The organism is Streptomyces inhibens, from assembly GCF_003389455.1.
Classification (GTDB): Bacteria; Actinomycetota; Actinomycetes; order Streptomycetales; family Streptomycetaceae; genus Streptomyces; species Streptomyces inhibens.
On record NZ_QUAC01000209.1, the window covers coordinates 57,672 to 115,342 of the forward strand.

52 protein-coding genes, 1 tRNA gene and 1 pseudogene (2 of these 54 cut by a window edge) are annotated in these 57,671 nt (G+C 69.5%); 43 read left to right on the forward strand and 11 right to left on the reverse strand.

Annotated elements, in window-relative coordinates; all coding sequences use genetic code 11:
- The 18 genes from DY245_RS26020 to DY245_RS26105 all read left to right on the forward strand — a co-directional run.
- Positions 1-2,514 carry the 3' portion of a non-ribosomal peptide synthetase gene (locus DY245_RS26020; protein ID WP_128509648.1) on the forward strand. Its footprint begins 8,478 nt before the window's first position, so the window shows 2,514 of its 10,992 coding nt (coding positions 8,479-10,992); the start codon falls outside the window, past its left edge; its stop codon occupies positions 2,512-2,514.
- A gap of 3 nt (positions 2,515-2,517) precedes the next feature.
- Positions 2,518-3,837, forward strand: coding sequence for a serine hydrolase domain-containing protein (locus tag DY245_RS26025; RefSeq protein ID WP_128509649.1), 1,320 nt, complete (start codon positions 2,518-2,520; stop codon positions 3,835-3,837).
- 18 nt (positions 3,838-3,855) lie between these two features.
- Positions 3,856-5,223 carry an MFS transporter gene (locus tag DY245_RS26030; RefSeq protein WP_128509650.1) on the forward strand — a complete coding sequence of 456 codons (1,368 nt, stop codon included), beginning with the start codon at positions 3,856-3,858 and terminating at the stop codon, positions 5,221-5,223.
- A 172-nt stretch (positions 5,224-5,395) separates the two neighbouring features.
- Entirely contained in the window at positions 5,396-6,616 is a 1,221-nt protein-coding gene (locus DY245_RS26035; protein WP_128509651.1) for an acyltransferase family protein, read from the forward strand.
- 101 nt (positions 6,617-6,717) lie between these two features.
- Positions 6,718-8,001 (forward strand): acyltransferase family protein, encoded by a 1,284-nt coding sequence (locus tag DY245_RS26040; RefSeq protein WP_244943266.1) that lies wholly within the window; start codon positions 6,718-6,720, stop codon positions 7,999-8,001.
- 112 nt (positions 8,002-8,113) lie between these two features.
- Positions 8,114-9,139, forward strand: coding sequence for a guanitoxin biosynthesis L-enduracididine beta-hydroxylase GntD (gene gntD / locus DY245_RS26045; RefSeq protein WP_128509652.1), 1,026 nt, complete (start codon positions 8,114-8,116; stop codon positions 9,137-9,139).
- Positions 9,140-9,338: 199 nt separating this feature from the next.
- Positions 9,339-10,469, forward strand: a complete 1,131-nt coding sequence (gene mppP / locus DY245_RS26050; protein WP_244943267.1) for an enduracididine biosynthesis enzyme MppP — start codon at positions 9,339-9,341, stop codon at positions 10,467-10,469.
- Positions 10,469-11,716 (forward strand): enduracididine biosynthesis enzyme MppQ, encoded by a 1,248-nt coding sequence (mppQ, locus tag DY245_RS26055; protein ID WP_128509654.1) that lies wholly within the window; start codon positions 10,469-10,471, stop codon positions 11,714-11,716. Before mppP ends, mppQ begins: the two co-directional genes overlap by 1 nt.
- Positions 11,713-12,618, forward strand: coding sequence for an enduracididine biosynthesis enzyme MppR (gene mppR / locus DY245_RS26060; RefSeq protein WP_128509655.1), 906 nt, complete (start codon positions 11,713-11,715; stop codon positions 12,616-12,618). The genes mppQ and mppR overlap by 4 nt, the downstream gene beginning before the upstream one ends.
- Positions 12,619-12,637: 19 nt before the next feature.
- Entirely contained in the window at positions 12,638-13,582 is a 945-nt protein-coding gene (locus DY245_RS26065) for an ArsR/SmtB family transcription factor (protein ID WP_181923871.1), read from the forward strand.
- Positions 13,583-13,643: 61 nt separating this feature from the next.
- On the forward strand, positions 13,644-13,859 hold the full coding sequence (locus DY245_RS26070; RefSeq protein ID WP_128509657.1) for an MbtH family protein: 216 nt from the start codon (positions 13,644-13,646) through the stop codon (positions 13,857-13,859).
- A gap of 393 nt (positions 13,860-14,252) precedes the next feature.
- A complete protein-coding gene (locus DY245_RS26075) occupies positions 14,253-14,921 on the forward strand; it encodes a response regulator (RefSeq protein ID WP_128509658.1) in 669 nt (222 codons plus the stop codon).
- A 144-nt stretch (positions 14,922-15,065) separates the two neighbouring features.
- The gene (locus DY245_RS26080) at positions 15,066-16,238 is read left to right on the forward strand and encodes a sensor histidine kinase (RefSeq protein WP_244943268.1); all 1,173 of its coding nucleotides are present in this window, start codon (positions 15,066-15,068) and stop codon (positions 16,236-16,238) included.
- A gap of 70 nt (positions 16,239-16,308) precedes the next feature.
- Positions 16,309-16,725, forward strand: a complete 417-nt coding sequence (locus DY245_RS26085; RefSeq protein ID WP_244943269.1) for a hypothetical protein — start codon at positions 16,309-16,311, stop codon at positions 16,723-16,725.
- A gap of 2 nt (positions 16,726-16,727) precedes the next feature.
- Positions 16,728-17,648, forward strand: a complete 921-nt coding sequence (locus DY245_RS26090; RefSeq protein ID WP_128509659.1) for an ABC transporter ATP-binding protein — start codon at positions 16,728-16,730, stop codon at positions 17,646-17,648.
- Between the two features lie 13 nt (positions 17,649-17,661).
- Positions 17,662-19,284, forward strand: coding sequence for an ABC transporter permease (locus DY245_RS26095; protein WP_244943270.1), 1,623 nt, complete (start codon positions 17,662-17,664; stop codon positions 19,282-19,284).
- Positions 19,285-19,372: 88 nt separating this feature from the next.
- The gene (locus DY245_RS26100) at positions 19,373-19,591 is read left to right on the forward strand and encodes a hypothetical protein (RefSeq protein WP_128509661.1); all 219 of its coding nucleotides are present in this window, start codon (positions 19,373-19,375) and stop codon (positions 19,589-19,591) included.
- A gap of 82 nt (positions 19,592-19,673) precedes the next feature.
- On the forward strand, positions 19,674-21,128 hold the full coding sequence (locus DY245_RS26105) for an SGNH/GDSL hydrolase family protein (RefSeq protein ID WP_128509662.1): 1,455 nt from the start codon (positions 19,674-19,676) through the stop codon (positions 21,126-21,128).
- A 153-nt stretch (positions 21,129-21,281) separates the two neighbouring features.
- Here the strand turns inward: DY245_RS26105 and DY245_RS26110 are convergent, their stop codons facing one another.
- The gene (locus DY245_RS26110; protein WP_128509663.1) at positions 21,282-21,920 is read right to left on the reverse strand and encodes a TetR/AcrR family transcriptional regulator; all 639 of its coding nucleotides are present in this window, start codon (positions 21,918-21,920) and stop codon (positions 21,282-21,284) included.
- Positions 21,921-22,036: 116 nt separating this feature from the next.
- Here DY245_RS26110 and DY245_RS26115 point away from each other — a divergent pair, with 116 nt between their 5' ends.
- The 5 genes from DY245_RS26115 (at position 22,037) to DY245_RS26135 (ending at position 26,135) form a co-directional block, all read left to right on the forward strand.
- Positions 22,037-22,948, forward strand: coding sequence for an alpha/beta fold hydrolase (locus DY245_RS26115; RefSeq protein ID WP_128509664.1), 912 nt, complete (start codon positions 22,037-22,039; stop codon positions 22,946-22,948).
- 318 nt (positions 22,949-23,266) lie between these two features.
- Positions 23,267-23,767, forward strand: coding sequence for a hypothetical protein (locus DY245_RS26120; RefSeq protein ID WP_128509665.1), 501 nt, complete (start codon positions 23,267-23,269; stop codon positions 23,765-23,767).
- Positions 23,768-23,781: 14 nt separating this feature from the next.
- Positions 23,782-24,228: a hypothetical protein gene (locus DY245_RS26125; protein WP_128509666.1), complete on the forward strand. Its 447-nt coding sequence runs from the start codon at positions 23,782-23,784 to the stop codon at positions 24,226-24,228.
- A 12-nt stretch (positions 24,229-24,240) separates the two neighbouring features.
- Complete coding sequence (cseB, locus tag DY245_RS26130; RefSeq protein WP_128509667.1) at positions 24,241-24,918, forward strand: two-component system response regulator CseB; 678 nt, start codon at positions 24,241-24,243, stop codon at positions 24,916-24,918.
- A 5-nt stretch (positions 24,919-24,923) separates the two neighbouring features.
- Positions 24,924-26,135: a sensor histidine kinase gene (locus DY245_RS26135; protein ID WP_128509668.1), complete on the forward strand. Its 1,212-nt coding sequence runs from the start codon at positions 24,924-24,926 to the stop codon at positions 26,133-26,135.
- A gap of 114 nt (positions 26,136-26,249) precedes the next feature.
- Here the strand turns inward: DY245_RS26135 and DY245_RS26140 are convergent, their stop codons facing one another.
- Complete coding sequence (locus DY245_RS26140) at positions 26,250-27,101, reverse strand: class I SAM-dependent methyltransferase (protein WP_128509669.1); 852 nt, start codon at positions 27,099-27,101, stop codon at positions 26,250-26,252.
- An 88-nt stretch (positions 27,102-27,189) separates the two neighbouring features.
- Positions 27,190-27,891 carry a DUF4232 domain-containing protein gene (locus DY245_RS26145; protein WP_128509670.1) on the reverse strand — a complete coding sequence of 234 codons (702 nt, stop codon included), beginning with the start codon at positions 27,889-27,891 and terminating at the stop codon, positions 27,190-27,192.
- Between the two features lie 393 nt (positions 27,892-28,284).
- Between DY245_RS26145 and DY245_RS26150 the strand changes: the two genes are divergently transcribed.
- The 3 genes from DY245_RS26150 to DY245_RS26160 all read left to right on the forward strand — a co-directional run bounded on the left by DY245_RS26150 (position 28,285) and on the right by DY245_RS26160 (position 33,196).
- Positions 28,285-28,779 (forward strand): cupin domain-containing protein, encoded by a 495-nt coding sequence (locus DY245_RS26150; RefSeq protein WP_128509671.1) that lies wholly within the window; start codon positions 28,285-28,287, stop codon positions 28,777-28,779.
- A 149-nt stretch (positions 28,780-28,928) separates the two neighbouring features.
- Entirely contained in the window at positions 28,929-31,781 is a 2,853-nt protein-coding gene (locus DY245_RS26155; RefSeq protein WP_181923872.1) for a helix-turn-helix transcriptional regulator, read from the forward strand.
- 245 nt (positions 31,782-32,026) lie between these two features.
- The gene (locus DY245_RS26160) at positions 32,027-33,196 is read left to right on the forward strand and encodes an RICIN domain-containing protein (RefSeq protein ID WP_181923873.1); all 1,170 of its coding nucleotides are present in this window, start codon (positions 32,027-32,029) and stop codon (positions 33,194-33,196) included.
- Between the two features lie 726 nt (positions 33,197-33,922).
- Here DY245_RS26160 and DY245_RS26175 read toward each other — a convergent pair.
- Entirely contained in the window at positions 33,923-34,366 is a 444-nt protein-coding gene (locus tag DY245_RS26175) for a hypothetical protein (RefSeq protein ID WP_128509674.1), read from the reverse strand.
- A 672-nt stretch (positions 34,367-35,038) separates the two neighbouring features.
- Between DY245_RS26175 and DY245_RS26180 the strand changes: the two genes are divergently transcribed.
- On the forward strand, positions 35,039-35,668 hold the full coding sequence (locus DY245_RS26180) for a GIY-YIG nuclease family protein (RefSeq protein ID WP_128509675.1): 630 nt from the start codon (positions 35,039-35,041) through the stop codon (positions 35,666-35,668).
- 930 nt (positions 35,669-36,598) lie between these two features.
- Here the strand turns inward: DY245_RS26180 and DY245_RS44675 are convergent.
- Positions 36,599-36,742 carry a hypothetical protein gene (locus DY245_RS44675; RefSeq protein ID WP_181923874.1) on the reverse strand — a complete coding sequence of 48 codons (144 nt, stop codon included), beginning with the start codon at positions 36,740-36,742 and terminating at the stop codon, positions 36,599-36,601.
- Between the two features lie 529 nt (positions 36,743-37,271).
- Here DY245_RS44675 and DY245_RS26185 point away from each other — a divergent pair.
- Both DY245_RS26185 and DY245_RS26190 read left to right on the forward strand, forming a co-directional pair.
- Positions 37,272-37,718, forward strand: coding sequence for a GntR family transcriptional regulator (locus DY245_RS26185; RefSeq protein ID WP_128509676.1), 447 nt, complete (start codon positions 37,272-37,274; stop codon positions 37,716-37,718).
- An 11-nt stretch (positions 37,719-37,729) separates the two neighbouring features.
- The gene (locus DY245_RS26190) at positions 37,730-38,281 is read left to right on the forward strand and encodes an HD domain-containing protein (RefSeq protein WP_181923875.1); all 552 of its coding nucleotides are present in this window, start codon (positions 37,730-37,732) and stop codon (positions 38,279-38,281) included.
- Between the two features lie 5 nt (positions 38,282-38,286).
- Here DY245_RS26190 and DY245_RS26195 read toward each other — a convergent pair whose 3' ends face one another.
- Positions 38,287-38,760 carry an NUDIX hydrolase gene (locus DY245_RS26195; protein WP_128509678.1) on the reverse strand — a complete coding sequence of 158 codons (474 nt, stop codon included), beginning with the start codon at positions 38,758-38,760 and terminating at the stop codon, positions 38,287-38,289.
- A gap of 10 nt (positions 38,761-38,770) precedes the next feature.
- Positions 38,771-39,526 (reverse strand): helix-turn-helix domain-containing protein, encoded by a 756-nt coding sequence (locus DY245_RS26200; RefSeq protein ID WP_128509679.1) that lies wholly within the window; start codon positions 39,524-39,526, stop codon positions 38,771-38,773.
- Positions 39,527-40,231: 705 nt separating this feature from the next.
- On the opposite strand from DY245_RS26200, the gene DY245_RS26205 reads away from it, so the two are divergent.
- The 10 genes from DY245_RS26205 (at position 40,232) to DY245_RS26250 (ending at position 48,862) form a co-directional block, all read left to right on the forward strand.
- On the forward strand, positions 40,232-40,501 hold the full coding sequence (locus DY245_RS26205; protein ID WP_128509680.1) for a DUF6284 family protein: 270 nt from the start codon (positions 40,232-40,234) through the stop codon (positions 40,499-40,501).
- On the forward strand, positions 40,498-41,295 hold the full coding sequence (locus DY245_RS47915) for a Pycsar system effector family protein (protein WP_220377947.1): 798 nt from the start codon (positions 40,498-40,500) through the stop codon (positions 41,293-41,295). Before DY245_RS26205 ends, DY245_RS47915 begins: the two co-directional genes overlap by 4 nt.
- Complete coding sequence (locus DY245_RS26215; RefSeq protein WP_128509681.1) at positions 41,292-42,302, forward strand: DUF2637 domain-containing protein; 1,011 nt, start codon at positions 41,292-41,294, stop codon at positions 42,300-42,302. The genes DY245_RS47915 and DY245_RS26215 overlap by 4 nt, the downstream gene beginning before the upstream one ends.
- Positions 42,302-42,658 (forward strand): RRQRL motif-containing zinc-binding protein, encoded by a 357-nt coding sequence (locus tag DY245_RS26220; RefSeq protein ID WP_128509682.1) that lies wholly within the window; start codon positions 42,302-42,304, stop codon positions 42,656-42,658. Before DY245_RS26215 ends, DY245_RS26220 begins: the two co-directional genes overlap by 1 nt.
- Before the next feature lie 29 nt (positions 42,659-42,687).
- The gene (locus tag DY245_RS26225; protein WP_244943271.1) at positions 42,688-42,885 is read left to right on the forward strand and encodes a hypothetical protein; all 198 of its coding nucleotides are present in this window, start codon (positions 42,688-42,690) and stop codon (positions 42,883-42,885) included.
- Between the two features lie 982 nt (positions 42,886-43,867).
- Positions 43,868-45,067: a hypothetical protein gene (locus DY245_RS26230; RefSeq protein WP_128509683.1), complete on the forward strand. Its 1,200-nt coding sequence runs from the start codon at positions 43,868-43,870 to the stop codon at positions 45,065-45,067.
- Between the two features lie 96 nt (positions 45,068-45,163).
- The gene (locus tag DY245_RS26235) at positions 45,164-47,323 is read left to right on the forward strand and encodes a hypothetical protein (protein WP_128509684.1); all 2,160 of its coding nucleotides are present in this window, start codon (positions 45,164-45,166) and stop codon (positions 47,321-47,323) included.
- Between the two features lie 235 nt (positions 47,324-47,558).
- Positions 47,559-47,762: a hypothetical protein gene (locus DY245_RS26240; RefSeq protein WP_128509685.1), complete on the forward strand. Its 204-nt coding sequence runs from the start codon at positions 47,559-47,561 to the stop codon at positions 47,760-47,762.
- Between the two features lie 8 nt (positions 47,763-47,770).
- Entirely contained in the window at positions 47,771-48,367 is a 597-nt protein-coding gene (locus DY245_RS26245; RefSeq protein ID WP_128509686.1) for a hypothetical protein, read from the forward strand.
- Between the two features lie 9 nt (positions 48,368-48,376).
- Complete coding sequence (locus DY245_RS26250; protein ID WP_128509687.1) at positions 48,377-48,862, forward strand: hypothetical protein; 486 nt, start codon at positions 48,377-48,379, stop codon at positions 48,860-48,862.
- Positions 48,863-48,903: 41 nt separating this feature from the next.
- Here the strand turns inward: DY245_RS26250 and DY245_RS26255 are convergent, their stop codons facing one another.
- Positions 48,904-49,917, reverse strand: a complete 1,014-nt coding sequence (locus DY245_RS26255) for an SRA domain-containing endonuclease (RefSeq protein WP_128509688.1) — start codon at positions 49,915-49,917, stop codon at positions 48,904-48,906.
- A 128-nt stretch (positions 49,918-50,045) separates the two neighbouring features.
- On the opposite strand from DY245_RS26255, the gene DY245_RS26260 reads away from it, so the two are divergent.
- The 4 genes and pseudogenes from DY245_RS26260 to DY245_RS26275 all read left to right on the forward strand — a co-directional run.
- Positions 50,046-50,918 carry a bifunctional DNA primase/polymerase gene (locus DY245_RS26260; RefSeq protein ID WP_128509689.1) on the forward strand — a complete coding sequence of 291 codons (873 nt, stop codon included), beginning with the start codon at positions 50,046-50,048 and terminating at the stop codon, positions 50,916-50,918.
- 6 nt (positions 50,919-50,924) lie between these two features.
- Complete coding sequence (locus DY245_RS26265; RefSeq protein WP_128509690.1) at positions 50,925-52,400, forward strand: ATP-binding protein; 1,476 nt, start codon at positions 50,925-50,927, stop codon at positions 52,398-52,400.
- A 456-nt stretch (positions 52,401-52,856) separates the two neighbouring features.
- Positions 52,857-53,060: a helix-turn-helix domain-containing protein gene (locus DY245_RS26270; protein WP_128509691.1), complete on the forward strand. Its 204-nt coding sequence runs from the start codon at positions 52,857-52,859 to the stop codon at positions 53,058-53,060.
- Between the two features lie 128 nt (positions 53,061-53,188).
- Positions 53,189-54,543, forward strand: a pseudogene (locus DY245_RS26275) (tyrosine-type recombinase/integrase); the annotation flags it as partial.
- Between the two features lie 47 nt (positions 54,544-54,590).
- Here DY245_RS26275 and DY245_RS26280 read toward each other — a convergent pair.
- The 3 genes from DY245_RS26280 to DY245_RS26290 form a co-directional block, all read right to left on the reverse strand.
- Positions 54,591-54,664: transfer RNA gene (locus DY245_RS26280), tRNA-Thr, on the reverse strand.
- A 114-nt stretch (positions 54,665-54,778) separates the two neighbouring features.
- Positions 54,779-56,368 carry an alpha/beta hydrolase gene (locus DY245_RS26285; protein ID WP_128509693.1) on the reverse strand — a complete coding sequence of 530 codons (1,590 nt, stop codon included), beginning with the start codon at positions 56,366-56,368 and terminating at the stop codon, positions 54,779-54,781.
- A gap of 304 nt (positions 56,369-56,672) precedes the next feature.
- Positions 56,673-57,671: the 3' portion of a DNA polymerase III subunit delta' gene (locus DY245_RS26290; protein WP_128509694.1), read on the reverse strand. The gene runs 261 nt beyond the window's last position; the window shows 999 of its 1,260 coding nt (coding positions 262-1,260); its start codon lies off the right edge, out of view; the stop codon is at positions 56,673-56,675.

A 57,671-nucleotide genomic window follows, 5' to 3' on the forward strand; every position in this document is an offset into this window, starting at 1 on the left:
GCCCTGCCGGCGCTGCCGGTCTCCTACGCCGACTACGCGGCCTGGCAGCGCCGGATGCTGTCCGGCCCGGCGCTGGACGACCATCTCGCCTACTGGCAGGAGCGGCTGGCCGGTGTCCGGCCGCTGGAGCTGCCCACCGACCGGCCCCGGCCGGCGGTCCGCAGCTCCGCGGGCCGGATGCTGCTGATCGAGATCGAGCCGCGGGTGGCCGCGGGCCTCAAGGAGCTGGCCCGCCGCCATGACGCCACCCTGTTCATGGCGCTCACCGCGGCGGTCCAGCTGCTGCTGGCCCGCTACACCGGACAGCCGGACATCGTCGTGGGCACCCCGGCCGCCGGCCGGGGCCGCCAGGAACTCGAAGGGCTCGTCGGGCTGTTCGTCAACACGGTGGCACTGCGGTCCACCGTCGACGAGAGCCGGACCTTCGGCGCCTTCCTCGGTGCGGTGCGCGACACCGTCCTCGAAGCGTTCGTGCACGAGGACGTGCCGTTCGACCGGCTGGTCGAGGTGCTGCGACCGCGCCGCGACCCCAGCCGTAACGCACTGGTGGAGGTGTTCGTCGGACTGGAGACGGACCGGTCGGCGCCGCCTGCGCTGCCCGGACTGACGGTGACCGAGGTCCCGTTCGTCAGCGGCGAGGTGAGCCATGACCTCAGCTTCGACTTCGTCGACCGGCCCGACGGCCTGAAGGCGGCGATCGGCTACAGCACCGCGCTGTTCGACGACGGCACCATCGAGCGGATGGCCGGCCAGTTCCAGGCGCTGCTCGCCGCGGTCCTCAAGGACCATCGCGCGCTCGCCGACATCGCACCCGCGGACGAGGACGAGGTACGGCGGCTCGCGGCACTGCGGCAGGCCGCGCCCTCGGAGCCCGACGCGTCGGAAGCCGACGGCGCGCCGGCCGCCTACCGCGCGCCCGGGACCGCTGCCGAGCGGGCCCTGGCGGAGATCTGGGCCGCCGTGCTGGGGGTGGTGCGGGTCGGGACCGACGACAACTTCTTCCAGCTGGGCGGCGACTCCCTGCTCAGCATCCAGGCGGTGCAGCGGATGCGGCAGGCCGGGCTCGCGGTGACCACCAAGGATCTGTTCGTCCACCAGAGCATCGCCCCGCTGGCGGCCCTCGCCGAGGAACGAGCGGCGGACCGGCCCCAGGCGCCCCAGGCGCCGCACGACGACGCCGGGACGGCGGGCGAGATACCGCTCACCCCCATCCAGCGCGACTACTTCGAGGCCGGGCCGCTCGCCCCGCACCACTTCACCCAGTCGGTGTTCCTCGAACTGCACGCCGATCTCGACGAGCCCGCGCTGCGGCACGCCCTGGCCGCGCTGATCGGCCACCACGACGCCCTGCGGACCCGCTTCGTACACGAGGACGGCGACTGGCGGCAGTACGCCACCCCGCCGGAGCCGGTGGACATCCTGCGCCGGCACGACCTGTCCGGGGTGCCCAAGGATCAACGTGCCGCCGCCATGGACGAGTTGGCGGCCTCGGCCGACGCCGGGCTCGATCTGGCGGCCGGTCCGCCGGCCGCGGCGCTGCTGTTCGTCTTCGGGCCCGGGGAGCGGCCGGCGCTGTTCGTGACCGCGCACCATCTCGTCGTCGACGGCGTCTCCTGGCGGATCCTGCTGGAGGACCTGGAAGCCGGCTACGTCCAGGCCCGCGACGGGAAGCCGGTGTCCCTGGGCGCCAAGAGCACCTCGTTCGGGCAGTGGGCGCACCGGCTCGCCGGGCACATCGCCGACGGCGGTCTCGCCGAGCAGGCCGCCTACTGGCAGGCGCTGCCCGACGGCACCGAGGTCCCGCACGACGGCTCCGGTCCCGCGGTGGTGGAGTCGGTGCAGACCGTCACGGTGGAGCTGCCACAGGACACCAGCGAGGTGCTGCTGCGCCGGTCCGCCGGGGTGTTCCGGACCCGCTTCCACGAGGTGCTGTTCGCCGCGCTCGCCGGCACCCTGGCCCGGTGGACGGGCGAACGCCAGGTCGTGTTCGACACCGAGGGCCACGGCCGGGAGGACCTCTTCGACGACGTCGATCTCTCCCGGACCGTCGGCTGGTTCACCACCGAGTACCCCGTCGCCCTTGAGGTGGCCGGCGACCGGGAAGACTGGCCCGCGCTCATCAGGTCGGTACGCGGACAGCTGCGGTCGCTGCCCGGCAACGGCTTCGGCTACGGCGCGCTGCGGCATCTGAGCCCGGCCGGCACCCCGGGTGCCGCACTCGCCGAACGGGCCCCGGCCCAGGTGGTGTTCAACTACCACGGCCAGGCCGACGATGCGCAGCGCGCGGCGGAGAGCGACCTCTACCACGCGTTCGGCGACCCGATCGGCCGCGAGCAGCGGCCCGACGAGCTGACCGGGCACCCGGTGGAGGTGGTGGGCGCCGTGCACTCCGGGCGGCTCCGCTTCACCTGGTACTTCTCGCGCAATGTTCATCACAGGGCCACCATCGACAAGGTGGCCGAGGACTTCGCCGACGCGCTGCGCACCATCGCCCGGCACATCACGGAGCGGTGAGCCATGGACCACGACAGCCTGCACAGCACCCTGACCGAGCTGGCCGCCCGCCATCGGGTGCCCGGCGCCCAGCTCGCCGTCATCCACGAGGGGGAACGGTTCCTGGTGCACACCGGAGTGTGTGACACCGGCTCCGGAGCCCCCGTGGAGCGGCACACCGCCTTCCCCGTCGGCTCGCTGACCAAGCCGTTCACCGCCGCCCTCGCGATGATCCTGGTGGCCGACGGGGACGTGGACCTGGACGAGCCGCTGAGCGGACAGCTGCCGGAGTTCGGGGCGGGCGAACTCGTCACCCTCCGGCAGTTGCTCAGCCACACCTCGGGCCTGCCCTCCGACGTGCCGGAGGGCAGCGGCGAGGCCGGCGGCGGCGACCGTGCCCGCTGGGTGGCCCGGCACTGCCGTACGGCGGATCTCACGCATCCGCCCGGGACGGTCTTCTCGTACTCCAACATCGGCTATGTCGTCGTGGGCCGGCTCATCGAGGCGGTCACCGGCATGAGCTGGCAGGAGGCGATCAGCGCGATCCTGCTCGAACCCCTGGGCACCCGGCCCGCGTTCGTCGTCGGAGCCCGCGCCAGCCGCCCGGTGGCCACCGGGCACGCCGTCCAGGCGGTCCGCGACCGGGTGGTGCCGATACCGGACCAGGATCTGCCCGAGGTCGAGATGCCCAACGGGGCGCTGGCGCTGAGCGCCGAGGACCTGGTCGGCTTCGCCCGGCTGTACTTCGCAGGCTGCCCGGACCCTCAGCCGCTGGACCGGGCGACCGCCGACGACATGTGCTTCGACCAGCTGTCCTCGATCGCCATCGGCCCGTACGGCATGGCCGACGGCTGGGGCCTGGGCTGGGCGAGGTTCGACGACGGTGCGGCGGACGTCTACGGCCACAACGGCACCGGCGACGGCACCTCCTGCCATCTGCGCTTCGACCCGGCCAACGGCTCCGCGGTCGCGCTGACCGCCAACGCCAACACCGGCGCCCAGCTGTGGGACGCCCTGGTGCCCCGGCTGCGGGCCATGGGCCTGCCGGTCGGCGACCGCCCGGCGCCCGAGCCGCCCGCCACCCCGCCGCCGGTCCCGGACGACTGTCCGGGCCGCTACACCAACGGCGACACCGAGTTCGTGGTGCAGCCCGGCGCCGACGGCGGGCTGCTGCTGAGCTTCGGCGGGGCGCCGCACTCGGAGCTGCTGTGCTCCCCCGATCTGCGCTTCACCATGCGGGAGCTGGGCAGCGGTGCCCGGTCCCCGGGCCGCTTCGTCACCGATCCCGCCACCGGGCGGATCGGCTACCTCCAGATCACCGGGCGCCTCGCCCCCCGACGCTGAGACAGGGACGGCCCCGGGATGACCACGGCCCCCACGGACGCGGAGACGGTACGCGGCAGCGCGGCCGTCCCGCTGTCCCGCAACCGCGACTACAACGTCCTGTGGTCCAGCCAGCTGATGTCCGAACTCGCCATGGAGATGGCCGCGGTGGCCGTGCCGCTGCTGATCCTCGCCCGGCACGGCTCACCGCTCCAGCTGGGTCTGGCCTCCTCCGCGATGGCGGCCGCGCACATGATCTCGGTGGTGCCGGCCGGGGTGATCGCGGACCGCTGGGACCGCCGCCGGCTGATGCTGGGCTGCCAGGTGTTGCGGGTGCTGGGCATGGTGAGCCTGGCCGGCGCGCTGCTGCTGGACCGGTACGCGTTCTGGCATGTGCTGCTGGTCGTGGTGCTGGAGGGCTTCCTCGGCTCGGTCTTCGACCCCGCGGAACATGCCGCGCTGCCCCAGGTGGTGCCGCCCGACCAGCTCTCCACAGCGGTGGCCAGAAACGCGGCGCGCCCCTACATAGCCACCCTCGTGGGGCCGGGCGTCGCCGGGTTCCTCTTCAGCGCCCTGCCGCTCGGGCCGTTCGTGACCAATGCGCTGATGTTCGCGCTGTCGTCCGTGGCGCTGTGCTTTCTCCGGCTGCCCAGGGGGCGGTCCGCCGCGGTCCGGTCCGGCGACGGGTCCGATGGTGCCGGAGCGGACCACGACGGACGGGACGACGACGGACGGGACGACGACGCACGGGACGACGGGAGCGACGACGCTGCGCCGCGGACCGGGGGCACCGGCCAGGACTTCGCTGCCGGCTTCCGCTGGGTGCTGGGGCAGCCGGTGATCCGCACCACGATGGCCTGGATGCTGATCACGAACCTGGCCTTCAGCGCGCTGCTGATCGTGCTGCTCGCGCTCTCGGGCGAGGACAAGGTCGGCGCCGGTGAGCTGGGCCTGACGATGGCCTGCTTCGGCGCCGGCGGACTGCTCGGCGGGCTCTTCGCGGCCCGGATGCACGCCGCCGCCCGGCCACCGGTGATCATCCTCGGCTTCACCTGGACCGCCGCCCTGGGCGCCGTCCTGATGGCGGCGGTGCCCACCGGTCTGCCCCAGGGAGCGCTGCTCGGCCTGATGGCGCTCTTCGCCCCACTCGCCAACACCACCGTGCTGACCTACCAGTTGACCGTCACCCCGGACGAGCTGCGGGGCCGGATGAGCGGCGTCGCCGGGTTCTGCTCGGGAGGCGCCGGTGTCCTGGGGCCCGCGCTCGGCGGTGCGCTGACGGGGGCGGCCGGCGGGGGCGTGACCCCCGTACTCATCTGCGCCGGCTGCCTGGTCCTGGTCGCTGTCGCGGCCACCGCGAGCCCCACGCTGCGGCGGTTTCCCGACATCGCGGACCGGAATCCCTGACCGCTGCGGCACCGCCCGGGACCGGCCAACTTAACTCCACAGTCAAGGACATGGAACGCCCGGACAAATCCGACGATGCTCGTGGATCACCAACTGGAGATTTCCGCGCGTCCTCGGTGCGGGGGCTGGTGCCTGTCCGGCGGTGTGCCGCGCGGTCGGCGAAAGGTCCCGTATGCAGACCCCCCAGACACCGAGCCAGCCGCAGTCCCGGCCACGGCCAAAGCCGCAGCCGCAGTCACAGTCACAGTCACAGCCGAATCTGAGGTCCCTGACCGGATTACGGTTCCTGGGCCTCTTACCCGTCTTCCTCACCCATGCCGCGTTCGAGGGCGTCTTCAGCGACGCGAACGTGAGCTGGGGCTTCCTCGACGCGATGGGGAACACCGGCTATGCCGCGGTCTCGTTCTTCTTCGTGCTGAGCGGCTTTGTGATCACCTGGTCCTACCGCTCCCGCGACACCACCCGCACGTTCTGGCGCCGACGCGCCTTCCGGGTCTTCCCCAACCATCTCGTGGCCTATGTGTTCGCGCTGGCCCTGATGCTCGCGGCGGGCACCGCCTTCGACGCCCCCGCCCTGATCTCCCAGATGTTCCTGGTGCACGCATGGGTGCCCGACCCGCTGTTCATCGACACCGGCAACACGGTGACCTGGTCCCTCGGGGTCGATGTGGTGTTCTACGGGCTCTTCCCGGTGCTGCTCGTGCTGGTGAACAAGATCAAGCCAACCCGTCTGTGGTACTGGGCCGGTGCTGCCGTGCTCATGGTGATCGCCATCCCCACAGTGGCGCTGGCCCTGCTCCCGGACACCCCGGCCATGTCGGTGGGCGATGTCTCCCGCAGCCAGTACTGGTTCACCTACTTCTTCCCGCTCTCCCGCACCGTGGAGTGCGTGCTGGGCATGCTGATGGCGCGGATCGTGCTGTCCGGCAAGTGGATAGGCCTGCGGGTACTGCCTGCCGCGGCCCTGGTGGTCGTGGCGTATGTCGTCGCACAGCAACTCCCCTTCCTCTACCGGCTCAGCGCGGTGCTGATCGTGCCGATCGCGCTGCTCACCGCCTCCGTGGCGGTGGCGGACGCCGAGGGCCGGGGCACCCCGCTCGGCGGCAAGGTCATGGTCCGGCTCGGTGAACTCTCCTTCGCCTTCTACCTCGTGCACCAGGCGCTCCTGGCGTACGGGCACATCCTGATCAGCCCGAAGAACGCCCAGGGCGAGGTGCTGCCCCGCACCTGGGACACCCCCGGCGGCATCGCGATGATCGTCCTGTCGTTCGTGGTGTCCCTGGGGCTCGCGTGGCTGCTGCACAACGGGGTGGAGAAGCCGGTGATGCGCCGTTGGTCCCGGTCCAGGCGCCGCATCACCCAGCAGCCGCCGGCAAAGGTGCCGGCAACTTAGCTGCGAAGTGAAACGTGTGGAGTGCGCGAAAGATCTCGGCCAAACTCCGGCGCAACGGGGGAGTAAGGCTGACCGCTGCCAGAAGTCCGCGCGCGCTGTGGATGTCCGGTGCCGGCGACCACGCCCGGATCATCCATCAGCAGACAGTGGTGCGGCCGCTGTTGCAGCGCACCGAGCCGCACCGCCTGTCGCGCATCTGGCGAGAGGTCCGCATGCAGACAAGACAATCCAACCCGAACCTGAGATCCCTGACCGGTTTGCGGTTCGTGGCGATGCTGCCGGTCTTCCTCACCCATGCGGCGTTCGAGGGCGTCTTCAGCGACGCGAAGGTGAGCTGGGGCTTCCTCGACGCGATGGGGAGCACCGGCTACATGGCCGTCTCGTTCTTCTTCGTGCTCAGCGGCTTTGTGATCACGTGGTCGTACCGGCCCACCGACACCGCGCGCAAGTTCTGGCGCCGCCGCTTCTTCCGGGTCTTCCCCAACCACGTCGTGACCTATGCGCTCGCCCTCGGGCTGATCGCCTCGGTGGGGCTGAGCGTCGGTGTACTGCCCTCGGTCACCCAGCTCTTCCTCGTCCAGTCCTGGGTGCCCGACCCGGCGTTCACCGACACCGGCAACAGCGTGAGCTGGTCGCTCGCGGTGGATGTGGTGTTCTACGCGCTCTTCCCGGTGCTGCTCACACTGGTGAACAAGATCAAGCCGAATCGGCTCTGGTACTGGGTCGGCGGCTCCGTCATCGGCGTGGCCGTGATACCTACCATCGCGCTCGCCGCGCTCCCGAGCACTCCTCAGATGCCGCTCGGCGGGGTGTCCGTCAGCCAGTACTGGTTCACCTACTTCTTCCCGCTCTTCCGGCTGCTGGAGTGTGTGCTCGGCATGCTGATGGCGCGGATCGTGCTGACCGGCAAGTGGATACGCCTGCGGGTGCTGCCCGCCGCCGTCCTCGTGGTGATCGCGTACTACCTCGCCCAGCAGGTCCCGTACCTCTACCGGCTGAGCGCGGTGACGGTGCTGCCGGTCGCGCTGCTGACGGCGGCGGCCGCGGTGGCGGACTCCGAGGGTCGGGGCACCCCGTTCGGCAGCAAGGTCATGGTCTGGTTCGGCGAACTCTCCTTCGCCTTCTACCTGCTGCACAACCTCGTCCTGAAGTACGGCCATCTGCTGCTCGGCCACACCGAGGAGGAGGGCGAGCTGGTGGGCCACACCTGGGGCGTGCCCGAGGGCGTCGCGCTGATCGCCGCCGCCTTCGCGGTGTCCCTGCTGCTGGCCTGGCTGCTGCACAACGGAGTGGAGAAGCAGGCGATGCGCCGCTGGTCCCGCCGCAAGCCGGCTCCTGCGGCTGAAGTGACCAGTGGGTTCTATGTGAAGGACGGGGCAATTTAGCTAGGAAGTAAAGGTTATGGAACAGGCTGTCGAAAGACGGCAAGATCTCCACTGATCAGGCGTTCGGCACCAGATTCGATCAATCAGGTGCCCTATCTGGAGGGACGTGTACGTGCTGACGCTCCACCTGCAGGATGACGACGTCGCCGCGATCCACGCTGTGGCTGACGAACTCAGCCGGCGATACGACTCCGTGGAGTCCACGGAGTTCCAGGCCGAGAGCCGCCTCTACGCGGACGAGTTGCCACGGCGCGTGCGACGAGCGCTGCACGAATACCGCAGCACCGAGAAGTCCGGCATTCTGGTCGTCACCGGCCTGCCCGTGGACGACTCGGCGCTCGGGGCGACCCCGGCCGACCGCCGGCACAAGCCGGTGCCGTCCACGTCACTGCGCCAGGACATCGCCTTCTACCTCATAGCCAATCTGCTGGGCGACCCCATCGGCTGGGCCACCCAACAGGACGGCTTCATCATGCATGACGTCTACCCCGTCCAGGGCTTCGAGCACGAGCAGATCGGCTGGGGCAGCGAGGAGACGCTCACCTGGCACACCGAGGACGCCTTCCACCCGCTGCGCACGGACTACCTCGGACTGATGTGTCTGCGCAATCCGGACGGCGTCGAGACCACCGCCTGCGATATCGCCGATGTCGAGATCGACGACGAGACCCGGGAGATCCTCTCGCAGGAGCGCTTCCGGATCCTGCCGGACGACGCGCACCGCATCCACGGCGAGGCCCCGCGGGACGAGAGCCCGCGCGAGGGTGCGCTGCGTGAGCGCAGCCGGCAGCGGGTGGCCTCGGCCCTGGAGTCGCCCGACCCGGTGGCCGTGCTCTTCGGGGACCGCGACGACCCGTATCTGCGGATCGACCCGCACTACATGCAGGGCGTCCAGGGCGAGACCGAGCAGCAGGCGCTGGAGACCATCGGCGCCGCGATCGACGACGCCATGTCCGGTGTCGTGCTCAGCCCCGGTGACATCGTTTTCATCGACAACTACCGCGTCGTCCACGGCCGTAAGCCGTTCCGTGCCCGCTTCGACGGTACGGACCGCTGGCTGCGGCGGCTCAACATCGCCCGGGACCTGCGCAAGTCGCGCGAGGCCAGGCTCGCCGCCACCACCCGCGTCATCTACTGACCGGCTGCCGCCGATCAGTCCGCGCAGGCACCGGCCGAACCCCCGGCGTCTGCGCCACATCGCGCCGCTCAACACACGGCACCGACGGGGACCGCCGTCATGGCGGTCGGCCGCTGTGTGCCCATGCCCTCCCGCATCTGGGGAACCCTTACGTCTCTGCGAGGTACCTGTGTCCGGAACGCAGCAAGTAAAAGCCGCTTTGGGGGATTCCGAAGGTGACACCGGAAACCTCACCCAACTGGAGTTCCTGGCTCTGAACAGCGAGTTCAACATCGCTGACGGCCACGCCCGGCAGGCGCTCACGCCGGGCCAAAGCAAGATCGTCGACGATCTGCCGCTGCTCTTCGCCGAGGGCGAGAAGCGGCCCGTCGAAGAGCTCGAACGCGAGGCGCACCACGCCTTCTTCACCGCACTCGGCCAGCACAGCTACCCCTCGGCCCCCGGCCGGGTGCTGAGCTGCTACTCCTCCTCGGTCGCGATGGAGATCCTCTCCCGCTCGCTGTCCGAGACGATCGAGTCGGTGGCCCTGGTCCACCCGACCTTCGACAACATCGCCGACCTGCTGCGCGGCAACGGCCTGAAGCTGGTGCCGCTGGCGGAGGACCCGCTGCACGGCGACGACCTCGACGCGAGCCTGCTGAAGTCGGTGGGCTGTGTCTTCATCACCACGCCCAACAACCCCACCGGCAAGGTCGTCTCCCGGGAACGGCTGACCCGGCTGGCCGAGCAGTGCGCCGAGCACGGCGTCATCCTCGCGCTGGACACGTCCTTCCGCGGCTTCGACACCCGCGCCCACTACGACCACTACGAGGTGCTCAACGCCAGTGGTGTGCGCTGGGTGGTGATCGAGGACACCGGCAAGCTGTGGCCGACCCTCGACCTCAAGGTCGGCATGCTCGTCCACTCCGAGAACCTCGCGCTGCCGGTCGAGAAGATCTACTCCGACATCCTGCTCGGTGTCTCCCCGCTGATCCTCGCGATGGTCCGCCGCTTCTCCGAGGACGCCGCGGCCGGCGGTCTGGAGGATCTGCACCGCTTCATCGCCGCCAACCGTGCCATGGTGCGCACGGAACTCGCCGGTCTGCCGGGCGTCACCGTCCCCGACCCCGACAGCCGGGCCAGCGTCGAGCGGGTCGCCATCGACGACCTGACGGGCACGCAGGTCTGGGCGAAGCTGCGGGAGCACAACGTCTACGCGCTGCCGTGCCGCCCGTTCCACTGGGCCGACCCGTCCGAGGGCGACCACACCCTGCGGCTCGCGCTGGCCCGGTCCACGGACCCGCTCGCCCAGTCGGTGCGCGCCCTGCGCCACGTGCTGAAACAGCGTTGATGACGCCTGTCACAGAAGGAGGACTCCCGCACGGCTCCGCGCCCTCGCTGTCGCACACGCGGCAGTGGCGGCCCGGGGTCGTGCAGGAGGTCGCCCCGGCCGGCGTCCTCGACCTGGGCCCCGGCTACATCGAGCCGGCACTCCTGCCCGTACGCCTGCTGCGGGTCGCGTACGAGCAGGCGCTGGCGGAGTACGGCGCCGCGGCGCTGGGCTACGGTCACGACCCGGGTGCGCAGCCGCTGCGCGACCGGCTGGCCGCCCGCGCCGCCGCGGCGGACGGCCTCCCCTGCGACCCGGACCAGGTGCTGCTGACCTCCGGCACGTCCCAGGCCCTCTATCTGCTCGCGACCTCGCTCGCGGCCCCGGGCGACACAGTGCTGACGGAGGAGCTCTGTTACGACCTGGGACAGCGGATATTCCGGGACTGCGCACTGCGGCTCCGCCAGGTGGCCATGGACGGGTCGGGGATGCTGCCCGAGGCGCTGGACCGCGCCCTGACCGAGGGCGCGAGAGCGGGCGCGAAAACCGCTTTCATCTACCTCACCCCCACCCACCACAACCCCACGGGCCACACGATGCCACTGGCGCGCCGCCGTCAGCTGCTCGAAGTGGCCGCCCGGCACGATGTGCTGATCGTGGAGGACGACGCCTACACGGAACTGTCCCTGACCCCTGACCGCACTCCCCCGCCCTCGCTGGCCGCCCTGGCCGGCTACCGGCGCGTGGTGCGGCTGTGCAGCTTCTCCAAGACCCTCGGCCCGGGACTCCGGCTGGGCTGGCTGCTCGCCGACCGGGAACTGACCGGCCGGCTGGCCACGCACGGCCTGTTCGTCAGCGGGGGTTCGCTCAACCACACCACCTCGCTCGCCGTGAGCACCCTGCTCGCGAGCGGCGCGTACGACCGTCATCTCGACGCGTTCCGGGCGCAGTTGCGGGCCCGTAGGGACGCGCTCGTGGGCGCTCTACGCGCGATGCTTGACGACCGGGTGGAGATGCGCACCCCGGAGGGCGGATTCTTCCTGTGGCTGCGGGCCGGTGACGGGGCCGACGAGCGCGAGCTGCTCGACGGCGCCGCCCGGGCGGGCGTCAGGATCGCCGCCGGATCGCGCTTCGGCACAACCCAGGGGGCCGGCTTGCGCCTGGCCTTCAGCTTCAACCCGCCCGCGTTACTGGAGCAGGCCGCCAAGCGGCTGACCACCGCATGGTCCGGCAGCACGCCGGACCTGGAGATCGGAGTGAGATCGTGACGACCAGCACCGGGACCAACGGCCGGCACACGGTGGCCGGTCCAGGCAGCGCCGGTCCCGTCGGGTACAGCCTGCCGCTCTCGCCGACGGGGGAGTCGGCGATGCTCACACCACCGCCGTGGCACTTCTCCGGCGAGGTCGTCATGGTCGACTACCGCGTCGACCCGGACGCGGCCCGGCGGTTCCTGCCGCCGGGCCTGGAGCCGGGGGCCGACCCGGGCGCCGCGGCGGCCGTGTTCGCGACCTGGCAGTGGTGTTCGCAGGACGGAGCGGAGCTGACCGACCCCGGTCGCTGCCAGTTCGGGGAGTTCCTGATCCTGCTCAGCTGCGAGTTCGAGGGCCGCCCCATGGCGCGCTGCCCGTACGCCTGGGTGGACCAGGCCGTGCCCATGATGCGCGGCTGGGTGCAGGGGATGCCCAAGCAGTTCGGCGTGATCCACCAGAGCCGGCCCGTCACGGTCGGCAAGGCGGGCTCCCGGCTGGCGCCCGGCGGTCGTTTCGACGGCGCGCTGTCCGTGCACGGACGACGCATCGTGGAGGCCTCGGTCACCGTGGACAGGTCGGCGGACCAGCCGCCGGCGCTGCACGATGTCCCGCTGGCACACACCCTGGTGTTCCCGGAGTGGGTGCCCACCGGCGGCGGGCCGCGACCACGGCTGGTCGCTTCCGAGGTGAGCGATGTGGAATTCTCCCCGATCTGGACCGGATCGGCTGATCTCGCATTCTTTGACGGACTAGGGGATGATTTCGGGGCGCTCGCACCGTTGGAAGTAGGTAGCGGCCACGTGTTCTCGTACGGGGAGACCTTGCACGGCGGCCGGCTGCTCAGCGACTACTCGGTATCGAACGACATCAGCCATGACCACGGGGGACCAAGTGCTGAGGATCCACTTCACAGTTGAGGACATAGCAAATACGCGCATGCTGGCGACCCTCGGGCCGCTGGCTGAGAGCGCTTTCGCGCTCTATCTGTTCGGCCGTAACGGCGATGTCGCCTTTCATGAGTGGCGTCGCAGTGTCCGCGCCGAACTCGGCAAGGACGCGGCCCGCTTCACGGCCTTGTCCCAGCAGTTCCGGACCCTGGAGGAATTACCTGCTGCTTTCGCCGACGCCTTCACGCCGGGCGCGGACCCCGACCAGGTTCCGTCCGGCGAGGACCGGCGCGGCGCCCGGCTGCTGGCCGACCTGTGCCGGGTGGCCGTGCTGCCGCACTGGAGCCTGATCCGCAGTCATCTCGACGGCGCGCGCGAGGGCTGGGGCAGGGTGGCCATCTCGCACGGCGTCGAGCGGCTGCTGGGCTCCGTGCACCCCAAGGTCCGCTGGCGGGCGCCGGTCCTCGAACTGCGGCACGGGCCCAACCGCGACATCCGTCTGGACGGTCGCGGGCTGCTGCTGTGCCCGTCGTTCTTCCTGTCGGAGCAGTCCTGTTCGTTCGTGACGGCGGTCGGCAAGGAGGCCATGCCCGCCCTGGTCTTCCCCGTGAAGGCCTCGTCCAGGGTGGACATCTGGGGGACCTCGGAACACGACGAACAGGCGCTGGGCGCACTGGTCGGGCACACCAGGGCGGCCGCCCTGGAAGCGCTCGCCGAGGGCTGCTCCACGGGCGAACTCGCCGACCGGCTGGGGATCTCGCTGGCCGGTGCCAGCAAGCATGCCGCGGTGCTGCGACGATCCGGGCTGGTGACCACATCCCGTAACCGCAACACCGCGCTGCACGCGCTCACCCCTCTGGGCACCGCCCTGCTCCGCAGCAGCGACCGCTTCATCTCACCGCCTCCCGCCCCGGTATCGCGCGTGCCGGCGCAACGCATGCGGCCCTTGCAGCTCAACGGCGTCGGCCCCGGCACCAACCGGGCGGCGGTCTGACCGCCCCCGCGGACGGCCACCGCCACGACTTACGGCACCCCTGACAGGAGAGGACACGACAGTGGGCACAAACCCCTTCGACGACCCCGACGGCCGGTATCTGGTGCTGGTCAACGAGGAAGACCAGCATTCACTCTGGCCGGCCTTCGCCGAGGTGCCCCAGGGCTGGACGGTGGCGCTCGCGGAAACCGACCGTCAGTCCGCGCTCGACTTCATCACCGAGCACTGGACCGACATGCGGCCGCGCAGCCTGGTGCGGGCGATGGAAGAGGCTTAGGGCGCGTCTTTCGGATCACCCCGGGCCCGCGACGCTCCCCCAGCTACCGCTGGGAGGTGCCCCCAGGCACGGCACTCCCCCAGCTGACGCTGGGGGTACCCCCACGCCGCGTTGTCGCATCACCCACGGACACCCAGTCCGAGGGCGACGCTCCGCCTTGCGATGCAGCTCGGCATCCGAAGGATGAATCAAAGAGCCGAGACGGAGCGAGCGCAGCGAGTGCAGTGCACCAGACGCCGCGGGCTGATCCGGACTGATCCAAAAGACACGCCCTAGACCGGCCTTGCAGCGTCAGGCGTTTTCTCCGGGACCGGCGGTACCTTCTCAAAGATCGCTGCCGGCCCCGGGGAAGAAGCCCCCACCCACCCCCGCCGTACGGCAGAATTCCTGCCCGTGACTATTCGCTTGCTGATCGCCGACGACCAGGAGATGGTCCGCCGCGGAATACGCCGCATCGTGGAGAGCCAGCCCGACATGGAAGTGGTCGGCGAGGCGGCAAACGGCGTGGACGCGGTGGAGATGGGGCGCACGCTCAAACCGGATGTGGCGCTGGTCGACATCCGGATGCCGCGGATGGACGGCCTGGAGGTGACCCGCCTGCTGGCCGACCCCGCCGCGGCCGACCCGGTCCGGGTCGTCGTGGTGACGACCTTCGACCTCGACGAGTACGTCTACCCCGCGCTGCGCTTCGGCGCCTCGGGGTTCCTGCTCAAGCGCTCGGGGCCGACGCTGCTGATCGAGGCGGTCCGGGCGGCGATGGCCGGCGACAGCCTGATCAGCCCGTCGATCACGGTCCGGCTGCTCCAGCATGTCACCGGCCCCACGACCGGCCGCCGCCCCCGCCGCCGTGACTCGGTGCTGACCGAGCGGGAGGTGGAGATCGCCGGGAAGGTCGCCGAGGGCAAGACCAATTCCGATATCGCCCGCGAGTTGTTCATCTCCGCGGGCACGGTCAAGACCCATGTCGCGAGCATTCAGCGAAAGCTGCAGGTACGCAATCGGGTCGGGGTCGCGGTGCGGGCCTGGGAGCTCGGATATGCCACCGGACAGACCCCGGGGTGAAAGCCCGCGGCCGGCATCGGGCACAACACCACCCGGCAAAAACCCCGATGCCGCCCCGCGGAAATCTGCCGTCCGGCAGATGCGGTAATTTCCGCGCTGTGCTTGCCGCCGCGCAACCCGGGGAATGTGCGTAGCCTCGCCCTCATGGATTACGACGTTCCTCCCCGGCAAAAGCGCCGCCGGTGGTGCGGGGTGGCCGCGGCAATGATGCTCGTCCCCGCCGTCATAGCGCCACCGAGCGCCTATCTGCTGGCGGTCATGGCCGCATTGACGCTGGCCGTATCGATACTTGCCTGGCCGACCGGCCGGATCTCCCTGGCCCAGGCGGCGGGCGGCGTCGCGCTGCTCTCCCTCGCCGCGGACATCGGCTACTTCGGGCAGCCCGGCCTGGTGATCCTCTGGTACCCGTTCGAGACGGTCGCGCTGCTCGTTCTCCTGGAGCGGGTGGTACGCCATGTGCCCAGCCCCCGGGTGGGCATTGTCGCCCCGCTGACCGGCGCAGCCGTCATCCTGCTGCCCCTGCGCTTCACCCTGCACGCCCCCAACGCCGGGCTCAAGGAGTCGGTCTTCGCGGCCTCGCTGGCCCTGATCCCGGCGGCCTGCGCGACGGGTGTGGGGCTCTATCTGCGGTCGCTGGACAACCGCCGGGCGCACGCCGTGGCGCTGGCGCGGCGCGAACAGCGCCTCGAAGTCGCCCGTGATCTGCATGACTTCGTCGCCCATGAGGTGACCGGCATCGTCCTGGAGGCCCAGGCCGCCCAACTCAGCAAGGACGCCGGGCCCGAGGAGCACCTCGCCCTTCTGCAGCGCATCGAGAAGGCCGGGCTACGGGCGCTGGACTCCATGGACCAGACGGTGACGACGCTGCGCGAGGCGGACGGCCGCAAGTGGGGCGAGCCGCCGCCCACCCGGCTCTACGGCCTGGCCGACCTCCCCGAGCTCGTCGGCCGCTTCTCCTCCATGGCCGCCTCCGAGGTGGCGCTGTCCCTGGAGGACGAGGTCGCCGGCACCCTCTCGCGGGAGGCCGAGGACACCGCGTACCGCGTGGTACTTGAATCGTTGACCAACGTCCGTCGGCATGCGCCGCAGGCCGGCCGGGTCCAGGTGTTCGCCGGACGGACCGCCGACCGGGCCGTGGAGGTCTCGGTCGCCGACAACGCCGGCCCGGGGGCGCCCGCAGGCACCCGGCAGGGCGGCGGTACGGGCCTGGCGGGCCTCAGCGAACGCGTCAGCGCCCTGGGCGGCTCCCTGGAGGCGGGCCCGTACGAGAACGGGTGGCGGGTCAGGTGCCTGCTGCCGGCGCCCGCCATCCGCTGAGCGGATATCTGCCGATCGGCAGATGTGCCGGCCGCCCGGGCCCGGGATCCTCATAGGAGTGCACCACCCCGTGACTCTGGAGGAACCGATGTTCTCAGGCACCATCTCGAAGCGGCCCGCCACACTCGTCGTCGCGGTGGCGGCCGTCGCCGCCACCCTCGGCCTCTCCGGCTGCTCCGTGGACGCCTCGAAGGCGAAGCCCGAATCGAAGTCGTTCACGTACTCGGGCAAGTCCCTGAAGCTGACGACGCACGAGGTCGCCACCAAGGTGGTCGCCGCCGACCGCAAGGACATCAAGGTCACCCGCTGGTTCGACTCGGCCGCGGGCAGCGAGCACCTGAAGTGGACCCTCAAGGGCGACACCCTCGACATCGACGCCGGCTGCAGCGGTATCGCGATCTGCGACGCCAAGTTCAAGGTCGAGGTCCCCAAGGGCATCGCGGTGACCAAGGACGGCGAGAAGACCGACCTGACCGGGAAGAGCTGACCGTGCTCGACCTCGTCAACATCACCAAGGTCTACAAGGGCGGCAAGCACGCCGTGGACGACCTGACGATGCGTCTGGAGCCCGGCATGCTCGGCCTGCTGGGCCCCAACGGCGCCGGCAAGTCGTCCCTCATGCGGATCGCCTCCACGGTCACCCGGCCCACCAGCGGAAAGGTCCTCTTCCACGGAGAGGACGCAGTCGCCAAGCCCAACGCGCTGCGCCGGGCCCTCGGTTACCTCCCGCAGGACTTCGGCGTCTACCCGAACCTGACCTCCCGCGAGTTCCTCAGGTATCTGGCGGCGGCCAAGGGCGTCTCGGCCAAGACCGCCAAGGCCCGTATCGATGAGCTCCTGGAGCTCGTCAACCTCACCGAAGCGGTCAAGCGCCCCCTGGGCAAGTACTCCGGCGGCATGCTGCGCCGGGTCGGCATCGCCCAGGTGCTGCTCGCCGACCCGCAGGTGATCATCGTGGACGAGCCGACCGCGGGGCTGGACCCCGAGGAGCGGGTCAGGTTCCGCAATCTGCTCAGCGATCTGGCGGCCGAAAAGGTCGTGATGCTCTCCACCCACATCGTCTCCGACGTCGAGTCGGTGGCCTCCGACATCGCGGTGATGGCCGGCGGCCGGCTGCAGCGCCGCGGCACCCCCGAGGACCTGCTGCGCTCGGTGGACGGCCAGGTCTGGGAGGTGCTGGTCGACCCCTCGTCCGTAGCGGCGGTGCAGGCGCAGTACACCGTCAGCCGCCTGGTCCGCACGACCGAGGGCGTCCGTATCCGGCTGCTCTCGCGCGAGCTGCCGTACGAGGGCGCCGTCCAGCTGACGCCCGACCTGGAAGACGCCTACCTCGCCATCATCCGCGGGGCCGACGGCGGCCGGGCCGCCCAGGGCTTCGGCGACCGGCCGCTCCAGGCACGGGCGGTGTGAGGCAATGATGCGCATGCTCACCGGTCTTGCGGTGGCCGACTTCCGCGACCGGGTACGCCGGCCCGCGTATGTCGTGATCCTGGCCGCGGCCGTCGCCCTCGGTTACGTGGCGGTGCCCGACTCGGACGCCAAATGGATGATCATGCAGATCGGTGATCACCGCGGGATCTACAACAGCGCCTACGTCGGCATGGTGACGGCCCTGGCCAGCGGTCTGTGGATCACCCTCGGCGGCTTCTACATCGTCCGCAACTCCATCGAACGCGACCGCAGCACCCGCGTCGGCCAGCTGCTCGCCGCCACCCCGCTGCGCACCACCGCGTACATGGTCGGCAAGTTCCTCAGCAACCTCATGCTGCTGTCCTCCATGCTCGTGGTGCTCGCGCTCACCGCCCTGGTCATGCAACTGGCCCGCGGCGAGTCGCACGACATCGACCTGATCGCCCTCTGGCAGCCCTTCCTCCTCATCGCGCTGCCGCTCGTCGCGCTGACCGCCGCCCTCGCGCTCCTCTTCGAATCGCTGCCGCTGCTGCGCACCGGCCTGGGCAACATCCTGTGGTTCTGCATCTGGATGGTCGTCTCGACGGCCGGCCAGGGCCCCGGTCTGCCCCTCGACGGCATCGGCGTCAACAGCGTCGTCCGGTCGATGTACGACGACATGGTCGCCCAGCACATCGATGTCACCGGCGCGTTCAGCCTCGGCCTGACCTACCTCGACAAGCCCCTCGGGCTCTTCACCTGGGACGGCTTCACGCCCACCGCCGGCTATGTCCTCGGCCGGGTGACGCTGCTGCTGATCGCCGTCGTGATCGCCATGCTCCCCGCGCTGTGGTTCGGCCGCTTCGACCCCGCGCGGACCTGGCGGGGCCAGGGGCGCACCCCCGAGCAGGCCCCGGCCGATGGTGTCGTCCAGCCGGTCTTCATCGACGAGGTCGGCCCGGGGACGCCTCCGCAGGGCTACGGGGGAGCTGCCCCGTCCCGGCCCACCGTCGCCACTCTGCTGCGCACCCGCCCGGAGCCGGGCGCCGTGACCCTGCGCGTCTGGGCCGGCGAGGTCCGCATCCTGCTGCAGGGCGTGCGCTGGTGGTGGTGGACCGGTGCCGCATTCCTCATGATCGCCGCGCTCTCCGCCCCGGAGATCCACGGCATCATCCGCGTCATGCTGCCGCTGGCCTGGATCTGGCCGGTGCTGATCTGGTCGCGACTGGGCACCCAGCGCCACGAGTACCACGTCGACGGCATGCTCGGCGCCTACCCCGCGGTGCGCCGCCGGGTCTTCGCCGAATGGGCCGCGGGCCTGACCATCACCGCAGTGGCCGGCATCGGTCCCCTGATCCGCCTGGTGGCCGCCGCCGACTGGTTCGGTCTGGCCGGCTGGGTCGGCGGGGCCCTGTTCATCCCGTCCCTCGCCCTCACCCTGGGCACGCTCAGCCGTACCCATCGCCTCTTCCAGGCGGTCTACCTGCCGCTCTGGTACAGCGTCGCCAACGGACTGCCGATCTTCGACTTCATGGGCGCACTGCGCGACAGCAGCGAACTGGCCGCCGTGCAGCCGTCGGTGACCGTCGCCGTTTCCGCGGCCCTGATGGCCATCGTCTTCATGACCGGTGTACTCCGCCGCTTCGGCCGCGACTGACCCACCGACCCCGTCGGCGCCACGGCAGCCCCGGTGCCGACGGGCTCGGAGCCGCGCGGCGCCGGTGCCCCCGAGAGAGGAACACGCCATGACCGACCCCATCCGAACCCCCGACACCCTCGCCGTCGACCACACCCGTCACACACGTCCGCTCCAGGCCGAGCGCCGGATCGCGGAACTGGAGAACGAGTTGGACGAACTGCGCAGCGCCAACGAGATCCTCTTATCGGTGGCCACCTACTTCGGCAAAGCCAACGCCCTGCCCACCCGGCCGGGGATACCCGGCCCACCCGCCGACGAGCGCTGACGCCCGACGTAAGCGCCCCGGCACACACAAAGCCAACGGGGGTGAAGCACCGACTCGATCCGAACAGACCCGAGGAACTCCTATGCGACTGTGGCCCCGGCACAAAGCCGGCCGACCCGAAACCGACCGGCACGAAACCGACCCGCACACGGCCGAGCAGCACACGGCCGACGCACACGAGGCCGGCCGGCCCGCACCCGGCCGCACCACGAAGGGGAGCCCGCGCTCGCTCCCCGCGACGATCGTCATGACGCTGACGGTGGCCCTGGCCGTGACCCTGACCGCGGCGCTGACCGGGGCCTTCGCCCCCGCCCGCCCGTCTCTCAGGAGCGAGAAGGCCGCCCCCGCCGCCCCCCACTCCCCCCAGTGGACAGCCACCTGGGGAGCCGCCATGCAGCAGGCGACGGACGACGCCACGGAGGACACCCCCAACTGGTCCCGGCAGGGATTCAAGAACGAGACCCTGCGCCAGGTGATCCGGCTCAGCGTCGGCGGCCCCGAGCTCCGTATCCGCCTCTCCAACGCCTACGGCACCAAGCCCCTCCACATCGCCGGCGCCACCGTCGCCAGGTCCGACGGCGAGGCCAAGGCGCGGCCCGGCACCGTACGCACCCTCACCTTCCGCCATGCGCCCGCCCTCACCATCCCCGCGGGCCGCGACACCGTCAGCGACGCGGTGGCCATGCCGACCGCCAACCTCGAAAAACTCACCGTCACCCTGCGCTTCACCACCCCCACCGGCCCGGCCACCATGCACCGCTTCACCACGGCCACGTCCTACCGCGCCCCCGGCGACCGGCTACGCAGCCCCACCGCCGATGACTTCAACCGCCGTACCTCGCACGCCTGGTACTTCCTGACGGCCGTCGATGTGACCCAGGAGCCGCCCCGTTCGGCCGACTCCCTCATGGTGTTCGGCGACTCCCTCATGGACGGCGTCGGCACCAGCCCCGACACCGACAACCGCTTCTCCGACAAACTCGCCGAACGCCTCATCGCCGCCGGCCGCCCCCAGGGCATGACCAACGCCGGCCTGGCGGGCGACCCCCTGCTGCACGATTCCCCCTGCTTCGGCGAGAAGGGCACCGCCCGCTTCGCCAAGGAACTGCGCGACCGCGCCGCCCTGCGCACCGTCTTCATCCACCTCGGCGCCAATGACCTCGCCCAGTCCCAGCAGGACGACCCCTGCACCAGGAACCGCCCCCCGGTGACCGCCCAACAGCTCATCGACGGCCACCTCGCCCTGGTCCGCGCGGCCCACGCCCGCGGCATCAAGGCCATCGGGGTGACGATCCTCCCCCTCAGGAGCGCCGTCTTCCCCTTCACCACCCCCGCCGGCGACAAGATCCGCCGGCAGCTCAACCACTGGATCCGCACCAGCCACACCTACGACGCCGTCCTCGACGCCGACCGCGTCCTGACCGACCCCGCGAACCCCAACCGCCCCCGCCCCGGCTACATCTCTCAAGACGGCCTCCACCCCAGCGACGCCGGCTACCTGGCCCTCGCCTCCGCCGTCAACCTGACCACCCTCTGACCCCACTCCCCCACCCCAAGACAGCCCCGACCAGGTGCCCCCCGTCCCTGGTCGGGGCGCACCGCCTCCTTCACTTTCAACGACAGCGGTTGTCGATGAGTTGGGGAGGCGGTTGCTGTTCTTCGGGCTCAGAGAGGTTCACGAGAAACGACGTCATTCCCGCGCCTGCTGCGTCAGGGAACCGTTCCCACTCGTCTGGAAGATCCGGTCAAGGTGGTGGTTGAGCACCGTGGCGGCGGATTGTGGGCTGCGCTGGCCGACGAGGACGCTGGTGCCGAGTCCCGCAGACATGGCAAGCAGGCTGACTGCCTCCAATTGCACGTCCACACCGGGCTGAACGAGATCCGCCTCCTGTGCCTGCCGGAGGAGTTCGGTAAGAGTGTCCTCGGCGGCATCGGGGTTCCAGATGAACGGCTGGGCGGCGAGCGCCTGGTCGGTCACGGCCAGAACGGCGTACGAGGTGTAGACGAGGTGGAAGGCACGGCTCTCCTCGTCGGTCGGCAACGACGCCATCAGGAGCGCCTCGATCATCGCGCGCGGTCCCCGGTCGTCACCGGCGGCCCGGGACCGGGCTGCGACTCGTTCCGCGAATCTCTCCACCAGATGCTGCAACCCGTAGAGCAGCAGTTTTTCCTTGGTCTCGAAGTAGTACTGCACCAGCCGCAGTGACACCCCCGCCTCTGCTGCCACGTCGCGCATTCCCACGGCGTGCAGGCCGCGGTGGCTGGCGACCCGGACGAGCGCCTTGGCGATCTCGGTACGCCGTTCCGCGTGGTCCACGCGCTTGGGCATCGGCCGCCCCTTCGTCGTCGGTTGCCTTGGCTGGGCGCCCCCAGATCATGATGATACAGCTGTACCACCGACGTGGTACGTTCGTACCACGAAGATTCGATATTCCGGAGGTGGCCGTGTCAGAGACCACGACTCGCACCCAGGCCGATGTCGGCCGCTATGTGAGCGATGCCTTGCGCGACCGCTACTTCGCGGCCTGCGACGCGGTTCATGCATGGGGGGCGCCCGCGCTCGCGGAAATGGACGTGGAGACGTCCTTCGGCACCACGCACGTATACCGGTACGGCCCTGCGGACCCGGCCGCCCGATCCCGCACCCCCGTCGTCCTGGTCCACGGGGCGGGCTCCTGCTCTGCCATGTGGTATCCGAACACCCCCGCCCTCAGCGCCGACCGCACCGTCTACGCGATCGACACCCCAGGCGATCCGGGACGCAGCGTGCAGCGCGAACCCATCCATCAACCCGACCGAGCCGCACAGTGGCTGGACGAGACGCTTGCCGGGCTCGGGCTTGACCGCGTGCACCTTGTCGGGTCCTCCTACGGCGGATGGCTCACCCTCAACCAAGCGCACCGCAGGCCCGGCCGCCTGGCCTCCGTCACGCTGCTCGACCCCGGCGGGCTGGAGAAGGTGGGACTGCGCTTCTTCGTCTGGATCTTCGCCAGCCTCTTCGCGACCTTCGCACCCAAGGCGCTGCGGCCACGGCTGGCGGCCTGGCTGGAGCAGCCGGTCGTCATCGTGCCGGAACTCCGCACCATGATCAGGCTCGGCGTCCGCGCCTACCGCATACGCCGCCCGGCGCCGCTGCCCCTCTCCGAGGCCGAACTGTCCGGCATCCGCACCCCGCTCTATCTGGTGCTCGGCAAGCGAAGCCTCCTCGTGCATCCGCAGCGCCAGGTCGAGCGCGTACCGGGCCTGATTCCCGGCGCACAGGCCGACATCATCTCCGGCACGGGCCACGGACCGCAGATCGACCACGCGGAGGAGATCAACCGCCGGATGCTGAGCTTCATGGACTCCGTCAGCTGACAGCCGCCGAACCTGACGGGCCCAGGGGCCGCCCCGTCCTCGTGGCCGGCCCCTGGACCCCTGGCAAGTCCCCGGTACCGTCAAAACTCGGGTTCTGGCTCAACTTCTGTGGTGACAGGGCCGGGGCCGGTCGGCTGCGAGGCTGTGCCCCACGACTCGCGAACAAAGCCAGGGCACATGTACGTCACCCGAGCCGCCGCATATGTAGATCACGTAACAGCGGTCGATGGACGGCTGTTACACGCCTGACAGACCATCGAGAACCGTCACTCATAGCTTCGGACGCGCCGACCGATCACAACAACCGGAGCGACAGCTATGAACCGCACCCCCCGCACGACCCGGCGCAAGAAGACGGCCATAGGGGCCGCCCTGGCCGGAGTCGCCGTCCTCGGCATGTTCGCCACCGCCCACGCGGCAAACGCCACGCCCGCCCCGGCGCACACCGTGGCCACCGCGCACATCGCCCGGACCGCCAACACCCCTTACGTCATCAACCACTACGGCGAGGAGAACGCGGACAAGGGGCGCGCCGAGCGCAGCCCCAAGAGCCTGGTGCTCTCCGAGTTCACCTCGATCAACGGCCTCAACTGGCAGCAGTGGGGCGCGAAGAAGGCTGTCGGCACCGGAAAGGTCACCGGCGCCTGGTGCCTGGAAACCTGCCTCGACAAGCCGCTGAAGGCGACCGTCACGCTCTCCGACCCCAAGACCGTGAACGGCAAGAAGGTCTTCTCCACCTTCACCCTGAAGCTGGCCGGTAACCCCGGAACGTACGATTCCGAGGATCTCCGCGGCAAGCGTCCGCTCGCCACCAGCTGACGCGAAAGGCCCCCATGAACAAGCCCACGGCCGTGGCCACCGTCTTCGTCCTGGCGCTGACGGCCGTGGGCACCACCGGCTGCGGCAGCCCCGAACAGCCCCACATCGAGGGCCCCGCCCCCAGCCCCACCCAGGCCTTTGGCCCGGTCTATGTCTCCGACAGCGAGGCCCACCCGCTGAGCCGTCCCACGAGCTTCGGCGTCACCGAGTTCACCGGGGTCTCCCAGCTGAGCTGGCGCTCCTGGGGAACGGCGAAGGCCGTTGCCACCGGACGGGTTTCCGGAAACTGGTGCATCCCCCACTGCCCCGCAAACGGCTATCCGGCCACCGTCGAACTCACCCGCCTGCAGCGCCATGAGAACGTCTCGTACTACACCCGCGCCGTCGTACGGTCCTCCCACCTCCCGCCCGATCAGGCGGCCGAGCTGCGCAGGGTGCGGCTGCCCGTCCCCGAATCCTAGGAACCGCAAGCGATGACCGACGTGCTGCTCGTCGAGGACGACCCCCTGCTGCGGGAGGCCACTCAACTGACCCTGGAACGCTACGGATACCAGGTGCGCACGGCCTCCGACGGCCTCACCGGACTGGCACGGTTCCGGGACCGCGCCCCCGATGTCGCCGTCCTGGACGTCATGCTGCCCCACCTCGACGGCGTCAGCCTGGTGCGCCGCATCCGCGAGGTGAGCCGGCTGCCGCTGCTGATGGTCTCCGCCCGCACCGACCCGGTGGATGTCGTCCTCGGCCTTGAGGCCGGTGCCGACGACTACATAACCAAGCCGTACGACATCCCCGTGCTCCTCGCCCGTATCCGCGCGGCCCTGCGCCGCACCACGGACTTCACACAGCACACCCCGCAAGGGGAAGAGACCCTCCTGAGCTTCGGCGACATCACACTGAACACCGCCTCCATGGAGGTCCACCGCGCGGGCAGACTCCTGGAACTGACCCCCACCGAACGCAGGTTGGTGCTGGAATTCGCCGCCCAACCCGGCGTCGTCCTCTCCCGCATCACCCTGCTGGAGCGGGTGTGGGACTACGCCTGGGGCGGCGACACCCGGGTCGTCGACGTCCATGTGCAACGGCTGCGCGCCAAGATCGGCCGCGGCCGCGTGGTGACCGTCCGCGGCTTCGGCTACAAGCTCGCCCCCTGACCGCGATGGGACTTCGCACCAAAACCGCCCTGGTCATCGCCGGGACCGCCGCCATCGTCGCCACACTGATCGGGCTCCTCGTACATCACCGCACCGCTGAGGAGCAGCGACGGACCGCGGCCCATCTGGCCGATGCCCGCCTTGTCGATGCGGTGAGCGCATACGTCTCCAGAATCGACAGCGGCGCCCTGGTCAATCCGCCGGACCTGCCGGCCGCGCTGCGCAAGACCGTCACCGACCGCCCCGTACGGGCCACGTGCCTGCAGGACACCGGCCGCCCCGGGGACCCGGTGATGATGTGGGCCGCCACCCGCAGCGGCCACGACATCCTCGCGGTACGGCGCTCTTACGCACCGCAGGCCCGCGCCCTCGCCGACCTCGACCGGGTGCTGCTCGGCTCCGGCGCCACGGTCACCGCGCTCGGCTGTGCGCTGGGCATCGTCGCGGCGGCCGGCGTCGGACGGCGCATCGCCGCGTCCGCCCGCACCGCACAGCGGATCGCGGACGGCGACCTCACGGACCGGGTACAGCCCAAGGGCAAGGACGAGATCGCCCGGCTCGGCGCCGCCGTCAACACCATGGCCGACGCCCTGAGCGCCCGCCTGGAGGCCGAACGGCGCGTCACCGCCGATATCGCCCACGAGCTGCGCACCCCCGTCGCCGGCCTGGTCACCGCGGTCGGACTCCTGCCGCCCGGCCGCCCTGCCGAACTGGTCAGCGGCGGCGTGGACGTCCTGCGCAACCTGGTCGAGGACGTCCTGGAGGTGGCACGGCTCGATGTGCCGGGCGTCGAACAGGCACAGCACGAGGAAGTACTACTGAGCAGCCTGGCCCACCGGGCCGCCGCCCAAGCAGGCGACGACATCAAGGTCCGCGTACAGAGCGAAGCCGTGGTACGAACCGACCCCCGCCGCGTCGAACGCATCCTGACCAACCTGCTCACCAACGCCCGACGCCACGGCGCCCCACCGATAACTCTGGAAGTCGACGGTCCGGCGGTAAGCGTCCGCGACCACGGCCCCGGCTTCCCCACCGACCTCCTGACCCACGGCCCCCAACGATTCCGCACAGGCGCCCACGAACGAGGCGCCGGCATCGGCCTGGGCCTCACCATCGTCACCGGTCAGGCCCAGGTACTCGGCGCCCAGGTGACCTACGCCAACCTCCCCGACAACGGCGCCCAAGCCACCCTCAACCTCACCCCCGGCCCCCCGTAACCCCCTGCCTCCCACCAACAAAAAGCCCAGGTCACACGATGGTGACCTGGGCTTCTCCGCTGAGCCGCCTTCGGGCCTGTCCGTTCTGGAGGAGATGGCGGTGGGGTGCCACAGTCATGCGGCCTTCCGGGCATGCAGCAGGAACCAGTGCCGGGCGAGCCGGACACCACAGCTGCCGGCAGCCGATGCCACGTAACGGTCGAACGGACCCCGGTCCGCCACCGGGTCGTAGTCTTCGAAGATCGGCACCTGCTGGAGGAAGGTGTCGAGGTCGGTCGGCGAGTGGAAGAACTCCTCGTAGAAGAAGGCCTTCTCCGCCACGACGGTGAAGCCCGCGTCGGTCAGCTGCTCGGCCGTCTCCCGTGCCACCGGCCGACCGTTCCACCGGCCGTGGAGCCGGCCGCGGCCGAACGTCTCCTTCAGCTCGCGTACGTCCTGTTCCCCGATGCCGAGGTAGATCAGTGATCCGCCGGGTTTGAGGATCCTCCGGAACTCGTCCGGGAACAGCGGTCCGCGCCGCGAGGTGACCACATCGACGTCGCCGTCGGGCAGACCGGTGCCGGAGGCGTCACGCAGCTCGAACTCGACGTGGTCCAGCCCTCTGGTCTCCCGGTGCCGCCCGGCGGATTCCAACATCGCCATCGACAGGTCGATGCCGAGAACCGAGGTGAACGCAGGCGCGACGCGCAGCACGTTGCGGCCGTCGGCACAGCCCACGTCCACCAGGCGAGCGCCGGGACGACCCAGCCCGATCGCCAGGTCGTCGAACGCATCCTCCGGATCGCCGTCCGGGAAGACCTCCGTGCGTTGTGCCCCGCTGGAATACCCGCCGAACTTGTAGGCCACCCGTGAAGAGAATTCCGGGTTCATCGTGACCCTGCCTCTATAGATACGGTCGATTCGGCGGCATTGCCGCAGGCCCCACTGATGTGCAGGAAGCCGACGGCTTGTTGCTGCCGGGGTCACCTCAGCGGCAGGGAACGGCTGTCGCGGCGCTTGGCCACGACGGCCGGGGCCACGGTCGAACCTGCTGTGGCTTCAGGGCGCCGACGGCTCAGAAGTCGTCGGCACCGTTGCGCAGCTCGGGCGTCCAGTAGCCGGTCTTCGCGACCGCGTCGTCGACCGCGATGCCGCCCTTGGGCGCGGTGACGACCTTGCTGCCCTCGGCGGGGCCGTCGGCGGCGAAGAGGTTCACGTTGAAGGAGGTGACGGCGCGGTTGTTCTCGTCGACGCCGCCGTTGTTGATCCGCACGGCCGCGTAGGCCGGGGCGCCGGCGTTCAGCACGACGGGGGTGCCCGGCTTGCTCTTGGCGACGGACGGAACGTCCTTGGCGGTCTGGACGTCGCCGAACGCGATCAGCGGGTACTGGAGCAGCGTGCAGGCGTGGCCCGAGACGTTCGTCGCGGTCAGCGTGATGTGCGTGGTGGGCACGCCGTCCTGCTTGGCCGCGGAGATCTTCACATCGCTGACGGTGCAGGCCGGGGCCTTGCCGCCGGCCTTCTTCTTGGAACCGGCCTGCGCGGCGGGGGCGGAGGAGTCGGAGGTGTCCGAACCGGCGGCGTCCGTGCCCGCCGCGGCCTTGCTGTCGGCGGCCGTGTCCTTCTCGGCGCCGGCGCCGGCGGCCTCCGGGGACGAGGCGGCGGCCCCCTTGTCCTTCTTCGCGCCGTCGTCGCCGCCGCAGGCGGTGAGCGTCAGGCTGAGGGCGGCGACGGCGGCCGCGGCGAGTACGGCAGGGCGGCGGATGGAGGTACGCATTGGGGCTCCCCGTGTGATGAGATCGGCGTGGTCGATGCCATGTGCGGACATCTGGTCTGCTCACAGCTTCGGTCCCTGCGCTGACGTTCCGCTGACGTACCGCTGACGCCTCGCTCAGCCGGCCGTGGCAGCACGAGAGCCGGGCCGGTTCAGCGGGTGTTGAGGAGCTACGCCTCCGGCTTGTACAGCCGGTCCACGAGCACGGCGCGCCGATCAGGAGGAGCGCGTGCAGCGGTACTTCAAGCCCTCGGGCGCTGAACCCTCGGCTCTGAATTGACCCACACTTTTGGCGCAGAAATGCACCCTGTCACAGGTCTATTGGCTGCCTAGAGTCGTAGTCACGAAGCCACGGCAGAAGCCCGCGGCCACAGCCCAGGACCAGGGAGAACAACCATGAACGCCACCGCACTCAAGCCGGTTCTGACCCGCGCCGCCGACGCCGAGACCACCAGCGACCCCAGCAGCGTCATGACCCTGCTCGCCGACTGCGGCACCGACGGCAGCTCACTCACCAGCTACCGCTCGCAGTTCGCCAAGGGGGCGGTGGGCGCCCCGGCCCACTTCCACACCCGGGCCTCGGAGCTCTTCTTCGTCATCGGCGGCTCGCTTCAGGTGCTCATCGACGACGAGGTCAAGATCCTTGACGAGGGCGATCTCCTGCTCGTACCGCCGCACACCCCGCACGCCTTCGCGGCGGCACCCGGAGCCGAAGCCGACGTCCTGTTCGTCTTCACGCCCGGCATGCCGCGCTTCGACTACCTCCGGCTGCTCGGCCGCGTGATGCGGGGCGAGGCGAGCCCGCAGGAGATCAAGGAATCGTCCGAGCACTTCGACAACCACTACGTGGACAGCCCGGTCTGGCGCGCCGCCCTCGAAGCAGCGCAGTGACCCGGATGGTGGCGGCCACGTTCATGTGGGGCGAACCAACCGCCGGGGTGGCCCGGCAGCTGAATTTTCTTCGCAAGTTTCTCCGAGTCGCGTAAGAGAGCCCGCGGTGGTGCGTCTCCATGTGTGGACCGAAGCACAGAGGAGACGGCGTGGTGCATTTCCCAGGGCGGCTGATGGGCCGTGAGGCCGAGACGGCGGAAATAGCGGGATTGGCGGCGGCCGCGAAGGCGGGCACGGGGCAGGTGGCGTTCGTCGTCGGTGAGGCCGGCCTGGGCAAGACGGCCCTGCTGGAAGTGACCGCGGGGACCGCCGGGTCGCTGGGCATGCGGGTGCTGCACGGGGCGGCACAGGAGTTGGAACAGCAGCGCCCGTTCGCGGTGATCTCGGCCTGTCTGGGGGTGGATACGAAGTCGGCCGATGCCTCCCTGGCGCGGGCCGGCGAGATCTTGCGGGGCGAGGGCCGGTACGGGATGCCGGGCGGGGCCGGCGGGGCGGCCGAGTCGGACTTCGCCACCGTCGAGGCGATGCTCGGCCTGATCGAGGACCTGTGCGCGCAGCAGCCGCTGGCGCTGTTCGTCGACGATCTCCAGTGGGCGGACTCGGCGAGCCTGCTGGTGGTGCAGCGGCTGCTGCGGTCGATTCACCAGCTGCCGCTGCTCATCGTCGGAGCCTACCGACCGGTGCCCCGGGGGGAAGTCGACCGGCTCTCCCAGAGTCTGGCTCTCGGCAAGCGCACGGTGCTGGAGCTGGCACCACTGACTCCGCCGGCCGTGTCGGCCCTGCTGGCCGGCCTGTGCGGCGGTGCGCCCGGTCCGCGACTGTGGCGCATGGCCGAGGGAGCGGCAGGAAACCCGTTGTACGTCATGGAGCTGGTCGCTGCCCTGCTGCGTGAGGAGGCGATCGAGCTCCGCGACGGGCTCGCGGACGTCACCGTCGGCAGCCCCGTACCGTCGTTGACCAAACTGATCACACACCGGCTGCGGTATCTGCGCGATGAGGTGGTGCAGGCGCTTCGCACCGCCTCGGTGCTGGGAGCCGGCTGTACCGTCACCGATCTTGCAGCGGTCCTCGACCGGCCGACACATCAACTGCTCAGTATCGTCGCGGAGGCCGAGACGGACGGCATTCTGCGGGATGCCGGCGACCGACTGGTCTTCCGTCACGACCTCATACGGCATGCCCTGTACGACGCCATGTCGGGCTCGGCCCGCGCCATGCTGCACTTGAGAACGGCGCAGGCCCTCGCCGGCGCCGGTGCGGTTCCCGAACGGGTCGCCGAGCAGCTGCTGGCCGCGGCGCCGGCGGCCGGAGAGTTCCTGATCGACTGGCTCCTGGGATCCGCGGTCCCCCTCACGTCCCGGGCACCCGCCATGGCGCTCCTTCTGCTCGACCAGGCACTGGCGCTCACCGACCCCGCCGATCCGCGCCGCGGCCAACTCAAGCTGTACCGCGCCGTCGCACAGCTCTCCTCGGGCCGCTTGGCCGAGGCGGAGGAGACCGCCCGCTGCGCACTGGCCAGGACCCATGACCCGGGGTGGGAAGGTCCGTTGCGGTGGATCATCGTCCACGCATCATTCGCGCGTGGCCGACCCGACCTGGCGCTCGTCGAGATCCACGCCGCGTGCGGCAGCTCGGGCGTATCTGCGCTTGAGGTGATCCGGTTCCGGGCGTTCAGCGCACTGTGCCTGTTCGCACTGGGCAGGCTGCCGGAGGCCGGCGCGGTCGCGGCGACCACCCGGCGCGCGGCCGAAGCGATGGGCGACGGCGCCGCCCTGGCCAATGCCCTGCACGTCCTGGCGGCGAAACGGTTCCTCGAAGCGCCTGGCACCGAAGCCCTGGAACTTGCCCGGCACGCCGCCCGGCTCACACCGGAGACGATGCATCCGGCACAGCGGATCGGGCTGCAACTCGCCCTGGCCAACAGCTATATGGATCTCGACCGCCGCCAGGACGCGCAGCGCACCCTCGCAGCCGTCCACGAGACGGCGGAGCACACAGGTGGCGCCTATCTGCCCTGGTACCACCTCTCCTGTGCCCTCCTCGCATTCCACGCCGGCCGCTGGGACGACGCCCTCACCGAGGTCGAGGCCGGGCTCGATCCCGGCGAGCACTTCGCGATGTGCCGGGCGCTGCGGGCGGTGGCGGCGCTGATCTCGGTGCACCGCGGCCGGCAGACCGACGCCGAGGCTCATCTGACCGCCGCGGCCGCGGCGACCGACAGCGGTACCGTCGCCTGGTTCTACGAGTACCTGCCACTGTGCGCCGACGCCCTTGCGGACGAGGCCCGGGGCCGTCCCGAGCACGCCTACGCCCGGCTCACCGCCGCGTTCGACCGCGGCGTGGGCCATCTGCCGGGCCAACTGATCCTCTGCTTTCTGACGCCCGATCTCGTACGACTCGCCCTGGCCCACGACGACACCACGAACGCACGGCGCTACGCCGAAGCCGCCCGGAGACGGGCCGACCACAGCGGTACCCCGTACCACCTCGGTGATGCCCACCGGTGCCAGGGGCTGCTGGCCCGGGACCCGGATCTGCTCCTGGCAGCAGCCCGCTGCTACCACGAGGCGCCGAGACCGCTGAGCGAGGCACACGCCTACACCGACGCGGCGGAACTGCTGGCCCAGCAGCGACGACCGGCCCAGGCCCGCGCGCTGCTCGATCAGGCGCTGGAGATCTACACACGTCTGGACGCCCAGTGGGACGCGGCCCGCGCCCTGTCCCGCCTGCGTGCCCACGCGGTCCACCGCAGCGCACGCCGACCACGCAACAGTGCCCGCCACGGGTGGGAGGCGCTCACGGACACCGAACGCATCGTCGCCGACCACGTCGCCGACGGACACTCCAACCCCGAGATCGCCGACCGTATGTACATCTCACGACGCACCGTCGGCTCCCATGTGTCCCACATTCTCCGAAAGCTGGGGATGACCTCACGAGTCGAACTCGCCACTGAAGTCATCCGCCGAAAGAACCTGGACAGGCCACCGTCACAGGACTGACCACATGTCACCACGGTCCGGCGCCCGCAACCGAGGACTGCATCCGTCAGATGAAGGATGTACATCCGGCCACCCGCGCCTACGTTGACAGTCCCACGGCGAACCAGGCGAACCGAGCGAACCAGACGAACCAGGCGAACTGGCGCCCCGCCAGGGCCTTCTGCCTGAACACCGTGCCGTGGGTACCGCTCGGGGTAGCTGACCCGGCCCCGAGAGCACGGCTTACGGAAAGAGGAACGGGAACCATGACCGTTGAGATGACCCCCCGGAGGCCGGGGCCGCGTATGACCGCCGCGGCGCTGGCGGTCCCGGTTGCGGCGCTGGCAGTCGTACTGTCGCCGCTCAACGCGCCGGCCGCGCACGCGGACACCGGAAGCACCAGCACAGAGATCCCTGTCTCCATATCCACGTCGGGGCAGAACGGCACCCTCGCACTCCGCCGGGACTACGAGTACGCCGGCGGGACGGTCTATGACCTCGCGAACGGGGACGACTCGGCGAATCAGAAATTCAGGATCGCTCCCAATGACGACGGAACCTTCCGGCTGATCAACGGCACTTCCAGCAAGTGCGTCGACATGTCCAGCGCCACTTACCCCGATGATCTCAGCGAGTCGAACTGCGGTGACGCCGATGCGCAGAAGTGGTATCTCCAGCCAATAAGCGACGCAGCTGCCGACACGGGCAGGTATCTGATCCGCCACGTCGGCGACAACAAATGCATGAAGCCCCTCTACAGCGTGAACACTGCCTCCACCGTCGGGGTCCGTGACTGCAGTCGCGGCGACACGACGCAGAACTGGTCCCTCGCCTCCGGAACCGAGGACGCTCAGCTGCGCACGCTGGCCACCAAGTACGCCCTGAAGCAGTTCGACACCAGGTCCAGCGTCATCCCGATGGCTGAGTACAAGGTGGACGACAGCACCACAGCCACCCTCGGCGACTACCAGAACGTGACGGTCGACCCGAGCGGGAGGGCGACGAACGGCACGACCGACCTCATGGACAAGGCGGTGATGTGGAGTCAGACCACTGGCTACACCTACACAGCGGGCGGATCCGTCACCACCACAGCAGGTATTTCCTTCGGTAAGGACGGCGCCGTGCAGGGGAAGATCGACGTCGCGATCCAGGGGAATTGGTCGAACAGCTGGAAGACGGACAACACACAGGGCGGATCCCAGACCATCCGCATCAAGCCCGAGAAGTACGGCTGGTTCCTGCGGGCCCAGCTGACGAAGAAGGTGACCGGCACCTGGACGATCACCAACGACCTGGGGAATTCATGGACCGGTGCCGGCAGTGCCACCGTCCCGGCCAAGGAGGGAACCGACTCCAAGAACAGCGACCTGATCGGTTGCACCTCTGACAGCACCCTGCAGGTCTGCAAGGACCACGACCCCGTGCGCCCGTAGCACCCTCGTCGCCCGCAAAGGTCCGCCGGCCGCACCGGCGGACCTTTTGCCGCTGGTGGCACTGCTGTTCCTGCAGGTCAGTCAACGGCCCACCTGGGCAGCGACAGCTGGCGACACGGCCGCGTCACGATGGGCATCAAGGGCGACGGGATCCCCGACCGCCGTCACCGTCGTGCCAAGCCCGAAGCCGAAGTGCGCCGCAAGGCACGCAAGTTGGAACAGCTCCGCGACAAGGCGCGCGCACCCAAGGCCGACCGTAAGCCGACCGTCGCCTGTACGACGGGAGCCGTCACACCGCGGGGACGATCCTCAACGAGCTGGGTGTGGACATGCCCACGATCATGAAGATCCTTCGGCACACCGACGCGACGCGGCGCATGGGAGACACCTTCATCCCCCGCCCGGAACCCGCGCCTGAGACCACCGGCACCCGACCGGCCCGCGCCCGGTGTCGGCGCCGCATCCGGTGAAAGCAAAAGCCCCAGGTCACGGCGAGTGAGTCCTGGGGCTTCTACAGAGCCGCCTTCGGGATTCGAACCCGAGACCTACGCATTACGAGTTGTCCGATCTTGGTCCGGGCCCGTCCACACTCGTACGAAGCAGCAGCTCAGCGGCGGCTTTGAATCACGACGGAGCGATGCGGACAGCTACGGAAGGCGCGGCAACCGAGACCACAAGTGAGACCAGAGCAACCGCCTGGTCACGCAGCACCTGGGGCCTCGCGGGCTAAGCCCTACCGCGCCGGCTGGGAACGGCGATGTGTAGCTGTTGGAGACCGTACAGAGCAGCATGGAACGCAGCCGCGATCTCGCGCGCCTTCTTCTCGCTCTCGATCGGCCACATGGAGATGTAGTCAGCCCCAACGTTGGCCTTCGTCACAGTGCCAGCGACTACCAACGCTTCAGCCGCAGCCTGCAGGACCGTCACCGCCTGGTCCGGGACGATGGGCTTGCTGCTGGCCATGGCGTCAAGTTCCACCTTCCAATGCCGCCCCTGACGAGCGATGCACACAAAGATCGCGTCGTTGGTCTTGGCACTTCTATAGGCCGCGTGGTGGGCTTCCGGCTTGGTGCAGTCGGGGATGAGTGCAGCTTGGAGAGGCGTTCCAGGCGTCGACATGTCCACATCGTCGCAGGCGCTCACGCCATCAATCAGGCGAACACCGATCATCACAGCTGACCCGCAGCGCCCGTCAGAGCACGTTGTCGATGGCCGGGAGCGTGAGGTGGCCATCAGTGACTGTCGTCAGGCCAACGTTCGCCTTGAGGGGGCTCCCCCATCATCGACCCCAGCCGCGAGACCTCGCACAAGGTTCATCAGATCGCCCAAAGGTCGGGAACCGATGAACGGCCGGATCCTCAGCGAGGATCCGGCCCTTGACCTGACGTTTCGACTGTCGGGGCGGTGGGAGTTGAATCCACGAGCTCTTTGTCCCGAATGAGGTCCGGATGAATCCCGCACCTTGGGAACGACGCATGATGCCAGGTCAGGCCCTCGGCATGAGTTGGTTTGGCGTGTCGGGCGGTGCTGGTCGGGAGAAGATCTTCTCCCAGATTTCTCCCGCCAAGGCGCCCCGGCGTCCAGCGCTATCCGGGTCGAGGTTTCGCAGTCGCATGCCCCTGGCGCCCTGCATGGCCCGGCGGCGCTGGGTGGCCTGTCCGGTCAGCGCCACAGCGAATTTCGGGCCTGCGTCCCGCTGGTCGCGGCCAGCGTGCCCCATCAGTCGTGTGCCGGCGGGGCGATGGCGCCCCGCGTTCGCGGACCGCCGTTGTCAGAGGGATCAAGGACGATGGCACCGCCCAGCATCAGATAGCTTGCAGCCCTTGCTTGAAAGGACCCTCTGTGGCTCAATCCTTCACCGTTCACTTGAACATGGGCGGGCACCGTATCGAAAACGTCTCCTTGAACTGGGGGCTCGGCGGAAGCGGCGCGCGGCGGGACGCTCCGAGCTATGGCACGGACATTGAAGTTCCGGCTGTGGTCGAGATTCTTGACCTGATCGCGAGTGGAGAGATCTCTGCGGAAGATGCCCGCGACAACCTGAAGCGTCTCGCGTCTGTGATCAAGGAACGCATGGACCGTGAGTACGACGAACTCATTGAGGCCATGGAGCAGCCCTCGCCCCGCTCCGCGCCCAAGCAGGAGCGGTTCGACGATCGGTGGGTCTACGCCATATCGACCGATGACAATCCGGACGCGATCAAGATCGGAGTCGCAAAGGACATTGCTCAACGTGTGAAGTCTCTGCAAGTGGGATCTGCGAACAGGCTAGAACTCCGCTGGAGCGCTCGTGGTGGGTACCCGCTGGAGCGGCACCTGCACAACCACTTCGAGAAGGTATGTACCCACGGTGAGTGGTTTAACTTCCAGGGCGTTACTGATGCCGTCGCAGAGATCGACATGACCGCGCGCCACTTCCTTCGCCGTTACAACGACGCTCAGCGCACCGAAACCAGCCCACCTGCTCGCTGACCGCGCGGCGCTATGTTCCAAGCCCCAGGGGTTGTACCCCTGAGCTGGGCCTTGATCTTTGGAGCGGGCGAGGGGATTCGAACCCGCGCTCTGAGCTTGGGAATCCCGGGGTACTTTCGTGAGATCGTCACTCCGACCTGCGAGTATGACACCCGATGGGCGAGACAGCGGCTACCGAGATTCGCCGCTGTTGACCGCAGCCATCCACCTGAGGTGGTGCCTAGGTGGTGCGCGGTGGTGCGGCTTCGGGCCCGAAGGCAGACGCCTTCGACGTCTGCGACCTAACGAGCGCGATCTACGATGCATCTATCGGTTGTGATCACATGGACGGGTGGGCGGATCATCCGAGATGAGAACATCCCGGGGCTCTAGATGATCTAGAAGGGAGGTATGCAGACCCTTCTGTTTGTTTCCGTATATGTCCCCGTGGCGGAATTGAAGATCCGCTCCTTGAAGAAGGTGCAGATAACACCGCCACCGCCACCGCCACCGCCCCCGCCGCCGGGGCGCCCACATCTACGCGGGTGGCGGTCGCACCAGTTGTTCGGCAGGGACTGTGATTGTGATGCGGTGGTCTGTGAGTGATCCTGTGGGGCCGCCTGGGCTACGGGCGCAGCTACTGAAAAGGCAAGCGCTGAGGCCAAGACGGATGCACACACGAACCCGGGGATTCGTCTACACACAGTTCTAGTCATGATGAACCTCATGTCCTGTGGAGGCCCCCGAGTTCTGCTGATCCCCCGTAACTCCACGCTCCGCCTCTTGCTAGCGCCTGGCAACTCCGCGCCTACCGGCCGAGATGTGCCCCCTCAGCTAGTACCGAGAGGGCCGCCGATGACTCATACACGCACGGGGCATTGCCCGCCCCCGCCACCAGTACGGGGGAGCCTGGTGGCGGGGGCGGAGTCTTGGGGCGAATGATTCATTCATTCACTGGCGCGTGTAGACGATCTCTCCGAAGATCACGGTGACCCGTTGCTCAGCCTGCCGGTACACATAGACCTCGCCCTCGGCGAGCATCGGCTCACGGTGATCGAAGTGCAGGATCTTCGCGGCGTTACGTGCCGTGACCATGTCGCTGATCGGGAGGTACACCCCATCGCCGTGCCAACGGAGCACCTGGCTCGCAGGGCTTACGGTCGCCCATCGATCAGCCATTCCTTAACAAGGAATGCTGGTGGCTGTGTCGCCACGTGGGGGCGGATAGCCGACGAGATGACCTCAGCGAGCTCGTCCACCGTGCGTACCACGACGCTCGGCGGTGTGATCCAGACACGAGGCGGGGAGTCGGGGTCATCGTCGTTGGTGTAGAGCTGTGCGTATAGGTGCCCCGCCCCTTCCTCTTCCCCCCACGTGCTGTAGTCGTTCCAGCCAGGCATTTCGAACGAATAGATGGACAATCTTCCGCACCCTCCCGAGTTGCTGACTTCGTCTGGCATGAACAAGGTCAGAAGCTAGTGCCTGCCGAGCGGTGCCAGTGAGCAAATCAGCGTTAAGGCAGGTCAGCGGGCCAGCTCCGTTCCTTCCGGAGGCATGCGTGCGAAGCTGGATACGGTGAGCTGCCGACGGTGGCCACCTACGGGACGGATGAAGGGGAGAGCGCGTGCCGCAGGCCAGTCCGCGAGGTACGTACCTGCAAATCTCGGAGTCTCTGCGTCTGAAGATCGAGGAGGGTGAGATCAGCGAGGGTCTGCCGTCCGAAGCGGAGCTGATGAGCACGTATGGCGTCGGCCGCAGCACCATCGGGCGAGCGCTCAAAGCGCTCAAGGCGGACGGCATCATTGAGTCTGTTCAAGGGGCCGGCTGGTACGTGGCTGGGACGGGTGACCGTCGTCCGCTGGTAGATCGGGTGACCGATCTCCTCCGTGCTGACGGCGTGCAGGTCGGCGATTCCTTCCCCTCCGAGAAAGAGTTGTGCGAGCGGTTCGGGGTGTCTCGTACTGCGGTACGGTCCGCGATCGCGCAGATGGAGGGGCGAGGCCTCATCGCGATGAGCGCGAGCCGCCGGCGTGAAGTACGCGCCCTCCCGGTCGAGGCGTCTGGCTCGTAGCCTTGGTCACCATGGATCTCACCAAGCGGGCATATGGCCTCGCCGAATCGCTGCTGTCCGAACCACTGCCGCGGCGTTGGGCGCACTCCCTCGGCGTCGCCGAACGCGCCCGCTCCCTCCAGTCGATCCTGGGGGACGACGCCGGTCTGATGGAAGCAGCAGCCGTCCTGCATGACGTCGGATACTCGCCGCGTATTGCATCCTCGGGCTTCCATCCTCTCGATGGGGCCCGGTTCCTTCGTGATCAGGAAGGCCTGGACGAGCGGGTTGTGCGCCTCGTTGCACACCATTCATATGCTCTGCTGGAAGCCGAAGAGCGCGGACTCCGAGAGGAGTTGGCGGGTGAATTCGAGTTGGAGCGGCCAGAGTTGGTCGATGCGTTGATCTTCTGCGACATGACGACGACACCGGACGGTGGTCACACGACGTCGGACGCCCGTGTCTCTGAGATCGTCAGCCGGTACGGCCCGGATACGATCGTGGGCCGCTTCATCCAGCGTGCTGCCCCCGAGATTCACGCATCTGTGCAGCGTGTCGAGGGCCGCCTCGCGGCCGTGGGCTAATCGAGCTAACCGATGTAGGGGGCCGTGCGCGTCCGGTCAAGGCCGTGCGTGATCCGGAGCCGCATTGACGGATGAATGTCCAGTTTTTGGAGGTCCGTTGGGGATACCCAGCGGACCTCCTTGGATTCAGAACTCGTGCGCAGTGCGCCGCCAACGGGGCGTGCGTGAAAGCAGATGGAGAATTGTTGGCGTACCTCGCCGTCGTCGTACGCCATGACATGCTGTGGGTCGGTGTAGAGACCCACAATGTCCTCAACGATGACAGAGATGCCGGTCTCTTCTTCGACCTCACGCACGACCGTCTGCGCGACGTCCTCGCCGACGTCATGCCCGCCACCGGGCAGGGCCCACCGGTCGTTATCCGTCTTGTGGATGAGCAGCAAGCGCCCGCTGTCGTCGCAGACCACCGCCGTCACGGACGGGACAACAGAGTTGGCCGCAGGAGCATCGGGGTCGCGGTAGTAGTCGATTCGACTCATGCGCGGTGCCTCAGCAATCGGTAGGTGAAGAGATGGGGCGGGCTGATTGCCAGACCCTTTCGACGCTCTCAGCGTACGAGTCGAAAAGCTCGCCGCCCGGGACCCTTTGCAGGTGCAGCACTGGGGCCAAGTACGCGCCGACGCCGTAAAGGTGGCCGTTCGCCAGCATCTCGTCGTCAGCACGGTAGATGGAGTTGTAGAGGGTCGTTCCGTGGAGTCGGAATTCCACTCCGGGTAGGCCGAAAAGTCCGCTGTAGTTGATCAGCGCATTGCGGATCTTTCCCGCCATCGCCGCGCCGATCCCCTCATCCCTGCCTCGTACGGCGACCGCTTCGCTCTCGGGCTCGCCGAGCATGAAGCGGACCGGGACGCCGGCCGCAGACTTCTCCTTCACGACTCTGAGGAAGGCTGGATCCTCGGTCAGCCAAAACCCGGAGTAGACCAGCACATCGAATTGGTGCCGTGCCTGCGCGTAAAGGGTGGGCCACATGCTCTGCATCACCACGGAACGGTGCGGATAGACCTTGACGACCTCGGCGTTGCCCGACGCCGTGATTTGCGCGGACGTCCGTTCATCCGGCCAGAGGTACGAGACTTCAACTTTGAGCAGCGAGGCGACTGCGTACTGGAATCGCCGGTAGGGCTTGCGTTCAGGCTCGTTGATCCAGCGTTCCACCGTCTTGGAGGCGACGCCTAGCCGGTCGGCCACTTCGTCTAAGGACAGGCCGAGATCCACGATCGCGCCGCGCAACCGCTCGTTTGCCACATCAACCCCTTGTGGCTCGGGACGACTTGGGACGACTTCACCGTATCGAGTCGTACCTGACTCGTACAGGTACGGAGTCGAGCGTCTGGCGCCGACGGAGCAATCTCTAACTAGGGCCGGTCGGAGCAGTCGTCACCGATCGGCACCCCGAAGGACTTGACGGTCGAACCTTCGACCGGCATGGTGAGAGGCATGTAATACATGCATCGCTTCCACCGTTCAACGACAACTCCACAGCGTGATCCACCGCATCAGGACGACCGTGAGTGCACCGGCCGAGGCGAGTGGAGACCCGTCGGCAGCAGTAGTCACCACGTGGCTATATCGGACGCCGCGCCACGATCTGCGGGGATTGCCTCGCAGGGAGCGCTAGTCGCAGGGCTGGACCGACGCGAAAGAACGACGCGGCACACCACACCTTTTCGTCGCCACGATGTCCGGGAGGGGCTCCCCGGACCGAGCGCGGCCGCGTCCATGCGAGACCCACGGCCCCTGGCAGGAGCCACACGCACCACCTCGATTGCCGGAGCGCTTCGCGCTTAGGCCGGTTGCCTCCTCCGTCCGTCCGGCGCCTCAAAGGGCCGTACGGACGGGGTTGAGGGGAGCCGGAGGTCCATTCCTGCTTCACCCGTTAACGGCGTGCGGCCCCGGTGTCCTACCACCGGGGCCGCTTCGGGCCGTTCCACTGTGAGGAGACAACGACCCATGAAGAACATCGCTGCACTTCAGGCGGTTGTTACCGCCAACCCGCCCGTCGGTGGCCCGACGGCCGCGGAGCTGGATGCGATCGAGGCGGAGATGCCGGTCATTGCGGCGGAGGTTGAGCTGCTGGACGCGCAGATCATGATCCTCGACCGCACGCCGTCCGAGGTGGACGAGCGCCGCATTCGGCGGGCACGGCGCAAGGTGCTCGCCGCGCGCCGCGAGATCGCGAACCTGTCCGACGCGGCGTTCGTGCCGGAGGTAGGGGCATGAGTTACCAGGAAACTGCACTGAGCGCGGCGCACGCGGAGGTCAAGGCGGAGCTGGCCCGCACTGACACCAAGGCGAGCCTGTTGCTGGCGTTCACCGGCGCGATGCTGGCCGGCGCCTGGACGGTGGCCAGCAGCGTCCACCTGCCCCCGGCCGCCGTCGCGTTCGGGGCCGCCGGGGTGGCGGTGCTGCTGGCCGCAGCCACGTATCTGCTGTGGACCGTCCGCCCGAACCTCGGCGGTACCCGCCCGCAGGGCTTCCCCAAGTGGGCGACCCTCACCCCCGACGAGATCCGCGACGCGCTGAGCGAGGACGACAGGCCCGCGCACATCGCCGCCCTGTCCCGCATCGCCGTTGCCAAGTTCGCCCGCCTTCAGCGCGCCATCGACCTGACGGCCGATGCGGAAGCCGCCGAGCGCGCGGCCGAGGCGGACCGAGCCGACGCGGAGATTGTCCGGGAGATCCTGGAGTGCACGGAGGCCCAGCTGGCCAACGCGCGTGCGACGGTGACCGAGCAGGCCGCCCGGATCGAGGAACTGACCGCGCCGACCCCGGCGGATGCGTCCATGGTGCTGTTGCTCCACTACGGCCGGCCCCACAGCATCCACCCCGACAAGGCGGCCGCCTACGCCTACGCGGCCACCTTGGGGGCTCCGTCGAGCGGCTGGGTCCCAGTGGGTGAATGCCCTGCGGCGGACCTGCGGTGGATGTGCACGCCGTTCATCTACGACGCCGGCCACGACCACTTCCGCAGCGTGACCGCCCCCGCGGTGGAGCCGTTGGGGGGTGCGCTGTGAACGGTGTTCAGGTGCGTTCAGCCGAGCGCGCGTTGTCGGTCGGCACCTGGCTGATCGTGGGCGGCGCGATGCTCTACTCGATCCTGACGGTGACCCCGCTCATGTCCGCCCACACGGCGGATGACTGGGACTGGACGGCGCCGATCCTGCCGCTGGTCGTGGACGCCGCGGTCGTGATCGTGGTCCGTCTGGACTCGGTGCTTGCCCGTCTGGGCGGGCACGGCGGCCGGTGGCCCATCGCCCTGCGGTGGATGACTGGCGCCATGACCCTGGCCCTGAACATCGCCGACTCCGCCCTGAAGAAAGACCTGGTGGGCGTGGCTGTCCACGCGGTCGCGCCGCTGCTGCTGATCGTCACGGCAGAGACCGGCCTGGCCTACCGGCGCGCCATCACCCACGCGGTGACCGCCCTGGAGGACAAGCGGCAGGCCGAACGCGAGCGCCGGGAGAAGGCGGTGCGTGACCGTGAGGAGGCCGCCCGGCGGGAGCGGCAGGAGGAGCGGGAGCACGAGGCGGCTCTGGCGCGTGAACAGCGTGAACATGAAGCCCAGCTCACCCGTGAACAGGCCGAGCGCGACCAGCGTCTCCGGCGCGAGGAGCGCGAGCAGACCGCCGCCCGGGAGCAGGCGGAGCGGGAGGCTCGTGAACGCGGTGAACGCGAGCGTGAACGGCAGCGGCTTGAGCGTGAACAGCGTGAACGCAAGAACGCCGAACGGGCCGAGCGCGAGCGCCGGGACCAAGCTGCGGCCCGTGAGCGTGAACAGCGCGAGCGCGAGGAGCGGGCCGAGCGTGAACGCTCCGCCCTCCTGTCCCGCGGCCCGGCCAAGGAGAAGCTGCCCGAGGACGAAGCCCGCGCCCTGATCGCCGCGGCGTTCGCCGCCGGGCTGCCGGTGCGGGCCGCGTCCGAACTGTGCGGCTGGTCGGTCGGCTGGGTCTCCTCCCGCTACGCCGAGCAGCGCCAGCCGGACGACGCCGGACACGCTGACCTCGCCATCGCGACCGTGTGATGGCGCAGTCCAGCCGCGGCTCCTGCGGCACTCCCACCTACCCATGGCACCTGGCGCCGGACGGCCTGGCTACCCGCCGTCAGCTGCGTGCCCTGGGCCTGCGGCCGGGCGGTCAGCCCGTGGTCGCTCAGATCGAGCGGCCCCGGCGCCACCGGGGACCACTGGTCGCCTACCTCTACCGCACCGACCTGGCCAAGCCCGTACGCCCCATGACTCCCGCCAAATGGGCTGCGGTGAAACGGGCGTTGGCGGCCCGCCGCATCTGCCCTGGCTGCGGCCTGGACCGCGGCTACACCATCCCCACCTCGCTCGGCGTCTGCGTGACCTGCGCGGGTGCACCCGCTCTCGCCGCGTGACCTCACCCTCCTATCCGCGAAGGATTGCCATGGCCATCTCGAAGAAGCTTGCTGCCGCCCTCAAGCGGGACGACGAGCGCGAAGACGCCGGTATGCACGCCGACGACCGGGTCACCTGCTACTCCCACCAGTCCTGGGCTGAGGACTGCGAGGGCCGCCATCTGAAGCCCACCGCCGGTGGCTTGCTCGCCGAGCACAACGAACTCCAGCGCCGCCGCCAGCAGTAGCTCACATCGGCCCTGTCTGGGCCGTTCGACGGCGCCCCCGGCCTGCTTTCCAGGGCCCGGCCGGGGGCGCCTCTCGCACTCCGAAGGAGCTTCACCAGTGTCTGACACCACCGAAGCCACCACCACTACACCCCCCGATCCACCCGCATCCGGCACCACCAACGCCGTCGTGGACGGCACGACCGTGCCGATCGAGTTCACCGTCACTCAGGCCCCGGCCGAGGTGGAGACTCCCACGCAGGCGCGCGCAGGTGGTCGCCTGCGGGCGCTGCCCGCGGCCGTGTTCGGTGCGGAAGCCCTGTCGACCGGGTCCGCGGCCCTGTACTCCGCGGCCGGGATGACCGGGACCCTGGCAGCGGCCGGAGTAGTCGTCGGCGGGGCCGCCCTTACCGCGGCAGGCGTGGCTACGGCCAGGTCGCGGCGCAAGCGCGGTGCGGGCCATGGCCGCGGTGCCTTTCGCAGCGGCGGCCGGGGCGGCGCCAGCCGGTCGCACCGGTCCGGTAGCTCTCTTGCCTCGGCGGGCGGCGCCGGTCCGCGCGCTGGTTCAGGCGGCATCGGTCGTCAGCGTCACCAGGGCGGTGCTGGCGGGGCGACCAGCACGGGAGCCTCCACACCCCGCAGCACGAGCGCCGGGCGCGGCACACTGCCCACGCAGGGCCACAGCCGCCGCGGCGGCATGGACCAGGCGTCCACGGGGGTGGCAGACCGACACCGTCACTCCGCAGGGAAGTCCGATGGTGGCGGGGGCCGCCCCGGCGGCGCGGCAGGGCGCCTGTCTCGTCTCGCAGCCCGTCAGGGTGGGGCAACCGGACTGGCCGGTGGGGGTCTTGGTGGCGGCGGGTCGTTGTCGAAGTCGTCTGCCGGTCGTTCGCAGGGTGCGCGGTCGACGGTGGCCGCCGCGGCGGGGCGCGCTGCCCGCGTCGGGGTCCGGGATGTTGCTGCGGCCGGGCGTAAGGCGGCTGCGGTGTGGGAGTCCCCGGCCATGCGGTCCGTGCGGGACGGCGTCCGCAGCGGCTATCTCCAGCTGGCCAACCAGGTGCAGGCAGCCGCCCCGCCGCTGCTGGCACGGCTTGGGGAGCGGATTCGCAGCGCCCGGCGGGCGCTGGCCAAGAGGGGCAGGGCTGCGGTGCCGTTCCTTCTGCGCGCGGCACGTGCCGGCCTGCTGGCCGGAGCCCTCGGGGCCGTGGTGTCGGTACCTGGCCTGATCCTGCGGGGCGTGGCCGCGACGTGCGGCGGGCTGCTGCGCTGGATGCACCTGGCGCCGAGGAACGGCAAGCCCTGGGGTGCCCGCTTCACCCGCTGGGGCCCGAACGCCGCCAAGTGGGCTTTCACCAAGCTGATGCGCTCGGCGAAGACCAAGTGGGCCGATGCGGTCCGCGCGGATGTGCTGACCGACTTCGACGAGCCCGGCCGCCGCTCAACCGCCGGACCGGGCAGCTCTGTCGCCTGGCCGACCGATCACTTCGGAGGGAATCTGGTGTCCGTCTTCACCCGCGAGACCGAAGGCGTGCGAGAGGCGTACGCCCGCTATGAGCCGCCGATGATGCTGGCGGTCGCCGCCGAGTACTGGGGGCTTCCGGAGGGGCTGACCTCGACGGGGGAGGCGATCCGGCAGCTGGCAGTCAGCACCGCCGACAAGTACCCGGCCGATGCCCGCATGGCCGACCTGGTCGCCCAGGTCTACTCCCTGCTGCACCAGGCCAGTCAGAAGGCTGCCGAGGTCGGGCCGCTGTTCGCCAAGGTCCACGAACACGACCTGCGCCGGTATGAGGAGCCCCGGCCGGGCGAGCACATGTGGAACATCCTGGAGCGCCGCCAGGACGGCAGCTTCTCCCAGCATCAGCCCTCGCACTTCGTGGCGGTCACCCAGGACGTCGCGCACGTCTACGCCCGCTACGAGCCCGGCCACATGCGCCAGGTCGCCGCCGAGTTCGAGGGCATCCCCGACGGCATCGAGAACGTCGCCGCGGCCGTCCAGCTCCTCCAGACCCGCAGCAACGAGAAGTACCCCGTCGACAAGGCGATCGTCGACGCCCTGGCCGACGTCCACATGCTGCTGATGAAGGCCGCATCCGCCGCGCAGGACCTGATGCCGAACTTCCGGCGCCTGCACGCCCCGGACATCTCCCGCCACGAGGCGCCCCGCAACGGCGAGGAGTCCGAAGGCATGTGGGACGTCTGAACGCACCGCGCAACCGCTCCTCCCGCGGGCCGGACACCCGTTGGTGTCCGGCCCACGGCGCTCCCTCCCCCCGCGACATCGAAGGAGCCGTACCCGATGGCAAGCAACCACGCTCTCGCCCTGGACTGGGCCTGGAGCACCACCCCCGCCACGACCGCCGCCCTGGTAGCGGGCGGCGCCTACAGCGTCGCCGCCGTCGGCGCGGCCACCGCCCTGCCCGCCTCCTACGCCCTGCTCGTCGGCGGTGTCGGCGCCGCTGCGCAGGCCGGTGCCGACCTCTACCAGCGCCGCCCCGCCTGCCACACCGCCGCCCGGTGCGCGGCCTGGCTGGCCACCGGAGGCTGGACCGCCGTCACCCTCGCCGGGCACACCGCCCTGACCTGGAATGCCACCGGCTGGTGGGCGGCCGGCACCGCGGCCGGGATGACGCTGGCCCGCGGCCTGGTCCGCGCCGAGCAGACCGCCCGCTCCGAGCGGGCCAGCAGGCGCCTTCAGAAGTGGGCCAACAACCAGGCCAAGGAGTGGCACGAACGCCTGGCCCGCCTCTTCCGCCTGACCGAGCACGAGGTGGAAGGCGTGAAGCCGTGGACGGCGGATGTCGGCTATACGGTCCGCGTCCGGATGCCCTCCGACACCCCCGAACTGCCCGCCGACGCCGTACGGAAGCTGGCGGTGGACCTGCGGCTGCCCAAGGGCGGCGGCATCCAGATCGTCGACGGCGAGATGTACGGCGAGATCCACATCCGCGTCACTGCCAAGGACGTCCTGGCGGAGACCATCGACTACCCCGACGACCTGACCGCCACCAGCATCTACCAGCGCATTGAACTGGGGCTGCTGACTGATGCGGAGCCTGCGGACTTCCCTCTGGCCGATGTCTGCGCGCTGGAGATCGGGCAGACCGGCTCCGGCAAGTCCAACCTGATCAACGTCACCAACGCCCAGCTCCTGCGCACCGTCGATGCGGTCGTGTGGCACCTGGACGTCACCGGCGCCGGCATCAGCCTTCCGTGGCTGCGCAGTTGGGCCATCGACGGCACCAGCGACGTGCCGCTCATCGACTGGACGGCGGACACGGTCGAAGAGGCGCACATCATGCTCGATGTCGCCATCGCCGGTATCAACACCCGCAAGGCCGCCTATCAGGACCTGATGCATGAGGTGGACGACGACAAGATCCCCGTCAGCCCCGACGTCCCGGCCATCATCCTCGTCGTCGACGAGATCGCGGAACTTCCCTACGAGATCCTGGCCAAGCTGGACACCGTCGTCGACACCGGCCGCGCCGCCCGCCTGCGCACCTTCATCTCCGGGCTGCGCGCCACCCAGGACGTCATCACCGCCGCAATGAAGAAGCAGTCCCGTGCGCGGATCGGGCTGCGGGTGAGCGACCCGGAGGAGCTGCACCACCTCTTCCCCACCGGCGGGACACGGCTGGATCCCAAGGCCGCAGCGCACAAGGGTTCCGGCTTCCTCTCCGCCCCTGATGAGGACGACGTCGACTCCGAGCCGGGGCCGTTCAAGTGCTACCGGATCAAGCCCAAGCGGATCAACGTCATCGCCCCGCAGCTCGCGGACCGGCGCCCGGCCGTGGACGCGGTGACGCTGGACACCGAGCCGGGGCGCTACTACGCCAGCCGCTGGGGCCGCATCCTGCCCCGCCTCTACAAGAACAAGACCCTCAGCCCCACCACCCACCCCTACACCGAGATGGAAACCCTGTGGCCGCCCCTGGACGCGGCCACCGGCCTCCCCGCCACAAGCGCCAAGCCCGACAAGGCCACCAAGACAGACACCCACGCCGGGCGAGGCGAAGGCACCCCGGCCCGGACCACGCGATTCGGTTCCGAAGCGCTGGCCGCCCTGCTCGAAACACCCCGCACCGCGACCAGCACCAAGGAGGCGGGCGGAGACGCTGACGAATCGGACGTGATCCGGGCCGAGTTCGGGCGCGTCGTCCAGCAGGCCGGCGTCCCCGCCGACCGGCCCCACCCCGTCCCGCAACTCCTGACCGACGCCCACAACGCCGTCGTCGCCGCAGGCGGCCGGATGCACACCGCCGACCTCGCCGTCGTCCTCGACATGGAGCGGCTCATGCTCGGCACCGAACTCGGCAAGCTGCTGCGCGAAGTGGGCATCGAGCGTCCCGGCAAGGGCACCGTCCGCGCCGGAAAGGACGGCGAACCCAAGCCCGGCTACCAGGCCGAGACCCTCGCCGCCGCCATCCGCGCCTACACCACCCACAACGGACAGTAACCAACCCGGTGTGTGGTGGGCCCACCACAGCCGACCCACCACACACCCACCACGCCCTGTGGGACTCCCACACGCCCGTGGGAGGCACTGACCTGCATGTGAGGGCGTGGGAGTCCCACAGAAAACCTGCCCCGAACGCGCCCCGCAGCCCCGCCAAAGGCTCTGGGGCGCCTCCGTCTGGTGGGTGTGGGACTCCCACACCCACCACCCGCCATCACAACACAAAGTAACTGACGTGGTTGTTTCCATCAGCGGCATCGTCCTGACCGCCGTGATCCTCGCCGTGATGCTCCGCGCCAACTACATGCGCATCGGCGGCGCTCTCACCGCCGCCTGCTTCGGCTTCTTCCTCGCCGCCACCGGCGCCGCCCCGGCCATCACCGGATTCCTGGCCACCGTCGCCTCCGGCATCGCCACCCTCGGCCGCTCCCTCGGATAGGACACGCCATGCCGCTGACACCCCTCAGCTACCGCGAGATCTCCGAACTCCTCGACCACACCGGCATCTGCCGACTCCTCGACGCCGACACCGCCCAACTCCTCGCCGCCTCCAACAACCCCACCCCGCCCGCTCCGCCTGCCGTACCCACCGAAGCTGCCCACACGCTGCCGCAGCGTGCCGTCGACAACCCGGCAGCCACGGCCGCCGTCTGGAAGCACATCCGCGACGAGGAGCAACGCCTGGCCGGTAGCGCGCAGACACCGCCGCAGGTACCGGACTGGGCGCGGCCGGCGCCTGTAGCTCCGGCTGTTCCGGCGTGGGTGTGGCGCTACAGCGCCCTCGCCCTCAGCACCGGCGCGGCCATCGGCCTGGCCGGGTGGGGCATCGGCCAGACCGCCGCCTGGGCCCCGTACCTCGAAAGCCTCCTCTACACCCTCGCCGTCATCGCTGTCGGCGGCGCCGCCTGCGTCATGGCCGCCGCCTCCTTCCTCGGCAAGCTCATCGGCGCCGTCCGCGCCCGCCTGGAACGGCCGCACATCACCCAGCACATCACGGCGACCGGATGGTTCGGCCGCGCCAACGGAACGATCAACCACCGCTAGGAGAGACAGATGGGCTTCAACCCCGACGACATCGTGACCGTCGAGCCGAACTGTGCGGGCTGGTTCGCCCCCTGCACCCGCGACATCACCCGCCACCAGCTCGGACAACTCCTGCTGAGCTTCGACGACATGGCCTCCGGCACCCAAGACCGGGTCCCGGACCACGCGCAGATCTGGCCCTCTCCGGAGGCGGCGTACGTGAGCGCTCCGAGCATCGACGACGAGCTGGACTGGCTCAACCTCACTGCCAACGCCTCGTACGACGAGGATCTGGACCGCGACTGGTACCTCCGCAACGCCGCCGCCCTGGACCGCATCGCCCTGGGCGAGTCGACGAGCGAGCGTGCGTGCCCGGATGAGGCCGAAGCCACGGCTGTGCTCCTGCTCGACCTGGACCAGGTGTCCCGGGACTACGACCCGCGCGCCTATGTCCGCCAGCAGTACGCTCTCTGGCGCACTGCTCAGGGCACCGGTCCCGAGCCGTCCCGCTCCTAGCTGTGGCTGGGCGGCCCGCGTCCGCCGAAGTCTCGGGCCGTCTAGACGAGGGGCCAGCCGACGAATCCGTCGTCGGTCTGGTAGACGAGTCCAATGTTCTGGTCCGTAAGGAGCTGCTGAACGTCGGGCGTGGGAGCGCTGGGCAGCAGCACGGCGACGCGCAACGTCTTGCACTCCGGAATGTGCCGGCGGTAGTCAGCAAGCTGCCCGATGGCCATGCGGACGTTGGAGCGCGTCGTCAGCCCCTTGGCCTCATACAGGACGTGTTCGGTCGCGTCGTACAAGTCGGGAGTAAGCGTCCCGGGCTCGCCGGCGATGGTGATCTGGAAGCTGTGAGTCTTGTGGCCGGCATCAGCCAGGTGCTCCGCGAATGCCGCCACGAGCTCGCCCTCGCGCAGCAGCACCTTCCGCTTGCTGGCAGGAATATCCGCGATCGTCTGGGACGTGCTGTGCTGCTCGGTCTTCTTGACCTTCGCACCGCTCTGCTTAGGCAGTACAACAGGCACCGGCTTTGAGAGTTCGGGGTCCGTAACCTCGAACGTGGACTTCGTGGCCTTCGGCTGCTTGTCTGCCTCGGTCCATGCCGGCGTGGTGCCCGGAGCCGGGCGGAACCGGAAGACCAGCACGTTACGCATCTCGCCATCCCTGCCAGGGCTGCGGCGAACGTCGTACGGCTGAGCGGGGTCCAACGCCATCTGTCCGATGTAGCGCTGCCGCATCGCTCCACTGCCGGGCACCTTGCCGTGCGCGACGAACAGGTGAATCTCACGGTTCTTCTGTGAGGCGGTGAGGAGCGAGCCGTTGCGGTCGGACGGCTTCTGGTCCCCCTTCGCGCCGGCCCCCGTGTACAGGTACAGCGGCCCGAACTCGTCATCCTCGGCGCGGCCGTCGAAGGTGTAGCCGTACTCCTCACCCGCGGACGGGTCGGAGTAGACGAACACCTTCCCGGCGCCGTCTGCCGGCTCAATTCCCTGAAACGTCCCACAGCCGAAGGCCGCGGCGATGGCATCGCGCGTCGTCACAAGGCCCGGCACAAGATCAACAGTCGTCAGCATGCGCAGACCCTAACCGTCGCCCCTGACACCGTGCCTCCGCGTTTCTCCGCGGCAGGCGAAGGCGGCCCCCATCCGACCAAGAACCGGGGCCGCCCTCATCCACCAACTCAAAAGTGGAGGTCTCCAGCATGACCCAACCCACCGACATCCGGCGAGACCACCAGGCCGAGCATCTGCCGACAGCGCTGTCCCTGGCCGTCGGCGGCATCCCGCCCCTGCCCCTGCGGGTGGGCAAGGTCCCGTTCGGCAACTGCCGTGCATGCAAGGGCAACGCGTGCGGCGGCCGGCCGAACATGAAGAACCCCGGTCTCTGCGAGTGCGCCAGCGTCTGCCACGCCTGGGCCGCGGCCACCACCGACCTCCGCGTCCTCACCTCTCCGGCATGGGCGTCCGCCTGGCAGCAGGCCGCTGCCGTCGCCTACCACCCCGGTGGGGCGGGGCTGACGGTGGTCGACCTGGACGACGCGGCCGCCGTCGCATGGGCCCGTGAGGCCCTGCCCGCCACCCGCACGGTACCGACGACGCGGGGCGAGCACTGGATCTACCAGGGTGCGATGCAGTCCGCGAATGCTGTGCGGCCCGGCATCGACATCAAGTCGCTCATGTCCTACACCCGCTGGCTTGGACCCGGCACCGGCACCATGACCAACCTGCCCGACGCCGTACGTGCGCTGGTCGTGAAGAAGCCCTCCACAGTCCGGCCTGCACGGCCTGTCGTAACCGTGCCCGCACTCGCCGAGGGCGGGGAGTGCAGGCATCGCACGCCCGCCTACCTGGAGCGTGGCATCTGCATGGCCGAGCAGCGCATCACCGAGGCCCCCAGCGCGGTCCACACCACCGTCTACCGGACGTTCCTCGCCGTGCTGTCCGTCCACGGCGGGTGCGGCTGCCTCACAGACGCCCACGTGGAGCGGCTGTTCACCGCCGCGCACGCCAAGGGCGAGTCCCTGAGGCACTGCACCGACGCCTGGGCCAACGCCCGCACCGCCCTGGGGCTGTGAGGTGTGATGTCCGACGACGACAAGACCCCGGTCCGCGAGGTCATCACCGACTACGCGCAAGCGCACTTCCGGTACTTCCGCACCGCCGACGGCACCGTGTACGCGCAGAAGAACGGCCACCCCGTGGCCCGACCGATCCGCTCCCAGGGCACCACGGGCAGCCACCGCCAGGAACTCATGGTCGGCCTGTTCAAGGACGGGCGCGGCGTGTTCAACGGAACCGCCCTCAAGGAGGCGTTGGACTTGATCGAAGCACTCGCACTGACCGAGGACGTACAGCCCGTCCACATCCGCGTCGCCCCTGGATTCGACGGGGCGACGTGGCTCGACCTGGGCCGCAACGACGGACAGTCCGTCCGCATCCACCCCACCGGCTGGAACATCGCCATCCCCGACCCGCGCGAGGTGTGCTGGCGACGCACCCAGCTCACCGGGGAACTGCCCCTGCCGGCCAAAGACACCGACGACAAGGGCATCGATCTCCTGCTCAGGCTGTGCAACTTCGCAAGCGCGGAGACCGAATGCCTGGCCATCGCCTGGCTCATCGGCTGCCTGGGGCCGTCCGTGCCCGTCCCCGCCCCCTTCCTCACCGGCCCCCAGGGCGCCGGCAAGTCCACCGGCGGGCGAATGCTCGTGCGGATCATCGAGGGCATGAGCGGCGACCTGCGCCGAGCACCGAAGGATGAGGAGAACCTGATCGCGGCCGTGGCGGCCGGATGGGTCACCGCCCTGGACAACCTCTCCCACATGACCCCGGACCTGTCCGACGCCATGTGCTGCATCGTCACCGGCGCCGAGAACGTCAAGCGCGCCCTGTACACCGACGGGGACGTGGTCCGCGCTCGCTACCGCCGCCCCATGCTGCTGACCGGCATCGACGTGGGCGTCATCCGGCCCGACCTCGCCGAACGCCTCCTCCCGTTGCGCCTGGAGCGTCCCGGTGTCCGGCGCACGGAAGCGGAGCTATGGGCGGAGTACGCAGAGGGCCTGCCGGTCGTTCTCGGGTCCTTGCTCGATCTCACCGTCAAGGTCCGTGCGGCTGAGGCAGAGACCCCTACCGACCTGCGGATGGCGGACTTCGCGCACCTGTGCGCGCAGCTCGACGCGGCGACCGGCCTGGGCGCGCTCACCGCCTACCGGACCAGCTTGGACGACCTGAACGACGACGTGATCGAGGGCGACCTCCTCGCGCAGACCGTCCTCAGGCATGCCGACACCCTTGAGGTGGGCGCAGAGCAGCGGATGACCTCCACCGAGTGGCTACACCACCTCAGTCGCTTCTACAGCAGTGACGAACTGCGTCCCCTGCCCAAGGGGTGGCCGACCACGGGCAAAGTCCTCTCCGACCGGCTCAAGCGCCTCCAGCCGACCCTTGCCGCACGCGGTGTCCTCATCGACTCGGGCCGCACCAGCGAGGGCCGCTACCTCGAAATGACCCGCCTGCAAGCCCCGCCACCGCACGAGGAGAAGCGGATGTTCTGACCCGCGCCCGCACGATTGTCCGGACAAGCAAGAGGAGCACCACCGGCCCGGCGTGCTCCTCTTGCTGTTCGGCGGCGCCGCCGCCCTGCGATGGTCGCGCCGCGCAGCGGCTCCTTCTTCACGCTTGAAGCCGCACCGCACCACAACAGACACCCCCTCTTTTGTCCTAAGAGGGAAGACGCTGCGTCATCTGCGTCATGCAGGCCGAAAAACGGAACCTGACCTGCGGCTACAGCCATGACGCAGACGGCGGGCTCTGCGTCATCCTGCGTCATCTGCGTCATTCAATGACGCAGCCCATTACGCGCCGATGACGCACCCCCAAACCACTGCGTCACACAAAACCGCAGGTCAGAAACCCAAATGACGCTGATGACGCAATGACGCAGAAATCCGCACCTCGGACACACGCGGCCCCGGCCACAAGCCCAACTCCCCGAAGAGGAGGCACCCCGGATGAGCACCGCCATTGCTGCTCCCGTCGACCGACTGCTGTACAAGCCCGAGGAGGCAGCCGAAGCGCTCGCCATCGGCCGCTCCACCGTTTACGAGCTGATGGCCGAAGGCGCCCTGAAGTACATCAAGTTGGGCCGAACGCGCCGGATTCGCCGTACGGACCTTGAGGCCTACGTGAAGAGCCTTGTCCCGCTGCCCAACTGAACAGAACCCGCCCCAAGGCGCCCCGAGCTGAAGCTCGGGGCGCCTTCCCCATGGAGGAGTACATGAGCCCCCGCAAGCCCAACATGGAGTCGTCCGTCTATCTCGGTGGCGACGGCTGGTGGCACGGNCCGTCTATCTCGGTGGCGACGGCTGGTGGCACGGACGCGTCACGATGGGCGTGAAGAACGACGGCAGCCCCGATCGTCGTCATCGACGCGCCAAGACCGAGCCCGAGCTCCTCCGCAAGGTGAGAGAGTTGGAGCGCCTTCGCGACGAGGGGCGGGCGCCCGCCGCCGGCCGCAAGCCGACCGTGGCCAAGTGGATGGAGACGTACCTCACCGACATCGCCAGCCTGAAACTGAAGCCGCGTTCGCTGGACGACTACTGGTCCAAGACCCGCAACGACATCGTTCCGGGGGTCGGTCAGCACCGCATCGACAAGCTTCAGCCGGAGCATCTGGAACGGATGTATCGGGCCATGCTCGACGCGGGCCACGCTCCGTCGCACGTGGTCAAGGTGCACCGCATCCTGTCTCGCGCCCTGAAGATCGCCCACCGCCGTCGAATGATCGGCGAGAACGTCGCCACGCTCGTGGACCCGCCGACCGTCGAGGAAACGGAGGCAAACCCGTTCACGCGGGAGGAAGCGAAGGCGTTCTTGGAGGCGGCAGCCAAACGCCCCACGTTCATGCGGTGGATCGTCGGCGTCGGCATGGGCTTCCGGCAGGGCGAGACGCTGGGGCTGCGCTGGCCCTACGTCGACCTTGAGGCGGAGCTATTCCATCCCCAGTGGCAGTTGCAGCGCCTCAAATGGCGGCATGGTTGCCCGAACCCGCACGCGTGCGGGGTACGTCTTCACCGATTCGAGGCGTGCCCGCCGGCCTGCGCCACACACCGCAACTACAAGCGCGGCTGCCCGAAGCCGTGCCCGAAAGGCTGTACCGGGCACGCGAGCGCTTGCCCGGAACGTAAGGGCGGTGGTCTGGTCTTCACTCGTCCCAAGACGAAGAAGAGCACGAACCCCGTGCCGATCCCTCCAGCGTTCCTCCCCTACGTGGCGGAACACCGGGTGGCACAAGAGGAGATGCGGACCGCAGCCGGAGAGCTGTGGCAGGAGCACAAGGTCGTGTTCTCCAGGCCGGACGGCCGGCCGCTCGACCCGCGGGCCGATTGGGAGGAGTTCAAGGAGCTGCTGGCGGAGGCGGGCATCGACGACCGTCGACTGTACGACGGGAGCCGTCACACCGCAGGCACGATCCTCAACGAGTTGGGCGTGGACATGCCCACGATCATGGAGATCCTGAGGCACACCCAGATCAGCCAGACCCGCCGCTACGTGAAGGGGCGATCGCACCTGTCGAAGGACGCGATGGCCCGGATGGGGAACGCCTTCATGCCTCGGCAGGAACCCGCATCTGAGACCAGAACTGAGACCGTGGGCAGCAAGGCGGCACGTTCCCGGCGCCGCCGCCGCATCCAGTAAAAGCAAAAGCCCCAGGTCACGGCGAGTGAGTCCTGAGGCTTCTACAGAGCCGCCTTCGGGATTCGAACCCGAGACCTACGCATTACGAGTGCGTTGCTCTGGCCAACTGAGCTAAGGCGGCGTGGTGCGCGGCCCAGTCTACACATCGCTGAGGGGTGCTCTGTAACCCGTTTAGGGGCTGGTCAGAGGAGGACGGTGGAGTGGGCCGGTCGGCGGGTGGCGGGTGTGAGGGGGGTCACTTGCAGCGTTTGCCCTTGGGCGGGACGGTGCCTTCGACGAGGTAGGTGTTGATCGCGGTGTCGATGCAGTCGCTGCCGCGGCCGTAGGCGGTGTGGCCGTCGCCGTCGTAGGTGAGGAGGGTGGCGCTGGAGAGCTGGGAGGCGAGGGCCTTGGCCCAGACGTAGGGGGTGGCCGGGTCGCGGGTGGTGCCGACGACGAGGATCGGGGCGGCGCCCTTGGCCACGATGCGGTGGGCCGTGCCGGTGGGCTTGACCGGCCAGTAGCCGCAGTTCAGGGAGGCCCAGGCGAAGCTCTCGCCGAAGACCGGGGAGGCCTTGCGGAAGCTGGGCAGGGCGGCCCGGACCTGGTCGGGGGTGGTGAAGGCGGACGGGAGGTCGAGGCAGTTGACGGCGGGGTTGGCGTACATCTGGTTGGCGTAGGCGCCCGAGGGGTCACGCTCGTAGTAGCTGTCGGAGAGGGTGAGCAGCCCGCGGCCGTTGCCGGCCTTGGCCTGGGCGAGGTACTGGCGCAGGACGGGCCAGGCCCGGTTGTCGTACATGGCGGCGATGACGCCCGTGGTGGCGAGGGATTCGGTGAGCTTGCGGGTCTCGTCCGTTTCCGCCGGATGGGCGTCGAGCTTCTTGAAGAGGGCGGAGAGCTGCCGGCCGGCGTCCTGGACGCTCTTGGTGCCGAGCGGGCAGTCCTTCCGCTTGATGCACTCCTTGGCGAACGCCGTGAAGGCGGTGTTGAAGCCGGCGGTCTGGTCGATGTTGATGGTGCGGCTGTCCAGCGCCGGGTTCATGGCACCGTCGAGGACCATGCGGCCGACCCGGGACGGGTAGAGGCCGGCATAGGTCGCGCCGAGGAAGGTGCCGTACGAGGAGCCCACATAGTTGAGCTTCTGGTCGCCCAGGACGGCGCGCAGCACGTCCATGTCGCGGGCGGCCTCGATCGTGGAGACGTGCGGGAGCAGCTTGCCGGAGTGGGCCTCACAGCCCTTGGCGAAGTTGCGGTAGGCGGTGGTGAGCTTGTTGACCTCGGCCGGTGAGTCCGGGGTCTGGTCGGTCTGGGTGTAGCGGTCCATCTGCTTGTTGGAGAGACACTCGACCGGCTCGCTGCGGGCCACACCGCGCGGATCCATCGCCACCATGTCGTAGCGCGCGCGGACCGCCGCGGGCTGTGGCGCGTACTGCTCGAGATAGTCGATCGCCGAACCGCCGGGGCCGCCCGGATTCACCATGAGGGAGCCGATCCGGCTGCCGGGGCCGGTGGCCTTCTTGCGGGCCACCGCAAGCTTCAGGTCCGTGGCCGCGCCGGGCTTGGTGTAGTCCAGGGGCGCCTTCAGCGTCGCGCACTCGAAGCCGGCCACCCCGCAGGGATGCCAGCTCAGCTTCTGGTCGTAGTACGGACGCAGATTGGCCGGGGTGGCCGCCGGGAGGGGCGCGAGGGAGGCATCGTCGGCGGGGCGTTGGGCGCCGGCCTCCGCCGTGCGCCCCGGGGACGCCGCGGCGTCGGAGGACGAACTCCCCGAGGAGCAGCCGGAGATCAGCAGAGCGGTGGCCGCGAGGGCGGCGGCGGAGGTGCGGAGCAGTCGGCTGGTGGCCATGGGCGGTCCCTTGGTCTTGGTCCCTGAGGTGCGGTGTCAGTCCCTGAAGTGCGGTGTCAGTCCCTGGAGGGTTGTGGTGGTGCGGAGCTGCGGTCGCGGTGCCGGGCAGCCGTCCCCGTGCTGCGGTCGGCTTGGTGTGGTGGCGACGGCTTGGTGCGGTCGCGACCGCTTCGGTGGCGAGGTGAGGGCGGATGAGCAGTGACGGGTCCGAACGGAGAGTATCCGGGTGGGGACCTTGAGTGTCGACTCTCCGTTCTCTTCGGGGTGAGTGAGTGGACGGCGGACGGGCCGCGGTCCGGTGGGGTCAGCCGGCTCGGAGGGCCACCGTCATGGCTTCGACGGCGAGCAGGGGCGCCACATTGCGGTCCAGGGCATCGCGGCAGGCGATCACCGCTTCTATCCGGCGGAGGGTGCGCTCCGGGGTCGAGCCGGCGGCGATGCGCTGGACGCTGTCGCGCACCTCGTCGTTGGCGAGCGGGACCGAGGCGCCCATCTGGAGGGCGAGGACATCGCGGTAGAAGCCGGTGAGGTCGACCAGGGCCAGGTCGAGGCTGTCGCGCTGGGTGCGGGTCGAGCGGCGCTTCTGCTTGTCCTGGAGCTCCTTCATGGCGCCGGCCGTGCCGCGCGGCAGCCGTCCTCCGGTCCCGGCGACGGCGCCGAGCGCGGCGCGCAGCTCCTCGGTCTCCTTGGTGTCGACCTCCTCGGCGACCTGCTTGGCGTCCTCGCCCGCGGCATCGATCAGCTCCTGGGCGGCCTTGAGGCAGCCGCCGATGTCGTCGATGCGGAGCGGGAGTTTGAGCACGGCGGCGCGACGGGCGCGGGCGCGCTCGTCGGTGGCCAGGCGGCGGGCCCGGCCGATATGGCCCTGGGTGGCGCGGGCGGCCAGGTCGGCGGCCGCCGGGTCGATGCCGTCGCGCCGTACGAGGACGTCGGCGACCGCGCCGACCGGCGGCGTACGCAGGGTGAGGTGGCGGCAGCGGGAGCGGATGGTGGGGAGGACGTCCTCGATGGAGGGGGCGCACAGCAGCCAGACCGTACGGGGCGCGGGCTCCTCGACGGCCTTGAGGAGGACATTGCCGGCGCCTTCGGTCAGCCGGTCCGCATCCTCCAGGACGATCACTTGCCAGCGCCCGCCGGCCGGGGAGAGCGAGGATCGGCGGACCAGGTCGCGGGTTTCCTTGACGCCGATGGACAGCAGGTCCGTACGGACGATCTCGACGTCGGCGTGCGTGCCGATCAGGGCGGTGTGGCAGCCGTCGCAGAAGCCGCAGCCGGGGGCGCCGCCGAGGGCGCGGTCCGGGCT

Coding starts and splice junctions, on each gene's coding strand:
- DY245_RS44675 (WP_181923874.1), bottom strand. CDS start 36,742: ATGGTCACGGCACGTAACGCCGCGAAGATCCTGCACTTCGATCACCGT.
- DY245_RS47915 (WP_220377947.1), top strand. CDS start 40,498: ATGAGTTACCAGGAAACTGCACTGAGCGCGGCGCACGCGGAGGTCAAG.
- DY245_RS26135 (WP_128509668.1), top strand. CDS start 24,924: ATGGGACTTCGCACCAAAACCGCCCTGGTCATCGCCGGGACCGCCGCC.
- DY245_RS26160 (WP_181923873.1), top strand. CDS start 32,027: ATGACCGTTGAGATGACCCCCCGGAGGCCGGGGCCGCGTATGACCGCC.
- DY245_RS26030 (WP_128509650.1), top strand. CDS start 3,856: ATGACCACGGCCCCCACGGACGCGGAGACGGTACGCGGCAGCGCGGCC.
- DY245_RS26095 (WP_244943270.1), top strand. CDS start 17,662: ATGCTCACCGGTCTTGCGGTGGCCGACTTCCGCGACCGGGTACGCCGG.
- DY245_RS26285 (WP_128509693.1), bottom strand. CDS start 56,368: ATGGCCACCAGCCGACTGCTCCGCACCTCCGCCGCCGCCCTCGCGGCC.
- DY245_RS26260 (WP_128509689.1), top strand. CDS start 50,046: ATGACCCAACCCACCGACATCCGGCGAGACCACCAGGCCGAGCATCTG.
- cseB (WP_128509667.1), top strand. CDS start 24,241: ATGACCGACGTGCTGCTCGTCGAGGACGACCCCCTGCTGCGGGAGGCC.
- DY245_RS26065 (WP_181923871.1), top strand. CDS start 12,638: ATGCTGGCGACCCTCGGGCCGCTGGCTGAGAGCGCTTTCGCGCTCTAT.
- DY245_RS26125 (WP_128509666.1), top strand. CDS start 23,782: ATGAACAAGCCCACGGCCGTGGCCACCGTCTTCGTCCTGGCGCTGACG.
- DY245_RS26110 (WP_128509663.1), bottom strand. CDS start 21,920: ATGCCCAAGCGCGTGGACCACGCGGAACGGCGTACCGAGATCGCCAAG.
- DY245_RS26235 (WP_128509684.1), top strand. CDS start 45,164: ATGGCAAGCAACCACGCTCTCGCCCTGGACTGGGCCTGGAGCACCACC.
- DY245_RS26035 (WP_128509651.1), top strand. CDS start 5,396: ATGCAGACCCCCCAGACACCGAGCCAGCCGCAGTCCCGGCCACGGCCA.
- DY245_RS26270 (WP_128509691.1), top strand. CDS start 52,857: ATGAGCACCGCCATTGCTGCTCCCGTCGACCGACTGCTGTACAAGCCC.
- DY245_RS26220 (WP_128509682.1), top strand. CDS start 42,302: ATGGCGCAGTCCAGCCGCGGCTCCTGCGGCACTCCCACCTACCCATGG.
- DY245_RS26150 (WP_128509671.1), top strand. CDS start 28,285: ATGAACGCCACCGCACTCAAGCCGGTTCTGACCCGCGCCGCCGACGCC.
- DY245_RS26025 (WP_128509649.1), top strand. CDS start 2,518: ATGGACCACGACAGCCTGCACAGCACCCTGACCGAGCTGGCCGCCCGC.
- DY245_RS26195 (WP_128509678.1), bottom strand. CDS start 38,760: ATGAGTCGAATCGACTACTACCGCGACCCCGATGCTCCTGCGGCCAAC.
- DY245_RS26265 (WP_128509690.1), top strand. CDS start 50,925: ATGTCCGACGACGACAAGACCCCGGTCCGCGAGGTCATCACCGACTAC.
- DY245_RS26190 (WP_181923875.1), top strand. CDS start 37,730: ATGGATCTCACCAAGCGGGCATATGGCCTCGCCGAATCGCTGCTGTCC.
- mppQ (WP_128509654.1), top strand. CDS start 10,469: ATGACGCCTGTCACAGAAGGAGGACTCCCGCACGGCTCCGCGCCCTCG.
- DY245_RS26120 (WP_128509665.1), top strand. CDS start 23,267: ATGAACCGCACCCCCCGCACGACCCGGCGCAAGAAGACGGCCATAGGG.
- DY245_RS26255 (WP_128509688.1), bottom strand. CDS start 49,917: ATGCTGACGACTGTTGATCTTGTGCCGGGCCTTGTGACGACGCGCGAT.
- DY245_RS26245 (WP_128509686.1), top strand. CDS start 47,771: ATGCCGCTGACACCCCTCAGCTACCGCGAGATCTCCGAACTCCTCGAC.
- DY245_RS26100 (WP_128509661.1), top strand. CDS start 19,373: ATGACCGACCCCATCCGAACCCCCGACACCCTCGCCGTCGACCACACC.
- DY245_RS26250 (WP_128509687.1), top strand. CDS start 48,377: ATGGGCTTCAACCCCGACGACATCGTGACCGTCGAGCCGAACTGTGCG.
- DY245_RS26145 (WP_128509670.1), bottom strand. CDS start 27,891: ATGCGTACCTCCATCCGCCGCCCTGCCGTACTCGCCGCGGCCGCCGTC.
- DY245_RS26230 (WP_128509683.1), top strand. CDS start 43,868: ATGCGGTCCGTGCGGGACGGCGTCCGCAGCGGCTATCTCCAGCTGGCC.
- DY245_RS26105 (WP_128509662.1), top strand. CDS start 19,674: ATGCGACTGTGGCCCCGGCACAAAGCCGGCCGACCCGAAACCGACCGG.
- DY245_RS26175 (WP_128509674.1), bottom strand. CDS start 34,366: ATGATCGGTGTTCGCCTGATTGATGGCGTGAGCGCCTGCGACGATGTG.
- DY245_RS26040 (WP_244943266.1), top strand. CDS start 6,718: ATGTCCGGTGCCGGCGACCACGCCCGGATCATCCATCAGCAGACAGTG.
- DY245_RS26205 (WP_128509680.1), top strand. CDS start 40,232: ATGAAGAACATCGCTGCACTTCAGGCGGTTGTTACCGCCAACCCGCCC.
- DY245_RS26225 (WP_244943271.1), top strand. CDS start 42,688: ATGGCCATCTCGAAGAAGCTTGCTGCCGCCCTCAAGCGGGACGACGAG.
- DY245_RS26080 (WP_244943268.1), top strand. CDS start 15,066: ATGGATTACGACGTTCCTCCCCGGCAAAAGCGCCGCCGGTGGTGCGGG.